The organism is Kribbella sp. NPDC051936, assembly GCF_040680955.1.
Classification (GTDB): Bacteria; Actinomycetota; Actinomycetes; order Propionibacteriales; family Kribbellaceae; genus Kribbella.
The window spans coordinates 689310-744367 of the sequence record NZ_JBFAXS010000004.1 but is presented as its reverse complement, the minus strand read 5'-3'; the positions used below and the strand labels follow the sequence as shown (position 1 = coordinate 744367).

53 protein-coding genes and 7 tRNA genes (2 of these 60 cut by a window edge) are annotated in these 55058 nt (G+C 69.4%); 29 read left to right on the top strand and 31 right to left on the bottom strand.

What is annotated here, in order from left to right:
* Positions 1–218: the end of a 3'-5' exonuclease gene (locus AB0L64_RS17535; RefSeq protein ID WP_363711122.1), read on the top strand. The gene continues 406 nt to the left of window position 1, outside the view; 218 of the gene's 624 nt are visible here — the last part of the coding sequence; its start codon lies beyond the left edge, outside the window; the stop codon is at positions 216–218.
* Positions 219–231: 13 nt separating this feature from the next.
* Here the strand turns inward: AB0L64_RS17535 and AB0L64_RS17530 are convergent, their stop codons facing one another.
* Together AB0L64_RS17530 and AB0L64_RS17525 are read right to left on the bottom strand one after the other, a co-directional pair.
* A complete protein-coding gene (locus AB0L64_RS17530) occupies positions 232–1122 on the bottom strand; it encodes an aminoglycoside phosphotransferase family protein (RefSeq protein WP_363711121.1) in 891 nt (296 codons plus the stop codon).
* Positions 1119–2504 (bottom strand): helix-turn-helix transcriptional regulator, encoded by a 1386-nt coding sequence (locus AB0L64_RS17525; protein WP_363711120.1) that lies wholly within the window; start codon positions 2502–2504, stop codon positions 1119–1121. The genes AB0L64_RS17530 and AB0L64_RS17525 overlap by 4 nt, the downstream gene beginning before the upstream one ends.
* Positions 2505–2788: 284 nt before the next feature.
* Here AB0L64_RS17525 and AB0L64_RS17520 point away from each other — a divergent pair, with 284 nt between their 5' ends.
* Positions 2789–3133 (top strand): hypothetical protein, encoded by a 345-nt coding sequence (locus tag AB0L64_RS17520; RefSeq protein WP_363711119.1) that lies wholly within the window; start codon positions 2789–2791, stop codon positions 3131–3133.
* A gap of 64 nt (positions 3134–3197) precedes the next feature.
* Positions 3198–3449 (top strand): hypothetical protein, encoded by a 252-nt coding sequence (locus AB0L64_RS17515; RefSeq protein ID WP_363711118.1) that lies wholly within the window; start codon positions 3198–3200, stop codon positions 3447–3449.
* A 395-nt stretch (positions 3450–3844) separates the two neighbouring features.
* Here AB0L64_RS17515 and AB0L64_RS17510 read toward each other — a convergent pair whose 3' ends face one another.
* Positions 3845–4219: a hypothetical protein gene (locus AB0L64_RS17510; protein WP_363711117.1), complete on the bottom strand. Its 375-nt coding sequence runs from the start codon at positions 4217–4219 to the stop codon at positions 3845–3847.
* 319 nt (positions 4220–4538) lie between these two features.
* Between AB0L64_RS17510 and AB0L64_RS17505 the strand changes: the two genes are divergently transcribed.
* Together AB0L64_RS17505 and AB0L64_RS17500 are read left to right on the top strand one after the other, a co-directional pair.
* Complete coding sequence (locus AB0L64_RS17505; protein ID WP_363711116.1) at positions 4539–4808, top strand: hypothetical protein; 270 nt, start codon at positions 4539–4541, stop codon at positions 4806–4808.
* Positions 4809–5066: 258 nt separating this feature from the next.
* Positions 5067–6383 carry a tyrosine-type recombinase/integrase gene (locus AB0L64_RS17500; RefSeq protein WP_363711115.1) on the top strand — a complete coding sequence of 439 codons (1317 nt, stop codon included), beginning with the start codon at positions 5067–5069 and terminating at the stop codon, positions 6381–6383.
* A 32-nt stretch (positions 6384–6415) separates the two neighbouring features.
* Here the strand turns inward: AB0L64_RS17500 and AB0L64_RS17495 are convergent, their stop codons facing one another.
* The gene (locus tag AB0L64_RS17495; protein ID WP_363711114.1) at positions 6416–7753 is read right to left on the bottom strand and encodes an acyl-CoA dehydrogenase family protein; all 1338 of its coding nucleotides are present in this window, start codon (positions 7751–7753) and stop codon (positions 6416–6418) included.
* 85 nt (positions 7754–7838) lie between these two features.
* Here AB0L64_RS17495 and AB0L64_RS17490 point away from each other — a divergent pair, with 85 nt between their 5' ends.
* From AB0L64_RS17490 to AB0L64_RS17475, 4 genes are read left to right on the top strand one after another with little or no spacing between them, the layout of a single operon-like run.
* The gene (locus AB0L64_RS17490) at positions 7839–8627 is read left to right on the top strand and encodes a TetR/AcrR family transcriptional regulator (protein WP_363711113.1); all 789 of its coding nucleotides are present in this window, start codon (positions 7839–7841) and stop codon (positions 8625–8627) included.
* Entirely contained in the window at positions 8624–9901 is a 1278-nt protein-coding gene (locus tag AB0L64_RS17485; protein ID WP_363711112.1) for an acetyl-CoA C-acetyltransferase, read from the top strand. Before AB0L64_RS17490 ends, AB0L64_RS17485 begins: the two co-directional genes overlap by 4 nt.
* An 8-nt stretch (positions 9902–9909) precedes the next feature.
* Complete coding sequence (locus AB0L64_RS17480) at positions 9910–11256, top strand: 3-oxoacyl-ACP reductase (RefSeq protein WP_363711111.1); 1347 nt, start codon at positions 9910–9912, stop codon at positions 11254–11256.
* A gap of 1 nt (position 11257) precedes the next feature.
* Positions 11258–12115 carry a MaoC/PaaZ C-terminal domain-containing protein gene (locus AB0L64_RS17475; protein WP_363711110.1) on the top strand — a complete coding sequence of 286 codons (858 nt, stop codon included), beginning with the start codon at positions 11258–11260 and terminating at the stop codon, positions 12113–12115.
* A 42-nt stretch (positions 12116–12157) separates the two neighbouring features.
* Here the strand turns inward: AB0L64_RS17475 and thrS (AB0L64_RS17470) are convergent, their stop codons facing one another.
* From thrS (AB0L64_RS17470) to AB0L64_RS17460, 3 genes are all read right to left on the bottom strand, one after another.
* Positions 12158–13441: a threonine--tRNA ligase gene (thrS, locus tag AB0L64_RS17470; protein WP_363711109.1), complete on the bottom strand. Its 1284-nt coding sequence runs from the start codon at positions 13439–13441 to the stop codon at positions 12158–12160.
* 113 nt (positions 13442–13554) lie between these two features.
* Positions 13555–14400, bottom strand: coding sequence for an acyl-CoA thioesterase II (locus AB0L64_RS17465; protein ID WP_363711108.1), 846 nt, complete (start codon positions 14398–14400; stop codon positions 13555–13557).
* A gap of 245 nt (positions 14401–14645) precedes the next feature.
* Positions 14646–15560 carry a PAC2 family protein gene (locus AB0L64_RS17460; RefSeq protein ID WP_363711107.1) on the bottom strand — a complete coding sequence of 305 codons (915 nt, stop codon included), beginning with the start codon at positions 15558–15560 and terminating at the stop codon, positions 14646–14648.
* Positions 15561–15711: 151 nt separating this feature from the next.
* Here AB0L64_RS17460 and AB0L64_RS17455 point away from each other — a divergent pair, with 151 nt between their 5' ends.
* The 3 genes from AB0L64_RS17455 to AB0L64_RS17445 are packed head-to-tail and all read left to right on the top strand — an operon-like array spanning position 15712 to position 19211.
* Positions 15712–16728 carry a hydroxyacid dehydrogenase gene (locus tag AB0L64_RS17455; RefSeq protein ID WP_363711106.1) on the top strand — a complete coding sequence of 339 codons (1017 nt, stop codon included), beginning with the start codon at positions 15712–15714 and terminating at the stop codon, positions 16726–16728.
* Complete coding sequence (locus AB0L64_RS17450; protein WP_363711105.1) at positions 16725–18632, top strand: DUF2264 domain-containing protein; 1908 nt, start codon at positions 16725–16727, stop codon at positions 18630–18632. Before AB0L64_RS17455 ends, AB0L64_RS17450 begins: the two co-directional genes overlap by 4 nt.
* Before the next feature lie 51 nt (positions 18633–18683).
* Positions 18684–19211 carry a ferritin gene (locus tag AB0L64_RS17445; protein WP_363711104.1) on the top strand — a complete coding sequence of 176 codons (528 nt, stop codon included), beginning with the start codon at positions 18684–18686 and terminating at the stop codon, positions 19209–19211.
* A 1-nt stretch (position 19212) separates the two neighbouring features.
* On the opposite strand, the gene AB0L64_RS17440 is transcribed toward AB0L64_RS17445, so the two are convergent.
* Complete coding sequence (locus AB0L64_RS17440; protein ID WP_363711103.1) at positions 19213–21102, bottom strand: DUF2207 domain-containing protein; 1890 nt, start codon at positions 21100–21102, stop codon at positions 19213–19215.
* Between the two features lie 119 nt (positions 21103–21221).
* Here AB0L64_RS17440 and AB0L64_RS17435 point away from each other — a divergent pair, with 119 nt between their 5' ends.
* Positions 21222–23399, top strand: coding sequence for an elongation factor G-like protein EF-G2 (locus AB0L64_RS17435; protein ID WP_363711102.1), 2178 nt, complete (start codon positions 21222–21224; stop codon positions 23397–23399).
* Here the strand turns inward: AB0L64_RS17435 and AB0L64_RS17430 are convergent.
* From AB0L64_RS17430 to AB0L64_RS17420, 3 genes are read right to left on the bottom strand one after another with little or no spacing between them, the layout of a single operon-like run.
* Entirely contained in the window at positions 23396–24643 is a 1248-nt protein-coding gene (locus AB0L64_RS17430) for a tetratricopeptide repeat protein (protein WP_363711101.1), read from the bottom strand. The two genes, AB0L64_RS17435 and AB0L64_RS17430, sit on opposite strands and share 4 nt — an antisense overlap.
* Positions 24644–24649: 6 nt before the next feature.
* Positions 24650–25516: a tetratricopeptide repeat protein gene (locus tag AB0L64_RS17425; RefSeq protein ID WP_363711100.1), complete on the bottom strand. Its 867-nt coding sequence runs from the start codon at positions 25514–25516 to the stop codon at positions 24650–24652.
* A complete protein-coding gene (locus AB0L64_RS17420; RefSeq protein WP_363711099.1) occupies positions 25513–25962 on the bottom strand; it encodes a hypothetical protein in 450 nt (149 codons plus the stop codon). The genes AB0L64_RS17425 and AB0L64_RS17420 overlap by 4 nt, the downstream gene beginning before the upstream one ends.
* Before the next feature lie 62 nt (positions 25963–26024).
* Here AB0L64_RS17420 and AB0L64_RS17415 point away from each other — a divergent pair, with 62 nt between their 5' ends.
* Entirely contained in the window at positions 26025–26429 is a 405-nt protein-coding gene (locus AB0L64_RS17415; protein ID WP_355690856.1) for an HIT domain-containing protein, read from the top strand.
* Between the two features lie 20 nt (positions 26430–26449).
* Here AB0L64_RS17415 and AB0L64_RS17410 read toward each other — a convergent pair whose 3' ends face one another.
* Positions 26450–27589 carry an epoxide hydrolase family protein gene (locus AB0L64_RS17410; RefSeq protein ID WP_363711098.1) on the bottom strand — a complete coding sequence of 380 codons (1140 nt, stop codon included), beginning with the start codon at positions 27587–27589 and terminating at the stop codon, positions 26450–26452.
* 62 nt (positions 27590–27651) lie between these two features.
* Between AB0L64_RS17410 and AB0L64_RS17405 the strand changes: the two genes are divergently transcribed.
* Entirely contained in the window at positions 27652–28614 is a 963-nt protein-coding gene (locus AB0L64_RS17405) for a transcriptional regulator (RefSeq protein WP_363711097.1), read from the top strand.
* Here AB0L64_RS17405 and AB0L64_RS17400 read toward each other — a convergent pair.
* From AB0L64_RS17400 to pgsA, 3 genes are read right to left on the bottom strand one after another with little or no spacing between them, the layout of a single operon-like run.
* Positions 28590–29681 (bottom strand): glycosyltransferase family 4 protein, encoded by a 1092-nt coding sequence (locus AB0L64_RS17400; protein WP_363711096.1) that lies wholly within the window; start codon positions 29679–29681, stop codon positions 28590–28592. The genes AB0L64_RS17405 and AB0L64_RS17400 overlap by 25 nt on opposite strands.
* 10 nt (positions 29682–29691) lie before the next feature.
* Positions 29692–30561 (bottom strand): phosphatidylinositol mannoside acyltransferase, encoded by an 870-nt coding sequence (locus tag AB0L64_RS17395; RefSeq protein WP_363711095.1) that lies wholly within the window; start codon positions 30559–30561, stop codon positions 29692–29694.
* Positions 30561–31217, bottom strand: coding sequence for a phosphatidylinositol phosphate synthase (gene pgsA, locus AB0L64_RS17390; protein WP_363711094.1), 657 nt, complete (start codon positions 31215–31217; stop codon positions 30561–30563). The genes AB0L64_RS17395 and pgsA overlap by 1 nt, the downstream gene beginning before the upstream one ends.
* A gap of 274 nt (positions 31218–31491) precedes the next feature.
* Between pgsA and AB0L64_RS17385 the strand changes: the two genes are divergently transcribed.
* Positions 31492–32442, top strand: a complete 951-nt coding sequence (locus AB0L64_RS17385) for a hypothetical protein (protein WP_363711093.1) — start codon at positions 31492–31494, stop codon at positions 32440–32442.
* Positions 32443–32496: 54 nt separating this feature from the next.
* Here AB0L64_RS17385 and AB0L64_RS17380 read toward each other — a convergent pair whose 3' ends face one another.
* Both AB0L64_RS17380 and thrS (AB0L64_RS17375) read right to left on the bottom strand, forming a co-directional pair.
* Positions 32497–33066 carry an HIT domain-containing protein gene (locus tag AB0L64_RS17380; RefSeq protein WP_359929102.1) on the bottom strand — a complete coding sequence of 190 codons (570 nt, stop codon included), beginning with the start codon at positions 33064–33066 and terminating at the stop codon, positions 32497–32499.
* Between the two features lie 10 nt (positions 33067–33076).
* The gene (gene thrS / locus AB0L64_RS17375; RefSeq protein WP_359929104.1) at positions 33077–35098 is read right to left on the bottom strand and encodes a threonine--tRNA ligase; all 2022 of its coding nucleotides are present in this window, start codon (positions 35096–35098) and stop codon (positions 33077–33079) included.
* A 133-nt stretch (positions 35099–35231) separates the two neighbouring features.
* On the opposite strand from thrS (AB0L64_RS17375), the gene AB0L64_RS17370 reads away from it, so the two are divergent.
* Positions 35232–35870 carry a DedA family protein gene (locus tag AB0L64_RS17370; protein ID WP_363711092.1) on the top strand — a complete coding sequence of 213 codons (639 nt, stop codon included), beginning with the start codon at positions 35232–35234 and terminating at the stop codon, positions 35868–35870.
* 31 nt (positions 35871–35901) lie between these two features.
* On the top strand, positions 35902–36840 hold the full coding sequence (locus tag AB0L64_RS17365) for a hypothetical protein (RefSeq protein ID WP_363711091.1): 939 nt from the start codon (positions 35902–35904) through the stop codon (positions 36838–36840).
* A gap of 6 nt (positions 36841–36846) precedes the next feature.
* Here the strand turns inward: AB0L64_RS17365 and AB0L64_RS17360 are convergent, their stop codons facing one another.
* The 4 genes from AB0L64_RS17360 to AB0L64_RS17345 all read right to left on the bottom strand — a co-directional run bounded on the left by AB0L64_RS17360 (position 36847) and on the right by AB0L64_RS17345 (position 41902).
* Positions 36847–38391 (bottom strand): AAA family ATPase, encoded by a 1545-nt coding sequence (locus AB0L64_RS17360; RefSeq protein WP_363711090.1) that lies wholly within the window; start codon positions 38389–38391, stop codon positions 36847–36849.
* 171 nt (positions 38392–38562) lie between these two features.
* Positions 38563–39228, bottom strand: a complete 666-nt coding sequence (locus AB0L64_RS17355; protein WP_363711089.1) for a response regulator transcription factor — start codon at positions 39226–39228, stop codon at positions 38563–38565.
* On the bottom strand, positions 39225–40781 hold the full coding sequence (locus AB0L64_RS17350; RefSeq protein WP_363711088.1) for a histidine kinase: 1557 nt from the start codon (positions 40779–40781) through the stop codon (positions 39225–39227). The genes AB0L64_RS17355 and AB0L64_RS17350 overlap by 4 nt, the downstream gene beginning before the upstream one ends.
* A 47-nt stretch (positions 40782–40828) precedes the next feature.
* Positions 40829–41902, bottom strand: a complete 1074-nt coding sequence (locus AB0L64_RS17345) for a GntR family transcriptional regulator (RefSeq protein ID WP_363711087.1) — start codon at positions 41900–41902, stop codon at positions 40829–40831.
* An 83-nt stretch (positions 41903–41985) separates the two neighbouring features.
* Here AB0L64_RS17345 and AB0L64_RS17340 point away from each other — a divergent pair, with 83 nt between their 5' ends.
* The 4 genes from AB0L64_RS17340 to AB0L64_RS17325 are packed head-to-tail and all read left to right on the top strand — an operon-like array spanning position 41986 to position 44804.
* Positions 41986–42693, top strand: coding sequence for an SDR family NAD(P)-dependent oxidoreductase (locus AB0L64_RS17340; protein ID WP_363711086.1), 708 nt, complete (start codon positions 41986–41988; stop codon positions 42691–42693).
* Positions 42694–42729: 36 nt separating this feature from the next.
* A complete protein-coding gene (locus AB0L64_RS17335; RefSeq protein ID WP_363711085.1) occupies positions 42730–42978 on the top strand; it encodes a hypothetical protein in 249 nt (82 codons plus the stop codon).
* Positions 42963–44192, top strand: coding sequence for a glycosyltransferase family 39 protein (locus AB0L64_RS17330; protein WP_363711084.1), 1230 nt, complete (start codon positions 42963–42965; stop codon positions 44190–44192). Before AB0L64_RS17335 ends, AB0L64_RS17330 begins: the two co-directional genes overlap by 16 nt.
* An 18-nt stretch (positions 44193–44210) precedes the next feature.
* Positions 44211–44804 (top strand): SUMF1/EgtB/PvdO family nonheme iron enzyme, encoded by a 594-nt coding sequence (locus tag AB0L64_RS17325; protein ID WP_363711083.1) that lies wholly within the window; start codon positions 44211–44213, stop codon positions 44802–44804.
* Here the strand turns inward: AB0L64_RS17325 and AB0L64_RS17320 are convergent.
* Entirely contained in the window at positions 44801–45769 is a 969-nt protein-coding gene (locus tag AB0L64_RS17320) for an NADPH:quinone oxidoreductase family protein (RefSeq protein WP_363711082.1), read from the bottom strand. The two genes, AB0L64_RS17325 and AB0L64_RS17320, sit on opposite strands and share 4 nt — an antisense overlap.
* A gap of 371 nt (positions 45770–46140) precedes the next feature.
* On the opposite strand from AB0L64_RS17320, the gene AB0L64_RS17315 reads away from it, so the two are divergent.
* Entirely contained in the window at positions 46141–46737 is a 597-nt protein-coding gene (locus AB0L64_RS17315; protein ID WP_363711081.1) for a hypothetical protein, read from the top strand.
* Positions 46738–46911: 174 nt separating this feature from the next.
* Here AB0L64_RS17315 and AB0L64_RS17310 read toward each other — a convergent pair.
* From AB0L64_RS17310 to AB0L64_RS17300, 3 genes are all read right to left on the bottom strand, one after another.
* Positions 46912–46986, bottom strand: a tRNA-Val gene (locus AB0L64_RS17310).
* A 24-nt stretch (positions 46987–47010) separates the two neighbouring features.
* Positions 47011–47081 (bottom strand) — tRNA-Cys (locus tag AB0L64_RS17305).
* A 32-nt stretch (positions 47082–47113) separates the two neighbouring features.
* Positions 47114–47186, bottom strand: a tRNA-Gly gene (locus AB0L64_RS17300).
* A gap of 174 nt (positions 47187–47360) precedes the next feature.
* On the opposite strand from AB0L64_RS17300, the gene AB0L64_RS17295 reads away from it, so the two are divergent.
* Positions 47361–48179 carry an aminotransferase class IV gene (locus AB0L64_RS17295; RefSeq protein WP_363711080.1) on the top strand — a complete coding sequence of 273 codons (819 nt, stop codon included), beginning with the start codon at positions 47361–47363 and terminating at the stop codon, positions 48177–48179.
* A gap of 74 nt (positions 48180–48253) precedes the next feature.
* On the opposite strand, the gene AB0L64_RS17290 is transcribed toward AB0L64_RS17295, so the two are convergent.
* Complete coding sequence (locus AB0L64_RS17290; RefSeq protein WP_359929130.1) at positions 48254–48820, bottom strand: CGNR zinc finger domain-containing protein; 567 nt, start codon at positions 48818–48820, stop codon at positions 48254–48256.
* A gap of 121 nt (positions 48821–48941) precedes the next feature.
* Here AB0L64_RS17290 and AB0L64_RS17285 point away from each other — a divergent pair.
* Positions 48942–49013, top strand: a tRNA-Val gene (locus AB0L64_RS17285).
* Between the two features lie 579 nt (positions 49014–49592).
* Here AB0L64_RS17285 and AB0L64_RS17280 read toward each other — a convergent pair.
* Both AB0L64_RS17280 and AB0L64_RS17275 read right to left on the bottom strand, forming a co-directional pair.
* Positions 49593–49928: a hypothetical protein gene (locus tag AB0L64_RS17280; RefSeq protein ID WP_363711079.1), complete on the bottom strand. Its 336-nt coding sequence runs from the start codon at positions 49926–49928 to the stop codon at positions 49593–49595.
* Positions 49929–50021: 93 nt separating this feature from the next.
* On the bottom strand, positions 50022–50462 hold the full coding sequence (locus tag AB0L64_RS17275) for a pyridoxamine 5'-phosphate oxidase family protein (protein ID WP_363711078.1): 441 nt from the start codon (positions 50460–50462) through the stop codon (positions 50022–50024).
* A 93-nt stretch (positions 50463–50555) separates the two neighbouring features.
* On the opposite strand from AB0L64_RS17275, the gene AB0L64_RS17270 reads away from it, so the two are divergent.
* The 4 genes from AB0L64_RS17270 to AB0L64_RS17255 all read left to right on the top strand — a co-directional run bounded on the left by AB0L64_RS17270 (position 50556) and on the right by AB0L64_RS17255 (position 51878).
* Entirely contained in the window at positions 50556–51431 is an 876-nt protein-coding gene (locus AB0L64_RS17270) for a sigma-70 family RNA polymerase sigma factor (protein WP_363711077.1), read from the top strand.
* A gap of 158 nt (positions 51432–51589) precedes the next feature.
* Positions 51590–51662, top strand: a tRNA-Gly gene (locus AB0L64_RS17265).
* 49 nt (positions 51663–51711) lie between these two features.
* Positions 51712–51782: transfer RNA gene (locus AB0L64_RS17260), tRNA-Cys, on the top strand.
* A gap of 24 nt (positions 51783–51806) precedes the next feature.
* A tRNA-Val gene (locus AB0L64_RS17255) sits at positions 51807–51878 on the top strand.
* A gap of 436 nt (positions 51879–52314) precedes the next feature.
* On the opposite strand, the gene AB0L64_RS17250 is transcribed toward AB0L64_RS17255, so the two are convergent.
* From AB0L64_RS17250 to rsgA, 3 genes are all read right to left on the bottom strand, one after another.
* Complete coding sequence (locus AB0L64_RS17250) at positions 52315–53145, bottom strand: DMT family transporter (RefSeq protein WP_363711076.1); 831 nt, start codon at positions 53143–53145, stop codon at positions 52315–52317.
* 177 nt (positions 53146–53322) lie between these two features.
* A complete protein-coding gene (locus AB0L64_RS17245) occupies positions 53323–54066 on the bottom strand; it encodes an SDR family oxidoreductase (protein ID WP_363711075.1) in 744 nt (247 codons plus the stop codon).
* 16 nt (positions 54067–54082) lie between these two features.
* Positions 54083–55058: the 3' portion of a ribosome small subunit-dependent GTPase A gene (gene rsgA / locus AB0L64_RS17240; protein ID WP_363711074.1), read on the bottom strand. The gene runs 92 nt beyond the window's last position; the window shows 976 of its 1068 coding nt (coding positions 93–1068); its start codon lies off the right edge, out of view — the gene reads right to left on this strand; it ends in the stop codon at positions 54083–54085.

The following is a 55058-nucleotide window of genomic DNA, read 5'->3' as shown; positions in this document are numbered from 1 at the left end:
GGGCGCTTGTCGAAGCGTTTGGGCTAGCCAGAGGCCTTTCGACTGATCTGGTGCCGCATCGCGCGACCTACGACTCACTCGTCTGCGCACGGCTCCTCTCACATCTCGCGACGCCTCCATGCCGCGAGCCGCTTGCACTCGCTGAGCTGCTGGATGCCACCGTCGGCAAGGCCGCAACAAGCCTCTCGGCGGACGAGGCAGCCGCGACCCTGTTCTGAGGCGCCACAACCGCTACTTGTAGCGGTGCCACAGTTCGTTGGCGCCTGATCTGAGGGTGGCCAGCCGGTGCGCGTGGACGTTCGCGATGTCGGGGCGGTTGCGGAGGTCGGTGATGACGCTGGTGACTAGGACCAGTTCTCGGATGCGGCGGAGTGTTGGCCATGAGGGAAGAGTGGTGACATCTAGGCCGTAGGTGGTAGCTAGGGCTTCGTGGTCTTGGGTGGCGCCGAAGCGGAGGGCGCTGACGGCGGCTACCACCAGGTCGTAGGCGAGGGGGCCGATGCTGGTGCCGTCGAAGTCGCAGAGGACGAAGCGGCCGGTGGGCTCTCGTAGCAGGTTGCCGATGTAGGCGTCGCCGTGGAGTAGGCCCATCTGGAGGTCCGGCATGAGGGCGCGGTAGTCGGCTTCGATTTTGGCCCACTGCTCGGTGAGCCAGGCGTGGTCGTCGGCGGTGAGGCCGTCGGCCATGGCGAGACGGCTGCGAGCACTGCTGAACGGGTCCCAGGGTTTGAGGCTGGGCATCGGTTCGAGTTTGTGCCAGCCGAGTAGTGGAGCGGCCAGTTCGGCTCCGGTCCATGCTGGGTTGCTGCTTTCGAGGAGCTTCCAGATCGTGGCTGAGTAGTTCTCGAACAGGACGGGCTGGGTCAGACCAGGCGCGAGCCTTGAAGCGGGTGCGTCGTGGCGTTCCAGCCAGGTGGCGATTCGGGCGACGTGGTCGGCGCGTTGGCTGGCGAGGTCGCCGGCACCGAACCTGACGACAACACCTTGGCTGGGAAGGCGGTAGACGGCGTTGTTCGTGTACTTGATGAGCTCGGCTTCGTCCGGGAGTAGGCCGGCTTCTTGGCAAATGCCCTTGAGTGCGTGTTTGAGCCGCTGGTCGAGCTCTGGGGACAGGTTGGTCATACGGTAAGTGCCTTCGGCGCGGTTGTGCGGACGGATTCGAGCTGGTGCACGAGATCCACAGCTTCCGAGTTGTCGGTGTGCTGTGAGGCTGCGGTGCCGATCTCGGCGAGGCGGCTCATACCGCGGTCGCTGCGGAGATGCTGCGTTTCGCTGATCACCTCACGAGCGACGTCGATGCCAGCGTCCAGCTCGTTCGTACGCAGGAGGTTCGTCGACAATATGATCCGATCGAAGGTCCGGCTCCGACGCGATCTGTCGGGCCCAGATTCGGTGATTGCTTGCTGTGCGAATGTGACCGCGCGTACGGCGTACTCGCGGGCTTGTGCATCGTCTTTCGCGTAGCCCGACAGGGAGTTGTACACCAGTGCCTGATGCCCCGTGTAGTCCCCAGGAGTGAAGTACAGCGTGGTCCATGGGGAGACTCGGCCCTTGTCGGCGCGGCCCATCTCGTGTTCTGCACGAGCGAGAGCATCGACGACATGATCGTGCTTGCCGAGCATCGCGTAGGCCAGGGCTTCGTTGGCGTGGAGTCTCGCGACCTCGGCTGGATCGCCGGCGTCCTGTGCCGCGAGCTGGCCAAGTTGAAGCATCTTCAAGGCCTCCACAGGCTGGGCTTCCTGCATGCTCACCCGGCCGAGGCGGTACAGGATCGACGCGGCCAGCGAGGGCTCGTCCGCGTCCTTGGCAAGCACGAGTGCGTTCATCAGGAAGCGTCGAGCTGCGGCTTGATCGCCGATGTCGTGGAACGACCAGCCGAGCATGCTGCTGAAGTCGGCCAGGGACACTTTGAGGTCCCGGTGTGTGCGCTGATCGGCGGTCGAGTGGATCATCCGCCGTGCGTAGCCGTAGAAACCACGGGCAGCGTCGACCGCTGCTCCCCCGCCGTAGCGTTGGTCGAGTTTCCGGAACTCGGCGGTCATCGACACGACTCGTTCCACGTCGGTCTCGGAAATCGCCGACGGCACAGAAGCCACACCGCTGGGTACGTCGGGCAGCCACTTTCGAGCCTGCTCATTGACCGCACCGAACGCCACGCTCGCCACCGCGCCGGCGAAGTTCCTGCGATCGTCGCTGGTCAGTTCGCGCGACTCATCGCTGTCTCCACGGCCAGATGAGCTGTATGCGAGCCCCATTCGTCCACGGGGAATCTCGAATGCGTCAGCTATGCGTTCAAGGACGTCGTACGCCTTGACCTGGCGGCCGTTGAGGATCTCTGAGACTTCGCCCTGGGACTGACACGTGCGGGCACCGATCTGGGTCTGGCTCCAGCCGTGTCGCTGCAGCCAGCGGAAGATGCCTGCGACGTCACGTGACGCCAGGACAGGACGCATCTCCGGCTGCTCCCACCAGGAGGACTTAAGCACCGGATGCGTTGCCGTCATCGTCACTCCTTGTCCCTAGGCGGCTCTGTGAAGTTAGCCCGAGCGCATCCGGTGCGTCTATCGGCACCGCCGATAGGTCGGCTCGATGAGCACTGCGTGTAGTGGCGTCCGCCGTCAGAGGGCCATGGTGTGGATACAGAGCGTTACAACAACGATAAGGACGCCCACCATGACGACGCCACTGTTCATCGTGATCTGCCTGACTGCGGGCCTGACTGTCGCAATGATCACGGACCTGGTGCGAGACCTGTCCGGCCGCAACGAATGACGCGGCGGTGGGACAGATGACTAGCACTCTTCCAGGTACGGATTCCCGCGAGCGGGGCGACGCCATGCGGGCGTACGGCTACATCCGGAAGCACTTCCTCATGAACGAGAACGAGTTGGCTAACGCTCGGAAGCTCATTGTCGACGCCGCTCAGGCTCGCGGTGCGGAGCTGGTCGCGATTCACGTCGAAGAGATCGAGACATCGCCTGAGGCCTTCCACGATCTGCTCGCAGTCGTGATGCAGGAGGCGCAGCGAATGATCATCACGCCCGACCTACAGCACCTCGAGGTCGCCGGTGACCCGTCGTCCGTACGACAGCGACTTGAGTCCAACGGCATCACGATCGTGGTCGCCGACTAGGCACCTCGACCGTCAGGAACGAGTGGTGCACATGCCGGCTATGCCAGCTCTCGGATTCGTCTCCATGTCCTTCGTGCGCAATACCGGCGAGCTGCTCGCGATCCGTCGACAGCTGAAGGCGTTCGCGACTGAGCACGGGCTACAGCTCACCAAGGTGTACGTCGAAGAGCCCGGGCCGCCCAGCGCGGCGTTCGACCTTCTCGAATCGCTGCTGGAGGCCGAAGGTCAGCCGCTCGTGGTTCCGACGCTGCACCACCTCGCCGTACTTGGGAATCCGGCGCAGATCAGAGACCACCTCCGCGACTGCGCTCACTAGGTCCTGATCGCCACCAAACCGGCGGAGCGGACGTGCTGAGGGGACATCCCTCGTTCTCCTCAAGTCCCCTGCACCCCGCGTCCGTTCCGCCGCTCCAGCGGGAGCGCTGCCCGATCCACCTCACTGAGTCGGGCGGCGTTTCCGCCCCGAAGCTGCGTCCGCTCGGCGCCCCTGCGCTTGAGCGGACGCTGCGCACGGTCGAGCACAGAGACCCGCGGCTAACCGTTCGGTTGATCCTGTGCCGACGCAGGTGCGAGAGGTGGTGCAGACTTGGGGTTGACCCGTTCCCTCCGGTACGACGGTTCGCTGCCTCCCCGCTAGTCCCTGTGATCCGCCTGCTGATCCGCGACAGGCTAGAATCCTGGCGGCCACCTGGGGCGCCGACGTTGCCGTCGCTATCGAGCGGGCCGTCCTTCCTGCCCTAGGTCGACTTCGGCCTGGAGCAACGGGCCACCGAATCTACGTGTCGCGTCGATCCATTCCGGCCCGAGAGTCCATGGCACTACCCGGATGACTGCCGCATCTACGATGTCGGGATCAGGGCTGTCCAAGAGTTCTTCGAGGAAGCGATAGCACTGCTCAATGCGGGCTACGTCGTTGGACTGGATGGCAGGATCAAAGACAGGGTGAAAGAAGCCCACCGATACGTAGGAAAACATCGCGGGGCCGACGACGTCCTGCCGGTACATCTCGATGACCTCCGCGACGGCGTCCCGCGCATCGGGAAACTCGGACACGATCCGGGCAGCAATGTTCTGGCCTGTGATCACCGTTCGATCCTAAAGCGCAGTCCCACACAGAGCTCCCGAGATGATGTCCGGACTGCCGCGATCCGTGCCTCCGACAGTCGCAGGTCACCTGGCGGACGAGTGTCGTGCATCATCAGTCGACGGAGGACATCCCCGCTGGTCCCTCACGACTCCGGGGTGACGGGGCCAATGGGGCCGGCTATGTCGGAGTGGTTCCGGGGTGCGTCTCCCTGCCTGCCCCAGCCCACCTATCAGGAGACAGCAGAGGGAAAGACGCAAGGGGTGATCTGTGAGCTGGTCTGCGTAGCAGTCAGCCGGTCTCTCATGCCAGGATCGCGACGTGGATTCACTAACGACCGTCGCGCGGCTTGAGTGGTGGGCGAACAGCTCGACCTGTCTGGCTGCGTTCCTGGTTGCGGTGACGATTGTCGACGGCGAGCAAGGATGGCACGCAGCCGGGCAGCTCACGCGGGCTGAGGAAGATCCGGATCTCGCAGCCTTGTGCGAGCTGGACGAGGTCTTTGAGCTTTGCCTTCCAGACGACAGCACGATGGTCGTCATGGTGACCGCCTTAACACCCACCGGAAGCTTCGCGCTGACCGAGGCGTAGTAGGGCGACCTGCTAACGCGTCTGCTAACAGCGGCCTCGGATCGACCGGACGACCCTGGACATTCCGTTAGATCGGTAGCCGCGTCCAGGCGCACGGCGGTCAGGGGTGGTTGGTGGCCGATCTGACCTCGACTGGCGCTCAAGTCCGCACGCGACACAGTCCTCGCGAACCGTCTCCGTACGCCTGGACAACGGTCGATTCTCTCCACCCTCCGAACGTTGAGCAGCCGCACATCGACACGTTGGAGGTGCGGCGGGATGGCCTATGTAAAGGATCAGTGGACCCGGGCGGTGAAGCAGGCTGACGGGACGACCGAGCGGGTTCGTACGGCTAAGTGGGGGCGGGGGAAGCGGTGGTTGGCGGGGTGGGTGGATCCGGAGGGGCGGGAGCGGTCTAAGGCGTTTGGGACGAAGACGGCTGCGGAGCGGCATGGGGCTGCGATGGAGACGGATCGGGAGCGTGGGGAGTACATCGATCCGGAGGCTGGGAAGGTTCGGTTTGAGGAGGTTGCCGGGAGGTGGCTTGCCTCGCGGGTGGTGGATCCGGCGACAGCTATGAAGTACGAGTCGTCTTTGCGTCTTCACGTCGTACCAGTGTTTGGACGGCGGCAGTTGCGGACGATCAAGCCTTCGGAGATTGCGGCTTGGGTTGCGGGGCTGGATGCGCGGTTCGGGTCGTCCACGGCGCGTACGGCGTACCTCGTGTTGCACGGGACGTTGGAGGTTGCCGTTGATGATGAGGCGATCAAGCGGAATCCGGCGAAGGCTCGGGTGGTCAAGGTGCCGGCGGAGAAGGGAGGGAAGACCACTGCCTGGAGCGACGAGGTTGTGCTGCGGATCGTGGAGGGGCATCCGCCGCACTACAGGCCGATCGCCTCGATTGGTGCTGCGTGCGGGCTGCGGCAAGGTGAATTGTTCGGGCTCGCTGAGGAGGACGTCGACTTCGACGAGATGGTGATCCGGGTCAGCAGACAGGTGAAGAAGCTCGGCAGGGAGTTCGTCTTCGCGCTGCCTAAGAACGACACGGAACGGACGGTGCCGATGTCAGAAGGCGTAGCCGTGATGCTCGCGGAGTACATCGAGGCCACGAAGCCGCGGGCCTACACGCTGCCGTGGGAGAAGGTCGACGGGAAGCCGCACACCGTCAATCTGCTGTTCCGGTGGACTGACGACAAGCACATCCGGGCGCGGACGTACGACGAGCTCGTTTGGAAGCCGGCGCTCTTCCACGCGGGCGTCATACCGGAGCCGACCAAGGACGCCCGCGGCAGGCGGCAGTACTACTCCAGCCGCGAGAACGGGATGCACGCGCTACGGCACTACTACGCGAGCATCACCCTGGCGGACGGCGTCAACATCAAGGAGTTGGCGCAGTACCTCGGGCACGGCGACCCTGGGTTCACGCTTCGGCTATACACCCACATGCTGCCGTCATCGCATGAGCGGGCGCGGAAGGCTGTTGACTCGCGGCTGGCCCGGCTGTTCGCGATGGAGGCTCACGGAGCTGTGACGGAGCTGGCCGCCAGCCGGTCCCCCATGACCCACTGGGAACCCGACGGCGGCCAGTCTCGATGACCCTGGAATCAGCCTGTGACCTGCGGAAACACCTACCGGATGCGCATGCCTGAGATGGCCCGGGCGATGACCAAACGCTGGATTTCTGAGGTGCCTTCGAAGATGGTGTAGATCTTGGCGTCTCGGTGCATGCGTTCTACCGGGTATTCGCGGGTGTAGCCGTTGCCGCCGAGGATTTGGATGGCTTGTTCGGTGACGTGGACGGCTACTTCGCCGGCTTTGAGTTTGGCCATGGAGCCTTCGCCGTGGCGGTAGTCGGGGGTTTCCCCGCGCATGAGGGCGGCGGACATGTTGGCGGCGCGCCAGACCAGGAGGCGGGCGGCGTCGATTTCCAGGGCCATGTCGGCGAGTTTGAAGGCGATGCCCTGGTTGTCGACGATGGGGCGGCCGAACTGTTCGCGGGTCTTGGCGTAGTCGAGGGCGACCTCGTACGCGGCGCGAGCGATGCCGACGGCCTGAGCGCCGACGATGTGGCGGGTGATTTCGAACGTGGCCATCGAGGCGTTGCGGCCGGCCGCGGCGGAGGAGGAGCCTGAGCCGGCGGCGGCGCGGGCCTCGTGGGCTCGGGCGATGCGTTCGTCGAGCTTTTGCTTGCCGCCGAGGACGTTCTCGGCGGGGATGCGGACGTTGTCGAAGAAGACGTCGGCGGTATGGGAGGCGCGCAGGCCGTGCTTCCGCAATTTCGTGCCCTGTTCCAGGCCGCGGACCTCGGACTTGGGTACGACGAACGCGGCCTGGCCCTTGGTGCCCAGTGACGGGTCGACGGTGGCGACGACGACGTGGATGTCGGCGATGCCGCCGTTCGTGGCCCACGCCTTCTGCCCGTTGATGACCCACTCGTTGGAACGTTCGTCGAAGACGGCCCGCGTACGGATCGCGGACACGTCGGACCCTGCCCCCGGCTCCGAGGAGCAGAACGCGGCCACGCGTACGTCGTCGGGCGTCCCGTAGCAGCGGCCCATCCACTGGCTCCACTGCTCCGGCGTGCCGTTGGAGAAGATCGCGGACGAGGCCAGGCCGGTGCCCTTCAGCGACATCGCGATGCCGGCGTCACCCCAGAACAGCTCCTCGTGGACGAGCGGCATCAGCAGGCCGCTCGGGTCGACGAAGAGGTTGACGTTCGTGTCGAGGCCGTAAATCCCGACCTTGGCGGCCTCCTGGATGATCGGCCACGGCGTTTCCTCGCGCTCGTCCCACTCGGCCGCGGCGGGCCGGATGACCTCGGCGGCGAAGGTGTGGGCCCAGTCGCGGATCTCGCGCTGCTCGTCGTTGATCGCCAGCGAGAACGTGTTCCACTCGGGCTTGGAGCGCTCGGCGCCGAGCTCGCCGGCCAGCGCCATCACGTCTGCGGACACCACAGGGTCGCTCATCAACCATCCTCACGAATCCGGGAAGTTACCGACGAGTGTAACCGTCGTTTGCACCAACGGGTACCACTGTGGCTAAGATCGACGTATGAGCTCCGCGCTGCTCGCGATCGGACGCCGCCGGACCACGGCGGAGCGTCGTCGCGACCGGGAGCGGGACATCATCCGCGCCACCCGCGAGCTGTTCGACGAGCGCGGCACGATCGACGCTCAGATCGACGATATCGCCAAGCGGGTCGGGATCAACAAGGCCCTCATCTACCGGCACTTCGCCGGCAAGGAAGAGCTGTTCGCGCTCACCCTGGTCGACTACCTGGCCGAGCTGGACGAGCAGCTGCAAAAGGCAGACAACCCGCGCCGCGCGCCGCTCAACCGGCTGAAGGCGCTGAGCGAGACGTTCGTCGACTTCTGCCTCGACTACCCGGCGTTCACCGACTGCGCGATGAGCCTGCTGCGCAGGACCGGCGAGGAGCTGTTCGGCGAGATCACCGAGCCGGTGATGATCAAGCTCGGTACGGCGATGGCGGCCGCGCTGGACCGGATCGCCAACGTCCTCACGGCCGGCCAGCGCGCGGGCGTCTTCGACGAGGTCGACACCGCCTACCTCGCGAACCACCTCTACACCCAGACGCTCGGGTCGTTGCACATGGCAAGGGTCGGGCTGATCGTGTCGGGCAGCCAACCGGGGCACCCCGTGGTGCATCATGCCGATGTCGGCACCGTCCGGTCGACGGCGATCACCGCCACGCTCGCCACCGCGGTCGGCCGCAAGGCCCTGAACCTGAAGACGGTGAACCAGAAGACCGCGGCCAGAACAAGCAGTACGACGAGCACCAGGACAACCACCCGCTCCGCTAGAGCAGGAGAGACATCGTGACCGAACCGCGCAAGGTGGCTGTCGTCGCCGGCAACCGGATCCCCTTCGCCCGGCAGGACAAGACCTACCGGCACGCCTCCAACTCCGACATGCTCACCGCCGCGCTGAACGGTCTCGTCGACCGGGCCGGCCTGGGCGGCCAGGAAGTCGGTGAGGTCGTCGCCGGCGCGGTCCTCAAGCACGCCCGCGACTGGAACATGGTGCGCGAGGTGGTCCTCGGGTCCAAGCTCGCCCCGACCACCCCGGCGTACGACATCCAGCAGGCCTGCGGCACCGGGCTGGAGGCGGCGATCCTGGTCGGCAACAAGATCGCGCTCGGCCAGATCGACGCCGGCATCGCGGGCGGCGTCGACACCGCGTCCGACGCGCCGGTCGCGGTCAACGACCGGCTGCGCAACATCCTGCTCGACCTGAACCGCGCGAAGACGTACCCGGACCGCCTGAAGGTGCTGGCCCGGGTCCGCCCGAAGGACGTCGTACCGGAGATCCCCCGCAACGCCGAGCCGCGGACCCGTAAGTCGATGGGCGAGCACGCGGCGCTGACCGCGCTGGAGTGGGGCATCAGCCGCGAGGCGCAGGACGAGCTGGCCTACCGCTCGCATGTGAATCTCGCGAAGTCGTACGACCGTGGCTTCCAGGACGACCTGATCACGCCGTACCTGGGCCTCGAGAAGGACCAGAATCTGCGGCCCGACACCACGCTGGAGAAGCTGGCGAAGCTGAAGCCCGTCTTCGGCAAGGGCGAGACCGCGACGATGACGGCCGGCAACTCGACGCCGCTCACCGACGGCGCCTCGACGGTTCTGTTGAGCACCGACGAGTGGGCGGAGCAGCACGGGCTGCGCCCGCTCGCGTACCTGACCCACTCCCAGACCGCCGCGGTCGACTACGTGAAGGGCGCCGAGGGTCTGCTGATGGCCCCCGCGTACGCCGTACCGCGGATGCTGCAGCGCGCCGGGCTCACGCTGCAGGACTTCGACTACTACGAGATCCACGAGGCGTTCGCGTCGCAGGTGTTGTCCACCCTGAAGGCGTGGGAGGATCCGATCTTCTGCAAGGAGCGGCTCGGCCTGGACGCGCCGCTCGGGGAGATCGACCGGGACAAGCTGAACGTGAACGGCAGCTCGCTCGCCGCGGGCCACCCGTTCGCGGCGACCGGCGGGCGGATCGTCGCCGCGCTGGCCAAGCAACTGGACGAGAACGGTGGCGGCCGGGGGTTGATCTCGATCTGCGCCGCGGGCGGCCAGGGTGTCGTCGCCATCCTCGAGAAGTAGGAGCTGAGATGACGGATCGCTACCAGACCTTCACCCGGACGCCGCTCGGCAAGACGCTGGTGAAGAACCTGGGTCTGCCCGACCCGCTGCCGCTGCCCCGCTGGACCGAGGGCGCACCGGTGATCGACGGGCCGGTCGTCTTCGGCGCGATCGGCGAGACCGACGCCGGCAAGGCGGTCCAGGCGCTGCTGCGCGACATCGGCGCCGCGTTCAGTACGGCGACCGAGGGCGTCGCGTCGAGCGAGATCCGGCCGAAGGCGCTCGTCTTCGACGCGACCGGCGCGGCCTCGACCGCGGACCTGACCAGCCTGCAGCGCTTCTTCTCCCCGCTCGTCCGCCAGCTGGCCCCGGCCGGCCGCGTCATCGTCGTCGGCCGGACGCCGGAGCTCGCCAGTTCCCCCGAGCAGCAGGTGGCGCAGCGCGCTCTCGAAGGCTTCACGCGGAGCCTGGCCAAGGAGGTGAAGCGCGGCGCCACGGTCAACCTCGTGTACGTCGCCCCGGACGCGCACGAGCAGCTCGACTCGACGCTCCGCTTCTTCCTCTCCCCCAAATCGGCGTACGTCGACGGACAGGTCGCGCGGATCGGCACCGGACCCCTGGTCAGCAACGACCCGGCACGGCCCCTGAGCGGCCGGGTCGCCCTCGTCACCGGCGCGGCTCGGGGCATCGGCGCGAGTATCGCCGGCACCCTGGCCCGCGACGGCGCGACCGTGATCGGCGTCGACGTACCGCAGAACGCGGACCCGCTGCGCAAGGTGATCTCGCGGATCGGCGGCACCGAGCTGCTCCTCGACGTCACCGCGGTCGACGCGGCGCAGCGGATCGCGGCGCACGCACAGGAGCAGCACGGCGGTCTCGACATCGTCGTCCACAACGCGGGCATCACCCGCGACCGGCGGCTGGTCAACATGCGCACCGACGCCTGGGACGCCGTACTCGACGTGAACCTCCGGGCGCCGGAGCGGATCACCAAGCACCTGGTGGATTCCAGGGCGCTGCGCGACGGCGGCTCGATCATCGGGGTGTCGTCGATGGCCGGGATCGCCGGCAACAACGGCCAGACGAACTACGCGACCTCGAAGGCCGGCGTGATCGGTCTGGTGCAGGCGCTGGCGCCGGTGCTCGCCGAGCGGCAGATCCGGATCAACGCCGTCGCGCCAGGGTTCATCGAGACCGAGATGACCGCGAAGATCCCGTTCGCGATCCGCGAGGTCGGGCGGCGGATCAACTCGCTGCAGCAGGGCGGCCTGCCGATCGACGTGGCCGAGACGATCGCCTGGTTCGCGGATCCGGCCTCGGCCGGCGTGACCGGCAACGTCGTCCGGGTCTGCGGCCAGAGCATGCTGGGCGCCTGACATGCCGACCCGACGGTACGACGACTCCCCCGGCCTCGGCTCGCTGTACGCGCGGACCGTCAAGGCCACCCTGCGGCGCGCCGACTACGAGCCGGACGCGGACGGGCTGACCCTCGAGCTGCCCCGGTCCGCGATCGACCAGGACCACCTCCAGGCCTACCGGGAGGTCACCGGCTTCCAGGCGGGGCCCGCGCTGCCCCCGACGTACCCGCATGTGCTCGCGTTCCCGCTGCACCTGGACCTGATGTCGGACCCCTCGTTCCCGTACAAGCCGATGGGGATCGTGCACCTGTCCAACACGATCACGCAGAAGCGGCCGATCCCGCTGCACGCCGAGCCGGCGATCCGCGTGCACAGTACGCCGGAGCGGCCGCACCCCAAGGGCACCGTCTTCGACGTGATCAGCGAGGTCTTCGTCGGCAACGAGCTGGTGTGGAGCGATCTCACCACGCTGCTCAGCCGCTCCTCCGGGACGCCCGACGCGCACGCCGACCTGCTGCCCGACCCGGTGCTGAGCCCGACCGCGTGGTGGGACCTGCGCGGCAACCTCGGCCGCCGGTACGCCGCGGCGTCCGGCGACCGGAACCCGATCCACCTGTTCAAGCTGACCGCTCAGGCGTTCGGGTTCCCGCGCCAGATCGCCCATGGCATGTGGGCCAAGGCCGCCGCGCTGGCGTCGATCCAGCGGGCCGGCGAGCTGCCGGACGCCTTCACGGTCCGCGTGGACTTCCGTAAGCCGTTGCTGCTCCCGTCCCGCGTCGGGTTCGGCCACCAGCAGACCGGCAAGACGATCGACTTCGCGCTGTACGACGAGTCGCACGACGTGACCCACCTGATCGGTCAGCTGCAGGAGAGCTGATCTCCAGGCCATCACAATCGCGCCCCCGCGGCGCGGGCACGCTCACGCCGGCTCCGAACGATCGATTGCGAGGGCCTGGGGATCGGCTTCTGCCCTGACCCGGTCGAGAACCTCGCCGATCGGGGCGGGATCCCAACGGTTGCCGTCGCGCTCCCGGACTGCCAGCGCACCTGCCGCGGCCTCGCGGGCGCCGATGACAGCGGCGTACGGCGCCAGCCGGTTCTCGCGGATGCGGGCGCCCAGACTGCCCTCGTCGGCGTGCGCGACCTCCACCCGCAAGCCCCGGTCCGACGCGCGCCGCGCGACCTCGACGGCAAGCTTCTCCTCGTCGTCGGAGATCGGCAGGACAACGAGCTGGACCGGCGCCAGCCACCCCGGGAAGGCGCCGCCGTGCACCTCGATCAGCTGGGCCATCGCGCGCTCGATGCTCCCCACGATCGCCCTGTGCACCATCACCGGCCGGTGCTTGTTGCCGTCGGCACCGATGTACTCGAGGCCGAACGCGGCCGGCTGGTGGAAGTCGATCTGGACGGTCGACAGGCTGAACTCCCGGCCGGCCGAATCCTCCATCTGGATGTCGATCTTCGGCCCGTAGAACGCCGCGTCCCCCGGCGCGTCCTCGAACGCGACGCCCGCGTTCTTCAGCACCTCACGCAGGATCTCGGCAGCCTCGGCCCAGCTGTCCGCGTCACCGACGTACTTGCTCGACGGGCTGTTGAACTCCGCATCCACAGCCGGCAGCGCGAGCACGTAGCGCGAGGCGCTGATGCCCATGTCCGCGTACGCCTGGTTGATCAGGTCCAGCGCCGAGGCGGCCTCGGAGGCGACCTGGTCGAGCCGGCAGAAGATGTGCGCGTCGTTCAGCTGCATCGCGCGGACCCGGCTGAGGCCGCCGATCGCGCCCGACAGCTCGGCGCGGTACTGGCCGCCCAGTTCGGACATCCGCAGTGGCAGTTCGCGGTACGAGTGCGAGCGGGAGCGGAACATCAGGGCGTGGTGCGGGCAGATGCTCGGCCGCAGGACGAGTTCCTCACCGCCCATCTCCATCGGCGGATACATGTCGTCGTGGTACTTCGCCCAGTGCCCGGAGATCTCGTACAGCTCCTTCTTGGCGAGCACCGGCGAGTACACCTGCTGATAGCCGGCTCTTCGCTCGACCTCGGCGATGTAGCTCTCCAGCGCGCGGCGTACCGCGGCGCCCGCGGGCAACCAGTAGGGCAGGCCCGCACCGATCAGCGGGTCGGAGTCGAACAGGCCGAGTTCGCGGCCGACTTTGCGGTGGTCGTACATGGTGGTCTCCTCGTCTGAGAAAGGGCGAGGGACCACGGGAACGACGAAGCCCCGGGGCACTCGCCCCGGGGCTTCGGTCGACAGTCAGGTGTCAGCGCGCCGGGACAAACTCCGGCGTCGTCGTCACTACTGCGCGCTTGAACACGTTTCTACGTTAGCAGATCGGAGTCGAGACCGACGGGACGAATGAGTCCCTCCTGCGCGACCGAGGCGACGAGGTTGCCGTGCTCGGTGTACAGCCGGCCGGTGGCGAACCCTCGAGCTCCGGAGGCCGACGGCGAGGACTGGTCGTACAGAAGCCACTCGTCGGCGCGGAACGGGCGGTGGAACCAGAGCGCGTGGTCGAGCGAAGCGGGCTGGACGCGGCGGTCGCCGATCACGATGCCGTGCGGGAGCAGACTCGCGCCGAGCAGCGTCAGGTCGCTGGCGTAGGCCAGTACGCAGGCGTGCAGCGCCGGGTCGTCGGGAAGCTTGCCGGCGGCACGGATCCAGAACTGGCGGCCGGTGACACCGGCCAGCCGTACGTCGAGGGCCGCCCACTCACGATCCCAGTCGGCGGCCGGCCGACCCGACTGCGCTTCCAGGACGGTCGCCAGCCGCGGCGCCTCCTCCGGCGGTACGGCGTCGTCGGGCATCGGGTCCTGGTGGTCCAGGCCGGGCTCCGGCCGCTGGAACGACGCGGACATGTAGAAGATCGGCTTCCCGTGCTGCGACGCCACCACCCGGCGGCTGCTGAACGAGCCGCCGTCGCGGGTCGGCTCCGCTCGGTACACGATCGGTACCGACGTGTCACCGCCGCGCAGGAAGTACCCGTGCAGCGAGTGCACGACGCGCTCGGGTTCGACGGACCGCGCGGCCGCCGCGAGCGCCTGGCCGAGCACCTGTCCGCCGAACACCCGCTGCATCGAAGTCTGCGGCTGACGACCACGGAACAGGTCGACGTCGATCTTCTCCAGGTCGAGCAGCTCGACCAGATCCTCCAACGACTCAGGCATGCCTCATCCTGACAGCCTCAGGCCCCGCACACCGCCGTACCTGCTGTGGAAACCATCACGTACCTCCCGCCACGCGCTCCCATTTCCCTGGCAGACCAGGCAAATGTGGGGTTCGTCAGCCTGAACAGCGGTGACAAACCCAACATTTGCCTGGTGTACCAGGCAAATGCCGAGGGTGGCCGGGCGTGTCCCGAGCGCGGGCGGTGGGTGCGGGCGGTGGGGTGGGGTGGGCGGGGGGCGCGGCGTCAGTCGTTGTCGTCGCGGTTCAGCTCGGCGAGGAACTGCTCGACCTCGGCGCCCAGCTCGTCGGCGGACGGGGTGGAGTCGGCGAGCAGGCTCTTGCGGCTGAGTGAGCCCTCGGCCGCGTCGTACTGCGTCTCGAGCGCCTTGACGACCGCGCTGGCGTCCTCGGAGGCCTCGACCTGCTCGTCGACCAGCCGGCCGGTGACGGCGGCCTCGTCGAGCAGGGCCTTGCTAGGGAGCAGCAGGCCGGTCGCGGCGGAGATCGCGTGCACAAGCGCCAGCGCGGCGCCCGGGAAGCGGTTCTCGGCCAGGTAGTGCGGCACGTGGACGGCGAAGCCCATCGCGTCCTTGCCGGCCTCGCCCAGGCGGACCTGCAGCATCGTCCCGGCGCTCGCGGGCAGCCGCATCTCGCCGTCCCAGATGTTCGACCGGGTGACCAGCTCGGGCCGCGTCGCGTGCGCGGTCAGGCCGAGCGGCCGGGTGTGCGGCACACCCATCGGAATACCGTGCACACCGATCGTGAGCGTCACGTTGAACAGCTCGATGAGCTGGCGCATCGCCCCGGCGAACCGGTCCCAGTGGTTGTCCGGCTCGGCGCCCTCGAGCAGCAGGAAGTCGACCCCCGCGTCGTCGGTCACCAGGTGCAGGCTCAGGTGCGGCGGGTCGTAGTCGGTGAACCGGTCCTCGGCGAACGTCACCTCGGGCCGCCGGGCCCGGTAGTCGTGCAGCAGGTCGACGTCGAACCGCGCGAGCAACCGGTGGTCCAGCACCTCGAGCAGGTGGTCCGCGGTCACGCGGCCGGCCTGGCCGGCGTCCATGAACCCGTCCAGCGAGTGCACCAGCACCTTCGGCGTCGCCGCCGGGCCGGTTGCCACCGACTCGTCGACGATCTCGTAGAGGTCGTCCGGTCGCAGCATCGTCGTCTCCTTCGTAATGGCCGAGAGGCAGTTCTACCTTGACCAACGCCGCGACGTCGCGCGGTAATTCCGGCCGCCGGAAAGATTCAGGATGTTCCAAGACTCGGCGGTCGGCGAGACAGCTGCGGAAAGCGCTTGCTAAGTTGTCGTCGTGAGCCGCGAACCAGATTCCGCCCTGACCGTCATGCTGGCGATGAACGACGCCAGCCGGGACCGCGTCCTCGTACCGCGGGTCCGGCAGCGCCTCGACGCGATCGCCACCGTGCTGCCGGTCGGTCCCGGGACCAGCTTCCTCGCCGACCCCGCCGTCCGGGCGGCGCTCCCGGACGTCGACGTGCTGCTCACCGGCTGGGGCTGCCCGCGGATCGGCCCGGAGGTGCTCGACGCGGCGCCGAAGCTGCAGGCGATCCTGCACGCGGCCGGCTCCGTCAAGGCGATCGTCGACCCGTCCGCGTTCGACCGCGGCATCCAGGTCTCGTCGGCGGCCACCGCGAACGCGCAGCCGGTCGCCGAATTCACGGTCGCCGCGATCGTGCTGGCCGGGAAGCGGGCGTTCCGGCTCGCGGCGCAGTACCGGCTGGAGCGGCGCAAGGCGGACCCGCACGGGATGCCGGGCAGCTACGGGACGACGGTCGGCCTGCTCGGGGCGTCCCGGATCGCGAAGATGGTCGCGGAGCGGTTGCGCGGGTTCGACCTCGAGGTGCTGATCAGCGACCCGTACCTGAGCGCGGACGAGGCCGCGGCGCTGGGCGCGGAGCTGGTCGACAACGACACGCTCTTCCGGCGCAGCGACATACTCAGCGTGCACGCTCCGCTGCTCCCGGAGACCGTCGGCCTGGTGGACGCGCGCCTGCTCCGGCTGCTCAAGGACGGCTCCTCGCTGATCAACACCGCCCGCGGCAAGATCATCGACTCCGAGGCGCTGATCCGCGAGTGCGCGACCGGCCGGATCGACGCGATCCTCGACGTCACCGACCCCGAGCCGCTGCCGCCGGACTCACCGCTGCTCGACCTCCCGAACGTCTTCGTCACCCCGCACGTCGCCGGTGCCGTCGGCAACGAGATCGCCCGGCTCGGCGAGCTCGCCGTCGGCGAACTCGAACGCCTCGCCACCGGCCGGCCGCTCGAACACGCCATCAGCCCCTCCGAACTCGGGAGACTCGCATGAGCCGCCTCATCCTGCCCGACACCGACCGCGAGCTCTCGCGCCAGACAGGGTGGGTGCGGGCGCACTGGGAGGCGCTGGCCGACCATCTGCTCGACTCGCTCGTGCCGTACTTCTCCCCCGGCGCCTCCCTGGTCGAGCTGCCCGGCCGGCCGAGCCGGTCCGGTACGGCGTCGGACGCGCTGGAAGGTTTCGCGCGGTCGTTCATGCTCGCCGCGTTCCGGATCGCCGGCGTCCAGGGGAAGGGCTGCGAGCAGCTGATCGAGCGCTACGCCCGCGGTGTCGCGAACGGCGCGAACCCGGACCACCCGGAGGCGTGGCTGCGGCTGACCCCGAGGTCGCAGCAGATGGTCGAGGCCGCGGCGATCGCGGTGTCGCTGCACGAAACCCGCGAGTGGATCTGGGACCGGCTCGACACCCGCGCGCAGGAACACGTCGCGGAGTGGCTCGGCGGATTCAACAACTCGACGACGCACGACAACAACTGGCGGCTGTTCCAGGTCGTCAGTGAGCAGTTCCTCGCGTCCGTCGGCGCGCCCTTCGAGCAGAGCGACATCGACGCCGGCCTCGACCGGATCGAGGACTGGTACGTCGGCAACGGGTGGTACTCCGACGGCGACGGACAGAACTTCGACAACTACATCGGCTGGGCGATGCACCTGTACCCGGGCCTGTGGGCGCGGATGGCCGCCGCCACGCCGGGAGCGCAGTACGAGGACCGGCTGAAGCTCTACAAGGAGCGGATCAAGCTCTTCCTGGGCGACGCCGTCCACCTGGTCGGCAACGACGGCGCCCCGATCTACCAGGGCCGGTCGCTGACGTACCGGATGGCGGCCGCGGCGCCGTACTGGATGGGCGCGCTGCTCGACTCGACGCCGTTGACGCCGGGCGAGACGCGGCGGCTGTGCTCCGGGATCGCGCGGCACTTCGTGCAGCACGGCGTGCCGGACGAGCGCGGCATCCTGACGCTGGGGTGGTACGACACGTTCCTGCCGACCACGCAGCAGTACTCCGGACCTGGCTCGCCGTACTGGGCCTCGAAGGGGTTCGTCGGGCTGATCCTGCCGCCCGAGCACCCGGTCTGGTCGGACCCGGAGGACTCCGTCCCGCTTGACGACGCGGATCAGCTGAAGGCGATGCCGGAGCCGGGCTGGATCCTGCACGGGAGCCGTCACGACCAGGTGGTGCAACTGGTCAACCACGGCGCCGACCACGCGCCGGTGGCGGAGCCGGACGGCGTGGAGCCGGCGGGTGACCCGCACTACAACCGGCTGGCGTACGCGAACCACGCGGGGCCGGACCTGTCCGATCACGAGCCGCACGTCGACAACCTGATCTCGCTGGTCTCCCCCGGCGGGCCGGCCAGCGGTCGCGGGCGGATCCGGCGGCTCGGCGTCGACGGGCGGACGGCGTCGTCGTGGCACAACGCCTGGCTCGGCTCCGAGGGACCGTGGGCGATCGAGATCACGTCCGTGGTGCGCAGCGGCTGGGAGATCCGGTGTGCGCTGGTCGAGGGTCCGGCCGGGGCGCTCGTGCGCAGCGGCGGCTTCGCGGTCGCCGGCGAGTCTTTGCCGGTGGCAACGGTCAGCGACGCGGCCGCGGCGGCGCGGAACGCCGACGGCCTGGTGTCCGCGGTGGTCGGCCTGCACGGGTACGACGAGGCGGGCGTGCACCGCGGGCTCGGGGTGAACGCGTTCGGGGCGCACTCGGCGACGCCGTACCTGACCGCACCGCATCGCGGCGAGCCGCTGGTGCTGGTGAACGCCGTGCTGCTGACCCGGGACGCGTTGCGGCCGGAAGCGCTTGCCGAGGGCATCGATGTGATCGTCGACGGGACCACGGTGCGGATCGGCCTGCCCGGCGGTGTCGTGGAGGTCGTCGAGCTCGGACGGAATCGCGCCGGTTAGGTCAGGCTCGCCAAGCGTGTGTATTCGCCGCATGGCCGTTAGATTGACGGCATGAGCACGTACGAGAAACTCCTGCAGGAGCAGATCCGGAACGAATTCACCGCCTCGCAGCAGTACGTGGCGGTCGCTGTCTGGTACGACGAGCAGGATCTGCCCCGGCTGGCCGCGCACTTCTACAAGCAGTCGCTGGAAGAGCGCAACCACGCGATGATGATGGTCCAGTACCTGCTGGACAAGGACGTCCGGCCGCAGATCCCGTCCGTCGGCGAGGTCGAGTCCGAGTTCAAGGACGCGCTCGCGCCGCTCGAGCTCGCGCTGGCGCAGGAGATCACCGTCACCAAGCAGATCGAGACGCTGGCGCGGACGGCGCGTGACGAGAGCGACTACATCGGTGAGCAGTTCATGCAGTGGTTCCTCAAGGAGCAGGTCGAGGAGGTGTCCACGATGAAGACGCTGGTGAACGTCGCCAAGCGGGCCGGCGACAACCTCTTCCACCTCGAGGACTTCCTGGCCCGCGAGGCCGTCGGCGACGCCGCCGCGGACCCGACCGCCCCGGCCACCGCCGGCGGCGCGGTCTGAGCTACCAGCTCCCCCCGCCTCCGCCGCCGCCACCGCCGCCGGACGAGCCGCCGCTGAAGCCGGACGAGCTTCCGCCGCCACCGCCCGAGCTCGACGGCGTCGGCGGCGGGTCGAAGCTGCTGGCGACGGTGGAGCCGACGGCCCCGGCCGTCCAGCCGGACGTGTAGTAGGACGGGCCGGAGTACCAGTACGGGTCCGCCGGGATCCGGCCCGCGGCGACGAGCTGCTCGCACACCTTCTGCCAGCGGTCGGCCAGGCCGAACGCGATCGCCCAGGGCAGGTACCTCGAGAAGATGTCCTCCCCCTCCTCGAAGCGCAGCTGGTCCGCCTCGGCGGTGGCCAGGTACTTCCGGAAGCCGATCAGCTGGTCGGTCACCGCCCGGCCGGCCGGGTTCCGTTGCCCGCGGCCCCGGATCGCAATCCAGATGCCGATGGCAACGATCACCGCGAGCACCGGGACCGCCACCACGACGGCCCGGCCGAAACCGCCGGTCGCGGCGCTGGCGATGGTCCCGAAGATCCCGCCGCCGACGACCCAGATGCCGATCATCGCCAGACACGCGCAGCCGAAGCCGTTCTTGAACGCCGAGCCGCCGCCGGCCCGCGGCATCCGCAGGTACCACTCGCGGGCCTTCACCTGGTCGCGGAGCGCCTTGATCATGGCGTTGTGCGCGTTCCGCATGGTGTTGTCGCCCACCGCACCGCGGCGCAGCTGCACCTCCGTGCCGGGTTGCAGGCCCGGGAACAGGCCCAGCATCAACGCCTGCTCGTGCGGCGCGGTCGCGGCCGCCGGATTCAGCAGCACCGCCTTCTGCGAGTCGCCGTCGTTGTCGATCCGGACACCGCCGCGGACCGCCATGTCGATCAGCGTCGCGGCCGTCTCGGTGGTCGTCGCCTTCGCGTCGATCAGCAGGCCGCCCTCGGCGACCGGGATCCTCGGCGGCGCGAACGCGACCGGGATCTGGTCCTCGCTCAGGTCGTCCTGGACCGGTTGCGCGGCGAAACCGTCCGGCGGGAACGTGCCCGGCGGCATCCCGGCGTACCGCTGGTCCTTGTTGCCGAGCTTGGCGTAGAGCGCGGCGAGCACGATCGCGGCCGCGGTCACGATGCCGGAGCCGACCAGCGACAGCCAGGACACCCCGTTGCGCTCGAGCCAGCTCGGCGGGTCGACCACGATCGGGGTGTCGTTCTGGACGGCGCCGGCGGGGATTCCGGCGACGATCGTCACGCCCTCGCCACGCGCGAGGTCGGTCGCGCCGAAGACGCCCTGCTGGCCGCTGACCGTGCTCGTGCACTCCTCGGTGGAGCCATTTCCGCCCTGGAAGCAGGATGTCTTCTGGACTCCGCCCGGAACGGTCGCCTTGATGTCGACCCGGTTGATGTCGGCGCTCCAGGCCGTGCCGGTAGCGTCCCAGTACAGCTCGCTGTGGTCGTCGAAGTGCCGCAGCGCGCCGCGCACGTCGTACGTGATCACGTACGTCGCCTGGGTGCCGGGAATCGTCTTGTCCGCGGATCCGATCTTGAGCTGGAGCTCCTGGTAGCGGCCCTGGTTGCCGGTGTAGGTGTCCTCGGTGAACTCGGACGGCGCGCCGCTGGGTGACGACACTTTGATGTTCGAGACCCGGTACTCCTGGTCCTTCGACTTGTCGTCCTTGTACGGCTCGCGGATCACCAGGTCGCGGTAGATGCCGTGCCGGCCGCTGTCCGCGAAGCGGTAGTCGATCGTCTCGGTGACGTGCAGCACGCCGTCGGTGGACACCTGGTAGTCGATCGCGAAGTTCTCGATCTCGTCCCCGGCCTCCGCCGGGCCGGCGCTCGCCGGTACCGCGAAGCCGGCCAGTGCCAGGACCGCGAACAACAGGCCGACGACCACCCCGAGTGCCCTACGCATGCCCGTGACCCTACCGAGGAGCGGGGTCCGGGCGGCGGAGGCGGTCACGAATCCGGGACCTGATGGGCCTTGTGCGAAGTGACGGTTAGCGGAATCGTGGGTGGACCAGGAGGAACGTCATGGCAGACAAGACGAACACTTCCCAAGGCACCGGAGCCGCGCCCGCTGTGGACAGCCCGGCCGCCATCCGCAACGTGGTCCTGGTCGGCCCGTCGGGCGCCGGCAAGACCACCCTCGTCGAGGCCCTGCTGGTGGCCTCCGGAGTCCTGAACAGACCCGGCACCGTCCTGGACGGAACCACGGTGTGCGACTTCGACGACGCCGAGATCCGGCAGCAGCGCTCGGTGGGCCTGTCGCTCGCCTCGCTCCCGCACGCCGGTGTCAACGGCACGGTGAAGGTGAACCTGATCGACACGCCCGGATACGCCGATTTCGTCGGCGAGCTGCGGGCCGGTCTGCGCGCCGCGGACTGTGCGCTGTTCGTGATCTCGGCGAGCGAGGGTGTCGACGAGCCGACCCGGACGGTCTGGCAGGAGTGCGACGAGGTCGGGATGCCGCGCGCCGTCGTGATCACCAAGCTCGACCACGCCCGGGCGAACTACCAGAACGCGCTCGGCACCGCCCAGGCCGCCTTCGGCGACAAGGTGCTGCCGCTGTACCTGCCCGCTGGTGACGGGCTGATCGGGCTGCTCTCCCAGACCTACTACGAGTACGCCGGCGGCAAGCGGTCGACCTCCGCGCCGGACCCGTCGTACGGCGACCAGATCGAGGAGCTGCGCGGCTCGCTGATCGAGGGCATCATCGAGGAGTCCGAGGACGAGTCGCTGATGGACCGCTACCTCGGCGGCGAGGAGATCGACCAGAAGATCCTGATCGAGGACCTCGAGCACGCGGTCGCGCGTGGCTCGTTCTTCCCGGTCGTCCCGGTCTGCAGCGCGTCCGGCGTCGGCACGCTGGAGCTGCTCGAGGTGATCACCAGCGGCTTCCCGTCGCCGCCCGAGCACACGATCCCGGATGTCTTCACGCCGCACGGCGTCGCCCGCCAAGGCATCACCTGCGACCCCGCCGGTCCGCTGCTGGCCGAGGTGGTGAAGACGACGTCGGACCCGTACGTCGGGAGGGTCAGCCTGGTGCGGGTGTTCTCCGGCACCATCAGGCCCGACGCGACGGTTCACGTGTCGGGCCATTTCACGTCGTTCTTCGGCGCCCAGAACGGTGGCCAGGACGGCACACAGAGCGGCGCGTCGCACGGGCACGAGGACCACGACGAGGACGAGCGGATCGGCACGCTGTCGTTCCCGCTCGGCAAGAACCAGCGGCCCGCGGGCGCGGTGGTCGCCGGGGACATGTGCGCGGTCGGCCGGCTCACCAGGGCGGAGACCGGTGACACGCTGTCCGACAAGGCGGATCCGCTGCTGCTCAGGCCGTGGACGATGCCGGAGCCGTTGCTGCCGATCGCCGTCCAGGCGCACGCGAAGACCGACGAGGACAAGCTCGGGGTCGGGTTGCAGCGGCTGGCCGCCGAGGACCCGACGCTCCGGATCGAGCAGAACCCGGAGACCCACCAGATCGTGCTGTGGTGCATGGGCGAGGCGCATGCCGACGTCGTCCTGGACGCCCTGGCGAACCGGTACGGCGTCACGGTGGACACGGTGGAGCTGCGCGTCCCGCTCCGGGAGACGTTCGGCGGGCCGGCGAAGGGGCACGGCCGGCACGTGAAGCAGTCCGGCGGCCACGGTCAGTACGCCGTCTGCGACATCGAGGTCGAGCCGATGCCGGAGGGCACCGGGTTCGAGTTCGTCGACAAGGTGGTCGGCGGTGCGGTGCCACGGCAGTTCATCCCGAGCGTGGAGAAGGGCGTCCGGGCGCAGATGGAGAAGGGCGTCGCGGCCGGGTACCCGATGGTCGACATCCGCGTCACGCTGCTCGACGGCAAGGCGCACAGCGTCGACTCGTCGGACATGGCGTTCCAGATGGCCGGCAGCCTGGCGTTGCGGGAGGCGGCGGCCGCCTCGCGGGTGGCGATGCTCGAGCCCGTCGACCTGGTCTCGGTGCTGGTGCCGGACGACCTGGTGGGCGCCGTGATGAGCGACCTGTCCGGCCGGCGCGGGCGGCTGCTCGGCACCGACAAGATCGGCGAGAACAGGACGCTGGTGAAGGCCGAGGTGCCGCAGGTGGAGATCACCCGCTACACCATCGACCTCCGCTCGCTGTCGCACGGTTCGGCGTCGTTCACCCGGGAGTTCTCCCGCTACGAAGCGATGCCCGAGTCGGCGGCGGCGAAGCTGAAGAACTAGCTGAGGCGGCGGCGTACGTCGCGTGACTTGAGGTACGCCGCCACGTCGTCGTACCGCTCGCTCTGATTGGCGAACTCGATGTACGAGCGCACGCGGTGCAGCCAGTCGAGGGTCGACGGCTTCACCGCGGTCAGCGCGTCGGTGAGGTGCGGCATCGCCAGCGGCGGCTCGCCACCGGTCGACAGCGCCTCGTCGATGACCTTGTCGACGCCGCGCTCGATCAGCGCGCGCAGGTCCGCGCCGCTGAACATCGCGGTCTGCCCGGCGAGCGCCTTCAGGTCGAGACCGTCGGCCGGCACGTCCTTGGTCAGCACGGACAGGATGTCGGCGCGGGCCGGCTCGTCCGGCGGCGGCACGAAGATCACCCGGTCGAAGCGGCCGGGGCGGAGCATCGCTTCGTCCACGTCCCACGGCGCGTTGCTGGCGGCGAGCACGAGCAGGCCTTCGTTCTCCGAGCCGATCGCGTCGAGCTCCTGCAGCAGGACGTCGACCAGCCGGCGCGCCTCGGACCCGCCGTGCTTGTGGCGGGCGAACGCGAGCGCGTCCAGCTCGTCGAGGAACAGCACGCACGGCGCGTTGGCGCGGGCGCGCTCGAACGCGGCGTGCAGGTTGCGCTCGGACACGCCGAGGTACGGGTCCATGACGTCCTCGATGCGGACGTTGACGAATGGCAGTCCGCACTCCCCCGCGGTCGCCCGGGCCAGCAGCGTCTTGCCGCAGCCGGGCGGTCCGTAGAGCATCACGCCGCCGCCGGACTTCCGCCCGTACTTCTCGTACAGCTCGGGGCGGCTCAGCGGGAGGATCACCATCCGGTGGATGACCCGCTTGATCTCCTCCATGCCGCCCACCTGGTCGAAGGTGGTGGTCTCCTTCGGGGTGTCCAGGACCAGCGGGTCCTGCTCGTCCTCCGGACCGACCTTGATCCGGACGCCGCTGCGCTCGGAGATCATGCCGTCGACGAGCTGCTGGAGCCGGCCGGTCCCCTCGACCACGCCCTGCTGCCGCGCCGCTTCGAGCAGGTTCCGCAGCAGGGCAAGGCGCCCGTTCGCCGCGGCCAGCTCACCGACCGGTACGAACTGGTCGTCCGGCAGGCCGTGCTGGTCCAGCAGGACGACGTACTGGTCGAGCGCCTCCTCGGTCTCGCCGGCCGCCACCAGCGACTCCGCGAGCACGAGCCGCAGCAGCACGTCGTCCGGGTTGCCGTCGACGGCCTTGCGCAGCGCGTCGATCCGGTCGTTGGTCATTGGGGCCTACTTTCGGTTGATCCAGCGGCGGACCAGTGGCGGGACCACCCAGGAGTAGACGCAGAAGCCCAGCCAGAACATGGCGAACGCGAAGGACAGCGGCGCGAGCCCGGCGATCCGCAGGCCGTAGATGACCGCGACCGCGGCGACCCAGACGACCAGCGGGTTGAACCGCGCGAACGGCCGCAGCGGCAGCATCAGCGGGTGGTTGAACATCTTCGCCTCGCGGGCGGCGGCGCGCAGGTCCGCGTCACCCGGCTGGGCGGCGGCTGCGGAAGCCAGTGAGCGGTACCCGGACCGCGAGTCGCCGGTGAGCATCGACGCCGCCCCGTGCAGGGCCCGCGCGTTCGGGTCCTCGGGGTCGTGCGCCAGCGCCTCGGTGCTGTGCCGGTGCATGTCGCGGTCCTTGCCGAGCGCGAACGCCACCTGGGCGCGCGCCGCCGAGACCGCGGCGCTCTCCGGCGCGTGCGACGCGGCCCGCTCGACCAGGGCGCTCGCCTTCTCGGCCTGTCCGGCCGCGAGGCAGACGTGCGCGTACCCGATCAGCAGGTCGGGATCGTTCGGGTCAAGGCTCAAGCCCTGCAGGAACGCCGCTTCCGCCTCGGGCAGGCGCCCGTCCGACCGCAGCGACGACCCGAGGACGTGCAGCATCGCCGGGAACGGCCCGTGCAGGGTGAGGCCGTCCCGCAGGACGTCGATCGCCTCGGCGTTCCGGTCGAGCGCATGCAGGGCCGCGCCGCGGAACAGGTATGCGCGGTAGTCGATCGCGGCGTCACCGGACAGCCCCTGCAACTCGTCGAGCACCCGCTCGGGGCGGCCGATCTGCAGCCAGTGCGCCGCCATCCGCAGGCGGGCCTCACTCGGATCGTTCACAGCACCACCGTCACCAGGAGGAGGATCAAGGCCTCGGCGACCGCGCCGCCGATCGTCGCTGCGATTCCCATGCCCCACAGCGATCCGTAGTCCTTGCCGCGCAGCTGGAACGCGCGGTCCATCGGCCGCTGCAGCCGGAGCTGGGCCAGGCAGCACAGGACGGCGACGATGCGGATGCTCACCCGGAGACCGGACGTGACGCCGCTGTCGCCGTACAGCAGGACGAAGACTCCGATCACGGCCAGCAGGCCGGCGAGGCCGGTGAGCAGGATCAGCCGGCGCTTGGCGGCGTCGACGCCGAGCCGACCGGCGTTCAGGTAGGCCACCGCCGTGGACGCGAGCACGCCGCCGAAGAACGCGACGTACGTCTGGGACATCAGCCGCCACGGGCGCGCGGACATGTCCACGCCGGCACCGACGGTCGGGCGCAGGAGTTCGTCCGGCATCGGGCTCCTAGTACGACACAGATGGGCAGGGGTTCGGCTCGCGCAGTGTATAGCCTGTGCGGATGAGCGAGAACTGCATCTTCTGCGGGATCGTGGCCGGCACCATCCCCTCCACGCAGGTCGCTGAGAACGACCGGGCGATCGCCTTCATGGACATCAACCCCGGGACGACCGGGCACCTGCTCGTGGTGCCGCGCGCGCACTCGGCCGATCTACGCGAAGCCGCTCCCGAGGATCTCACCGGCGCGACCCTGCTCGCGCAGTCCCTGGTCGCCCGCGTGATCGACCGCCTCGACGCCGACGGAGCCAACCTGCTCAGCTGCATCGGCGCCGAGGCGTGGCAGTCGGTGTTCCACACCCACCTGCACGTGATCCCGCGCTACAAGGACGACCCCCTCCAGCTCCCCTGGCACCCGACGCCCGGGGACCTGGACGAGATCAACGCGACCGCCGCCAAGCTCGCCTAGAACCAGACAGGACCTGAGCCTTACCGCCCGGCGAAGAACTCGCGAAGGTCCTGCAGCAGCAGGTCCGGCGCGTCCTGAGTGGCCCAGTGGCTGCCGCGGTCGAACTCGTGCCAGGACACGATGTTCGCGTGGTCCCGCTCGGCGAACCGGCGCAGCGGACGGAAGTCGAACGCGAAGCTGGCCAGCGCGGTCGGCGCGGTGGTCGGCTCCTTCGGGTGCTCGGCGTGCTTGTCCTCGTAGTAGAAGCGTGCCGACGACGCACCGGTGTTCGTCAGCCAGTAGATCGTCGCGTTGGTCAGGACGTGCTCGTCGGAGCAGGAGCTGAGCAGCTGGGCGATCCACGAGAGCTGCCCGGTCGGTGAATCCGCCAGCGCGTGCGCGATGTTCTGCGGCGCCTGCTCCTGCAGCTTCGCGTACGCTCCCAGGTTGTCGTTGAAGTACTGCAGGAACTGCAGGTAGCCCTGCTCCTCCTCGGTGAGGTTCTCCAGCTCCGCCGGGTCCCCACTCGGGAACGAGAACAGCTGCGTCACGTGCACGCCGATCACGTGCTCCGGGTCGACCCGCCCGACCTCCGGCGACACGTACGACCCGCCGTCGTTGCCGTGGGCGCCGTACCGCTCGTAGCCCAGCCGGCGCATCAACTCGGCCCAGGCGGCGGCCACGCGGTACCTGTTCCAGCCGCGGTCCTTGGTCGGGCCGGAGAAGCCGAAGCCGGGGACCGATGGGATGACCACATGGAACGCCTGCTCGCCGTTGCGCGGGTTGGTGAGCGGCTCGATCAGGTCGAAGTACTCGAGTGAGGTGTTGGGCCAGCCGTGCGTGAGAACCAGCGGGATCGCGTTCGGCTCCGCCGAGCGGACGTGGAAGAAGTGGACGTTCTGCCCGTCGATCTCGGTGACGAACTGCGGGTACGCGTTCAGCCGCTCCTCCCACTTCCGCCAGTCGTACGACGTCAGCCACTGCTCGGTCAGGCGGCGCACGTAGGACAGCGGCACGCCGTACTCCCACTCGGGCGGCAGCGGCCCGGTCTGGACGGCGTCGGTGTAGTCGATGTCGAGCTCGCTCGCCCACCGGGTGCGGGTCAGGCGGTCGCGCAGGTCGTCCAGGTCGGCCTGCGGGATGTCGATGCGGAACGGCTTGATCTCGGTGTTGTTCGTCATGTCCCTAAACTCTCAGGCCATTAGGCGAGTCAGCTTCCTAATGACCTGAGAGACTTTCGGACATGATCGAGACCTCGGCGCGCCTGCTGAAGCTGCTGACGTTGTTGCAGTCGCCGCGCGACTGGACCGGTGCCGAGCTGGCCGAGAAACTGCAGGTCAGCCCGAGGACCGTGCGCAGCGACATCGAGCGGCTGCGGTCGCTCGGCTATCCGGTCGACGCCACCCGTGGATCCGTCGGCGGGTACCGGCTGGGCGCCGGCGCCGCGCTGCCGCCGTTGCTGCTGGACGACGACGAGGCCGTGGCGGTGGTCATCGGCCTGCGGAAGGCGGCCGGTATCGCCGGTGTCGAGGAGATGTCGTTGCGGGCGCTGACCAAGCTCGAACAGGTCCTGCCCTCGCGGCTGCGGCGCCGGGTCAACACGCTCGCGAGTTTCACCGTGCAGGTGCCGCCGGACGAACCCGGACCGCAGGTCGACCCGGAACTGCTGACGCAGCTGGCGGCGCTCTGCCGGGATCGTGAGCAGCTGCGCTTCGACTACCTGTCGCACTCCGGATCGCCGACCCTTCGGCGGACGGAGCCGCATCGGCTGGTCAACTGGGGCCGACGCTGGTACCTGGTCGCCTTCGACCTCGAGAGGCAGGACTGGCGGACGTTCAGGGTCGACCGGGTCCGTCCGCGGATCCCGACCGGGCCGCGCTTCGGGCCGCGCGAACTGCCCGAGGGCGGCGACGTGGCGGCCTACGTGTCGCGTCGCGTGTCCGCGGCGGCGTGGCGCTACCGAGCGTCGGTGACGGTCGCCGCACCCGCTGCTGTCCTGGCCGAGCAGCTGACGCCTGCCGTCGGGACCATCGAGCCGATCGACGAGCGGAGCTGCCTGCTGCAGACGGGCTCTGACACTGTGCAGAGCCTCGCAGTACACCTGGCGCTGCTGGATGTGGATTTCGTGATTCAGGACGGTCCGCCGGAGTTGACGGCCTACCTCGACCGGCTGGCCGAGCGCTACCGGCGAGCGACCAGCTCGTAGACGGACAGCAACTCGGGAAGCAGGACCGACCAGTCGTACTTCGGCACGGTGGCCAGCCCCAGCGCGCGCAGTTGCTCGCGCTCCTCGGGTCTGCGCAGCAGACGGAGGGCGCGGGCCGCCAGCTCGCCGGAGTCCCCCGGCTCGAACAACTCCCCCAGGTGCCCGCCTTCCAGGACCTGCCGGAACGCGGGCAGGTCGCTCGCCAGCACCGGGGCGCCTGCTGCCATTGCCTCCAGCAGGACGATGCCGAAGCTCTCGCCGCCGAGATGCGGAGCGATGTACAGGTCCGAGCCGGCCAGCATGTCGGCGCGGGCCTCGTCGTCGATCGCGCCCAGGAACAGCACGTTGTCGTGGTACCGCGGCGGGAGCGTCTCCTCGGCCTGTCCCGACCCGGCGACGAGGATCTTCAACCGCGGCCTCTCGGCGAGCAACGCGGGGACGGCAGCCAGCAGCACGCCGAGGCCCTTGCGCGGTTCGTCCAGGCGGCCGAGGAAGCTGATCGTGCCGTCCTCCCCCATCCACTCCGGCCGCGGACTGCCCTTGAACCGGGCGGTGTACAGCCCGTTCGGGATCACCACGGCCTCACCGCCGATGTGCTGGACCATCATCGAGCGGGCGTTCTCGGACACCGCGATCCGGGCGTCGATCTTCTCCAGCGCCGGCCGCAGCAGGCCGGCCGCCACGCTCATCGCCCGGGACCGCACCTGCCAGGTGTGGAAGGTGGCGACGAACGGCCCGTCCGCGGACCACAGCGCGATGATCGACGCGCTCGGCGTGGTCGGCTCGTGGACGTGGACGACGTCGAAGTGCCCGTCGGCGAGCCAGCTCTTCACCCGGGCGGCGGTCCGCGGCCCGAACGTCACACGGGCCACCGACCCGTTGTACGGCACGCCGACGGCCCGGCCGGACGAGACGACGTACGGCGGGACCGCGTCCGCAGCGTCCACCGGGGCGAGGACCGAGACCTCGTGTCCGAGCGCCAGCAGCGCCTCGGCCAGGTCGCGGACGTGGTTCTGCACCCCGCCGGGCGTGCCCAGCGAGTACGGACACACCACGCCGATCCTCACAGCAGGATTGTTACTCCTCCAGGAAAATCCTCTGCAGCATGTGCCAGTCCTCGGGGTGCTCGCCGATTCCCACGGCGAACGCGTCCGCACACCGTTGGGTCATCGCCGCCGCACCGCCATCGGGGTCGACGGCGTCGTGGAACGTGATCACCAGGTCGCGGCCTTCGTAGTGCAGCGTCGCCGGGATCAGCGGCGCGCCCGTCTTCAAGCTCAGCGCGGCGGGTCCGACGGGCATCCGGGACGGGCGGCCGAAGAACGTGACCGGCACACCCCGCTCGGACAGGTCGCGGTCGGCGACGAGGCAGACGAATCCGCCGGCGCGGAGCCGGTCAGCGAGCACGCCGGTGACGTCCTCGTCACCACCCGTCAGCGGGAGCACCTCCATGCCGAGCTTCTTGCGGTAGGCGATGAAGCGGTCGAACAGCGACTCCGGCTGCAGCCGTTCGGCGACTGTCGACACCGGCATACCGGTCAGCCCGGCCCACGCGCCCGCGTGGTCGTAGTTCGCCAGGTGCGGCAGCGCGCAGATCACACCCTGCCCGGCGGCGTACGCGTCCCGCAGCACCTTCTCGTTGACCGTCCGCACGCTGCCGACGATCTGCTCGCGGGTCCACTCGGGCAGGCGGAACGCCTCCTGCCAGTAGCGCAGGTACGAGCGCAGGCCGGCGCGGGTGAGTTCGTCGAGCTCCGCCTCGGTGGCGTCCGGGCGGACCGCGGCCAGGTTGCCGCGCAACCGCCGTACGCCGCGGCCGTTGCGGCGGAACGTGCGGTCGGCGGCCTGCCGGAACAGCCAGGTGACGGTCCGCTCGGGCAGGCGCCGGACCAGGGTCCAGGCGAGCGCGAAAGCGAGGTCGACGGCCCGCTGCCGACCGCTCTCCATCAGGCCTTGGTGTCCGGCGGGGGCGTGTCGAGTCCGGAGTTCGACGGGTCGGCCAGCACCTGCTTGCGCACGGACAGCGAGCGCTGGACGACGGTGATCGTGCTCGCCGCGGCGACGTACCAGATCACGATCTCGAGCAGGATCGGCAGGTCGAAGATGTCCGAGAAGAACGCCAGGACCAGCGTGAACACCAGCCGGTCGGCCCGCTCGGCGAGGCCGCCGCTCGCCTTCAGCCCGAGGCTCTCCGCCTTGGCCCGCGCGTACGACGTGACCGCGCCCATCACCAGCGCCCACAGCGTCACGGCCGCCATCAGGGTCGAGTCGCCGGCCCGCGAGTTCGCGTAGAACATCACCAGACCGCCGTACACGGCGCCGTCGGCGATCCGGTCCAGCGTCGAGTCGAGGAACGAGCCCCACTTCGACGACGTCCCCGACGTCCGGGCCATGTAGCCGTCGATCAGGTCCGAGAACACGAACGCCGTGATCACCAGGACGCCGATCCACAGCTGGCCGCGCGGGAAGAAGATCAGCGCTCCCGCGGACACACCGATGGTGCCCACCAGCGTGACCATGTCGGCGCTCACGCCGAGCTTGAGCAGGAGGGTGGCGATCGGCGTGATCACCTTGGTCCAGAACTGCCGGAATCTGTTAAGCATGGCGACGTGATCGTAGTTCACCGAGGTCACCATCAGGCGACAAGGCCCTGTCTGGTGGTCCAGCGCCGTAGCGAGGAGGTGCTCGGTGCGGTGCATCGGCGTGCGGGGGCGAAGGTCTCGATGCGGAGCATCGTGGCCTTTGCACCCGTGCGGCGAGGTGCCGTGCCGAGTGCCCCGCAGTAGGCGATGGGTCACCAGACAGGGCCTCGGCACGGGTTTCGGCCTGCGCGGCGCCCGGCGGCAGGGGATGCTGGAGGGTGAGGAGGTGGCCGCCATGGCTCGTCGGCAGCTCGCGGGCGCGCTTGTCCTCCTGCTTGCCGCCAGCGGCTGCTCGGTCGCCCAGCGCGCCAACGGGACCGCTCCGGCCCCGGTGCCACCCAGGGTGATCGTTCCGACCGTGATCGCTCCCCCGCAGGCCGAGGGCCTGGACGGTACGTCGGGAGCGCCCGGGCCGCAGGTGTGTACGGCGATCACGCGCACCCTGACCGCCAAGTTCCGCGGCCCGGTCACGGCGAAGCCGAACGCCTGGAACGACGGCGGACTCCCCGCGATGGACCTCTGCACGCTGCTGCTCGGGGACCTGCCGGTCACGATCGGCGTGAGCGCGCTGCCGATCCAGCCGGACACGCTCAGCCGGCTCGTGGAGAACCCCGGGTCGGTCGCCGAGCTCCCGGAGCTCGGGCCGGAAGCAACCATCAGCGAGTCGCGGATCGTGTTCCGGGTCGGCGACCGCGCCGTGCGCATCACGCCGGCCGGCGGCATCGACCGCGATCCCGCCGACGGGATCGAGAAGGCACGCGCGGTCACGATCGCGCTCGCCGCGCGGGACGCCGTACCGCGCACCCTGCGGCCGGCCCGGCAGGCGGACGAGACCTGCCAGCTGGCGACCTCGGCCGCCGAGCGGTTCATCCAGCTGCGGGTGCAGCTGCGGCGGGACTACCGGGTGAAGGGCGCGCTGACGTGCGTCTGGGGAACGTACGACGCGACCGTGTCGATCGTGGAGGCGTTCGACCAGGCGACGATCCCGGAAGCGCAGCAGGTGCCGCCGCCCCGTTTCGCGCCGATCGGCCAGCCCGGCTATTACCTCCCCGAGGCCGGCGAACTCGTCTTCCGCCAGGGCCGCCGCGTCGTCCGCGTCACGGCCCTGACCAACCCGCCACGCGAGGTCACCCTCGACACCCTGACCACCCTCGTCGACCCGATGCTGCCCCTCTTCCTGCGCTGAACTTCACCGGTCAGGCCCTCGCCGGCGAGTGATCCCGCGTGGGCGATCTGCCGTTCACGGCCAGGACTTCGCGAGCAGCGCCCGGGTGTCGGCGAGGAGTTGCGGGAGGACCTTCGTGTGCGCGATCGCAGGCATGAAGTTGGTGTCCCCCGACCACCGCGGTACGACGTGCTGGTGCAGGTGACCGGCGATGCCGGCTCCGGCGATCTCGCCCTGGTTCATGCCGATGTTGAAGCCCTGCGCCGCCGACACCGTGCGGACCGCCTGCATCGCCTCGCGGGTCAGCGTCGAGACGTCCGCGACCTCGGCGTCGGTCAGCTCGGTGTAGTCGGCGACGTGCCGGTAGGGCACGACCATCAGGTGCCCCGGGTTGTACGGATACAGGTTGAGCACGGCGTACGCCGCCTCGCCGCGGTGCACGATCAGCGCGTCCACGTCCGGCAGCCCCGGGAGCCGGCAGAACGGGCACCCCGCTCCGGCCTCGGAGCTGGTCGGCTTGTTCTCGCCCTCGATGTAGGCCATCCGGTGCGGCGTCCACAACCGCATGAACGGGTCCGGCACCCCGACGCCGTCCTGCCGCACCAGCTCCTCGGGCTCGTACGGCGATCCGGGGTGCTCGCTCATACCCGCTCCGTCATACCTGGACGCGCTTCTTCACGGACTCGACGATCTCCGCGACCGCGTCCGCGATCGGTACGCCGTTCTTCTGCGTGCCGTCGCGGTACCGGAACGAGACGGACCCGGCGGCCATGTCCTCGTCGCCGGCGATCAGCATGTACGGCGTCTTCGCCTTCTGGGCGTTCCGGATCTTCTTCTGCATCCGGTCGTCGGAGGCGTCGACCTCGACCCGGATGCCCTCAGCCTTCAGCTGCTTCGCGACGTCGAACAGGTAGTCCACGTGCCCGTCCGTCACCGGGATGCCGACCACCTGGATCGGGGCCAGCCAGGGCGGGAAGGCGCCGGCGTAGTGCTCGGTGAGCACGGCGACGAACCGCTCGATCGAGCCGAACAGCGCGCGGTGGATCATCACCGGCCGCTGCCGGGAGCCGTCCGGCGCGGTGTACTCGAGCTCGAACCGCTCGGGCAGGTTGAAGTCCAGCTGGATCGTCGACATCTGCCAGGTCCGGCCGATCGCGTCCTTGGCCTGGACGGAGATCTTCGGGCCGTAGAACGCGGCGCCGCCCGGGTCCGGGACCAGCTCCAGACCGGAGCCCTCGGCGACCTCGCGCAGCGTCGCGGTGGCCTCCTCCCAGACCTCGTCGGAGCCGACGAACTTGTCCGGGTTCTTGGTGGACAGCTCCAGGTAGAAGTCGTCCAGCCCGTAGTCGGCGAGCAGGCCGAGCACGAAGGTGAGCAGGTTGCGCAGCTCGTCGCGCATCTGCTCCCGGGTGCAGTAGATGTGCGCGTCGTCCTGGGTGAAGCCGCGGGCCCGGGTCATGCCGTGCACGACGCCGGACTTCTCCAGCCGGTACACCGTGCCGAACTCGAACAGCCGCAGCGGCAGCTCCCGGTACGACCGGCCGCGGGCGGCGAAGATCAGGTTGTGCATCGGGCAGTTCATCGGCTTCAGGTAGTAGTCCTGGCCCTGCTTGCGGATCTGCCCGTCCGCGCCGCGCTCCTCGTCCAGGTGCATGGGCGGGTACATGCCGTCGGCGTACCAGTCGAGGTGCCCGGAGGTCTCGAACAGCTGGCCCTTGGTGATGTGCGGCGAGTAGACGAACTCGTAGTCGTCCTCGACGTGCCGCTGGCGGGAGTAGTCCTCCATCACCTTGCGCAGCACACCGCCCTTCGGGTGGAAGACGGCCAGGCCGGAACCGATCTCGTCCGGGAAGCTGAACAGGTCGAGCTCGGTACCCAGCTTGCGGTGGTCGCGCTTGGCGGCCTCCTCGAGCCGGGTCAGGTGGGCCTTCAGCTCGTCGCGCGATTCCCACGCGGTGCCGTAGATCCGCTGCAGCTGCGGGTTCTTCTCGCTCCCCCGCCAGTACGCCGCGGCGGTGCGCATGAGCTTGAAGTTGCCGAGATACCCCGTGGCGGGGACGTGCGGCCCGCGACACAGGTCCTTCCAGGCGACGCTGTCGTCGCGCCGGATGTTGTCGTAGATCGTCAGCTCGCCGCCGCCGACCTCGACGCTCGCGCCCTCGGCCGCGTCCGCCGCGGAGCCCTTGATGCCGATCAGCTCGAGCTTGTAGGGCTCGCTCGCCAGCTCGGTGCGTGCGTCGTCGTCGGAGACCACCCGGCGGCTGAACCGCTGCCGCTCCTTGATGATCTGCTGCATCTTCTTCTCGAGCTTGGTCAGGTCCTCCGGCGTGAACGGCGTCGGCACGTCGAAGTCGTAGTAGAACCCGTTCTCCACCGGCGGGCCGATGCCGAGCTTGGCCTCCGGGAACAGGTCCTGCACCGCCTGGGCGAGGACGTGCGCGGTCGAGTGCCGGATGATCGCCCGGCCGTCCTCCGACGACGCCTTGACCGGCTCGATCTCGTCGCCGTCGGCGACCACCCGGGACAGGTCCCGCAGCTCACCGTTGACCCGGGCGGCGATGGCGGAGCGGTCCTGGCCGAAGATCCCGGCGAACAGCTCCCCGATCGTCGTCGTCTCGGTCACACTCCGCTCAGCCTCGCCCTCGACGCCGATCAGATGGACCTTGACTTCCGACACGTTCACTCCTCGGTTCCCGACCGGCCCGATCGCCGATCACACGAATGGTATCGACTCACCTGACGAAAGTAGGGGTCGGGACCAGCCGCTCGTCCGATGTGCCGCGGTAGGCCTGATTTCTAGGTTCTTCGGTATGAGTGACGCGATCCTGCACTTCGCCGAAGAGTTGATGTCCTCGTGGTGGATCTATCTCGCGTTGTGGGGGTTCGCCACGCTGGACGGGTTCTTCCCGGCGATCCCCAGCGAGACCCTGGTCGTCACCGCCGGCGTGTTCGCCGCAGCCACCGGCGAGCCGAACCTGTACGCCGTGATCGTGGTCTCCGCGATCGGCGCGTTCGTCGGCGACCACGTGTCGTACGCGCTCGGCCGCGGCGCCGGCGGGCGGCTGCTCGACCGGATGAAGCCAGGCACCAAACGGCACGCGGCCGTCCTGTGGGCCCGCCGCGCGCTGGCCGAGCGTGGCGGTCTGGTCCTCGTGGTCGCCCGCTACGTGCCCGGCGGCCGGACAGCGGTCACGCTGACCATGGGATCAGTGCGCTACCCGCTGCGGAGCTTCACTTCCTTCGCGGCCGTGGCCGCCATCAGTTGGGGCGTCTACTGCACCCTCGTCGGTTACATCGGCGGCAAGGCCTTCGAGGACAACCCGCTGAAGGGCGTCGCCCTCGGGATCGGCCTCGCGCTGGCGGTCACGCTCGTCGTCGAGCTGGTCCGCCACCGCCTCCGCAAAGCTCAACCTCAGGTCGAACGTGAGCCCGAACTGATCGACCGCTGACCGACCCCGCGGGCTGTCACACTGTGTGGTCGTGCCCGGAATCCTCCGTAGTCCCAAGATCCTCGTCGCCGCTGTGGCGCTGCTCCTTGTCGCTTGCAGCTCGGACCAGGGCGAGCCGGACGCGCAGTACGTCGTACCGGACACCGCCGGGCAGGCGACAGGCCAGGCGCAGGTTCTCACCGAGGCGCTGCGCAAGCGCGGGCTGGTGTGCTCCGACCTGTACCCGGACAACAAGCCGCTGGTCGTCCGGGGCTGCTACCGCAAGGACGCCACCCACGACATCAAGGCGGACTTCACCGCGACGCCGGACGGTCAGCTGGTCTCGGCGTCGTTCGACATCGCGTACACCGATCCGGCCGACGCGTCGCAGGCCAAGCCGGACCTCGAGGCCGTCGTCGGGGACTTCGCCGCAGCCAGTGGCGCCGGCGAGCTGACCAGCCTGCTCGCCAAGAGTGGCGAGCACCGGACCGCTTGGGGGTCGGCCACCGTGCTGAGCGCCGGGCTCGAGGGCTTCGGCGGAATGGATCTGGAGCGGAAGGGCTGGAAGTGGCCGACGCTCCCCGATCATGCGTTCGCCGGGACCGCCGAGCAGGTGGCCGGCGCCGCCACCGCCGACGGGTTCACCTGCACCAGTTCCAACAGCGGAAGCGTCCAGAACTGCATCCGGGGCACGGACCTGGTGACCGCGATCAGCAGCGTCGACGGCATCCACGTGATCGGGATCCGGGCCGGCTCCTGGGCGGCGGCTCGCACCCTCCAGGAGCACATCTTCGCGGCACTCACCGGCAACGCCGGGCCGGCCGGCGACCGGAGGCCGCTGGCGACGCAGTGGTTCGCGGCCGGCGAGGCAGCCGGAGCACGCGCCTACGTCGGCGGACTCCAGCTCTGCCAGGCCAAGCACAGCAGGAGCAGCACTGTCTTCGGCATCAGCGCCCTCGTACCGGCCGGAACCACCTCCGGGGAGTGCTGACCCCGCTCAGCGCGGGGTGTTCAGCGCGATCGTGATCTGCTCGGACACCCTGGCGGCCAGCTCGAGCGCCGCGCGGCGGGTGCCTGGCTGCAGCGCGGAGTGGTCGAGCGGTCCCTCGGCGGCGATGTGCATGTCGGTCGGGATGTCGACGACGGCGGCGGCGCGGGACTCGAAGTACGGCCGGAGCTGCTTCTCGACCTCCTTGTTCACGTCGCCGGGACCGTTCGAGACCGCGATGATCGCGCGGCGGATCAGCCGCTGCGCCTCCGGGCCCTGGTTGTCGAGCTCCTCCAGCATCTGTACGGCGGCCGCGCAGGACAGGCTCTTCCACTTGATCGGGATGACGAGGGCGTCGGCCGCCTTCATCGCCTCGCGCCAGTTGCTGGAGCCCTCGTTGTTGCCGGTGTCGATCACCAGCACCTTGTAGAACCGGCTCAGCAGGCGGTGGATCTGGTCGAAGTCCTTGGCCTCGATCTGCGCGTACGTCGTGGTCGCGGACGTCAGCACGTCGTACTGACCGGCGACCTGATGCCGCAGGTACGCCGCGACGTCCCCGAGCCGCGCGTCCGGCTGGGTCAGCATCGGCATCGCCTGCAGCATGTCCGTGACGGTGGACCGCGAGTTCGTGTCGTGGGTGCGCAGGTGCATGTTGCCGCGCAGCTCGTTGTTGTCCCAGGCCACGACCCCGCCGCCGCGCGCCTGCCCGAGCGCACCGGACAGCAGCAGCGTGGTCGGCGTCTTGCCCGAGCCGCCCTTGGGGTTCGCGACGACGATCGTCACCGGACGCCGGAAGGCCGTCGCGGCGGTCGCCCGCGCGATCCGCTCGGAACGCTCCGAGCTACCGGGCCGCAGCTTCAGCACGCTGCGCACACCGCGCTCGGCCGGAGCCTCCCGCGGCAACGGCAGCGCCTGGATCAGCTCGTCGGCACGGTACGACAGGTTCTGCGGCGGCTGCTGCGCTTGCTGACCGGGGACGCCCTGCGGGAAGAACTGCTGAGCGGCCTGCGACAGCGGTTGACCGGGCTGGACAGGCTGACCAGGCTGACCTGGCTGACCGGCCGGACCAGCGGCGTGCTGCGCGGGCCCCTGCGGGACCTGGCCACCCTGCGGCTGACCTTGCTGGTCGTGCCCGGAGCCGTGGAACGAGGAACCCCCGAACACCGGGGTGCTCTGGCCGGCCTCCGGAGCAGCGCTGTCGGCTGCCCCGGCCGACGCCGCCTCGCCGTCAACAGCCAACTCGTCGTCCTGCTCCTCGGGCTGGCTCCACGACGCCGCACCGGACTCGGCGGCCGGCTGGGTCCAGGACGGCGCGGGCTGGCTCTGCGGCTGCGTCCACGGCGCCGGCTGGTCCACGGGCTTCGGAGCCACTCCCCACAAGTCGGTCCGCGAGAGCGCGTCCTCCTGCTCGTCGGTCTCCTCGACCTGGTCGGCGTCGGGCGACTGGTTCGGGTCCGGCTGGGTCCAGGAGGGGGTCGGCTGCCACATTCTCCGGACCTCGGCCGCCGCCGCTTCCCGGTCCTTGTGCTGTCCGGAGGTGTGCGAGTCGGTCACGACCTGGATCCCCGATTCTGTGAGAGGGGGCGGGTGGCCCCTGAGGCTTGCTGGGTGGTCCGGAGGATGTGAGGGCCCCCGGGAGGGTCCACTATCCCATGACCGGGTGTCCTCACAACGTCACGACCCGGAGCGTCCGGTGACGGTTCCGCACCAGTACCCCACTGTGCGTCAGCCCGTGACCAGCCCGGCTTCATAGGCGACGATCGCGGCCTGCACCCGGTTCTTCACCCGCAGCCGCAACAGGATCGCGCTGACGTACGCCTTCACGGTCCCCTCGACCAGGAACAGCCGGGCGGCGATCTCGGCGTTCGACATTCCGGCACCGAGCAGTCCGAGCACCTCGAGCTCACGCGGAGTCAAGGTACTGACCTGCTCCTTGGCGGCCGCCGCCCGCGCCATCGCGCCGCCGCCCGCGCCGGCGCTCAACTCGGCGATCACCCGCTGCGCGACCTTGGGAGACAGGTACGCGGCGCCGTCGGCGACCGCCTTGAGCCCGGCGATGAGTTCGCGCGGATCGCCCGACTTGAGCAGGAAGCCGCTCGCGCCGTCGCCGAGCGCGCGGGCGATGTAGGCGTCCTCCGAGAACGTCGTAAGGACGACGACCGCCGTCTCCGGTAGGGTCCGCCGGATCTCCGCGCCGGCGGCGAGTCCGTCCATCCGCGGCATCCGGATGTCGAGTACGGCGACGTCCGGCCGGTGCCGCCGTACCGCGTCGACGGCCTCGACGCCGTCGGCCGCCTCGGCGACGACCTCGATCTCCTCGTCGGTGCCGAGGATCGCGCGGACCCCGGCCCGCACCATCGCCTCGTCGTCGGCGAGCATCACCCTGATCATCGATTGCCTTCCGGTGTCGGTGGAACAGATCCGCTCTGTACAACGGCTTTGGCGACCAATGCGCCGTCGGCGAAACACAAGCGGTAGACGTAATTGGCGGAGAACGGGGCCGCCGGGCGGTAGTACCGGCAGTTCCATCCGGCCGGAGCCTGATAGCCCTCCCCCGGCGGGTCGATCATCTGCATCCGCGGCAGCAGCTCCGCGACGTCCGCCTCGGACTGGCCGACGGTGAGTGCGTCGTACTGCGCCGGACGCAGGATCGCGCTGTAGCCGGCGACGAGGTAGTAGCCAAGGGCAACCGCACCGACGACGGCGCCCAGCAGTACGGGCGCGGCAATCGCGGTGATGAGGCCACGCTGTGCGCTACGCCGTACCGTGGCACGCTCCACCGCCGCAGTGGGTGGCTCCGGTCGGCCGCCGGCGCGGGGCATCGTGGCACTAACCTCGAACCCACCACCCGGACACGGTCCCGCAGTGAGCGAACCGCCGGCCAGCCGGACCCGCTCACGCAACCCGTCGAGCCCACGCCCACCTGACGGCGCGGCCACTGCCTGGGTCGCACCGGTGTCCACCACCGCCACCCGTACGTCGTCCTGGTGCGTCGTCACGCTGACGGTCACGGTCGCACCAGGTGCGTGTTTGCTCGCGTTCGTCAGCGACTCCTGGACCACCCGGTGTACGGCGCGATCGACCATCGGTGCCAGTACGCCGTCGATCTCCTCCGTCAGCCGCACCGCCAGACCGGACGCTGCCGCCCTGGCCACCAACGCACGCACCGTCTCGTCGTGCGGCACGGTCGGTGCCTCCTGGTCACGCAGTACGCCGACGATCTCGCCCAGTCGCTCCGTGGCGGTCGCCGCCGACTCACGGAGCTCACCCGCGGCCCGCCGGTGTTCCTCCGGGAGCGACGGGTCGAGCTCGAGGGCGGCCGCGCGCAGCGCGATCAGGCTGAGCTCGTGACCGACCGAGTCGTGCATGTCCTCGGCGATCCGGGACCGCTCGCGCAGCCGCTCCTGGTCGATCTCCATCTGCTGTTCGCGCTCGATCCGCTCGGCCCGCTCCCAGCCGGCCGACGCCAGCAAGGCCTGCTGCGCCCGGTACCGGCCCATCAACCAAGGCAGCACAACCAGGAGCAGTGCGAGCAGAAGCAGCATCAGCCAGGTCAGGATCGCCTCTGTTGCCTGCGCTCCCCTACGCATCGTCAGTGCAAGTACCAGCATCCCGAGCAACGACCAACTGCAGAGCAGGACGAAGTGCTTGAGCTGTGTCTCCCTGCGCCCGGCCAGATAGCTCAGGAGGCTGATCGCTGGCACGAGCGCGATCTGCACGCCGTTCGTCGTACCGAGCGCGAAGGCGAGCACGACGATCTCTGTCCACGCCACGACACACAGAGCGACCAGCGGCCACTTCCGCCGGCCGAAGACAGCGAAGGTCAGGACGGCGAGGCAGGCGGCACGAAACCAGTACGGATCCTGGCGCGCGCCGCTCTCGGCGAGCACGAGAAGGCTCAGCGCGGCCCACAGACCCGCGTCGCCCAGGCGCCGCCACTTCATGGCGTAGACGCTACACAGTCGCAGCACGCCCGCCGTACTGCCGAAAGTCAGGTCTCAGCGTCGATCAGCTCGAACGGTACGTAAGACAGCGTCGGTACCGGTTCGCCGCGCAACTGGGCCAGGAGGAGGTCCACGGCGAGCCGGCCCATCTCCGTCTGATTCTGGCGCACGTGCAGGTACGGCGGTCCGCCGATGGAGTCGCCCGGCGAGTCGAAACACGCGACCACCCGATCGCCGCCCAGTGCCCTGTCGACCATGCGGGCCAGGTTGTACTCACAGGCGAAATACGCCGTCACCTCGGGCCGCTGCTCGCGAAAGGCCCGGATGGCGTCCATGTCCGTCCGGACGCTCTCGGTGGTCGTCGAACCGGGCAGCGTGCTGCGCAGGTCGGTCAGCTCATACGGACGGCCACGGTCGCCGAAGGCGGAGCGGAAGCCCTCCAGCCGCTCCTCGATCGAGGACGTGTTCACCGGTGGCGGCGAGACGAACGCGATGTGTTCATGTCCCTGGGTCAGCAGTCGCTGCGTCAGCGCCCGAGCGGCGGCGACGTTGTCCGTCAGTACGGCGGACACCGGGATACCCGACAGCTGGCGGTCGACCAGCACGACCGGGAAGCCGTCCAGCACCTGCCGCAGCAGGCTGGCGTTGTAGAAGTCGCCGTACACCGGGAACACGATCAGACCGTCCACCGTGGCCACCAGCGAGTCGACGGCCTTCTCCTCATCGGTCTGACGACCGTGGGTCCGGCGCACCAGCAGATGTGCGCCGTGCTCGGCGCAGCGCTCCTCGATGGTGTTGAGGAGATCGAGGCCGAACGCCTCCGACATCGACGGCACGATGTAGGCGATCGACAGCGCCTCGCGCCGCGGGTTCGACCGGAGCGGGACGGTCAGCTCGGTGAGGTCGGGCAGCCGGGGTACGACGAACGTCCCCTTGCCGCGAACACGCTCGACCAGGCCGGCTTCCCGCAGCACCTCCAGGGCCCGCTTGGAGGTGATCCGGCTGACCGCGAACTGCGCGGCGAGCTCCATCTCCGACGGCACCCGGTCGCCCGGCCGCAACGTGCCGCGGCGGAGCTGCTCCAGCACGTGAGCACAGATCCGCTCGTACAGCAGTGCCACAGCGCCTACCCCTCATGACTTGTCCGGTTGACATATCCAATCATCCACGGGAACTGTCGGTGGGCGGTGGCACCGTGCTGACCATGGACATCGCAGGCAAGACTGCAGTGGTCACCGGAGCGGCCGTCGGGATCGGCCGGGCGATCGCCGCCCGGCTGGGCGCCGCGGGCGCGTCGGTGGTGGTCGCCGACCTCGACGCGGCGGGCGGCGAGGAGACCCGCGCGCTGATCGGGCCGACCGCGCGGTTCGTCCAGGTCGACATGCGCGACGACGACGCCGTGCGCGAGCTGATGGCGTGCCGGCCGCAGATCCTGGTCAACAACGCCGGCGGCGGCGCGGTGCTACGGCCGTGCTTCCCGGAGGCCTCGGTCGAGCGCTGGACCGCGGCGCTGGACGTGAATCTCCGCGCTCCGATGCTGACCACCCAGCTGGCGATCCCGGGGATGCGGGCGGCGGGCGGCGGCGCCGTGGTGAATGTCGGCTCCACGGCTGGGGTGGGCTTCGGACCGCACGTGTCCCCGGAGTACAGCGCGGCGAAGGCGGCCTTGATCCGCTTCACGACCACGTTGCCCGACCTCGACGGCGTCCGGGTGAACTGCGTGGTCCCCGACTGGGTCGCGACGCCACGCGGGATCCGCGAGCGCGCGGCACTCCCGCCGGCCGAGCGCGGCCAGGCGCCGGTCCCACTCGAGGCGGTCACCGACGCGGTGGTCGATTTCGTGGCGGACGACTCGCTCGCCGGCCGGGTCGTCCTGCTGGAACGCGAGGCAGAGCCCCGGTGGTTGAACTAGGTGGTGACTAAACCCCGCGGCTGGCACGATTCCGTCATGACGCGCCCTCCGGTGGCCGCATTCGCGGCCCGGCCCGTGACGACCGTTGCGCTCATCGTCGGTGCGGTGCTGACCACGCTGTCCGGGCGCTACGGCTACCACCGCGACGAGCTGTACTTCATGGTCGCCGGCCGGCACCTCAGTTGGGGGTACGTCGACCAGCCGCCGCTGACCCCGTTCATCGCGCGCGTCTCGACCGCGGTCTTCGGCGACACCGTGATGGGCTGCGGGTGCTGTCGACGCTGAGCACCGTCGCGACGATCGTGGTCGTCGCGCTGATCGCCCGCGAGTTCGGCAGCGAGCGACGCGGGCAGATCCTGGCGGCGATCTGCGCCGCCGTCTCCGGCTTCGTCCTCGGCGTCGGGCATCTCGTGTCCACCGCGACGTACGACCTGCTCGCCTGGATGCTGATCGGCCTGTTCGCGGTGAAGCTGCTGCGAACAGGCGACGGCCGCTGGTGGCTCGCACTCGGCGTGACGGCCGGGATCGCGGTGGAGAACAAGTACCTCGTCGTGCTGCCGATCGGCGCCCTGTTCGTATCGCTGCTGATCGTCGGTCCGCGCGGCGTACTGCGTTCCTGGTGGCTCCTCGCAGGTGTGGCCGTCGCGGGGCTGATCGCCCTGCCCAACATACTGTGGCAGTTCCAGCACGACTGGCCGCAGCTCAAGGTGGCCGGCGGTATCAGCGAGGACGACGGCACCGAGAACCGGATCATGTTCGTCCCACTCCAGATCCTGCAACTGTCACCGTTCCTGGTCCCGGTCTGGATCGCCGGGTTCCGCCGCATCTGGCGTGAGCTGCCGTGGGCGCGGGCCGTCGCCCTCGCCTACCCGGTGCTGTGCGTCATCGTCCTCGCGGCCGGGGGCAAGTCGTACTACGCGCTGCCGCTGCTGCTGGTGCTTGTGGCGGCCGGCTGTGAGCCGACACTTCGCTGGATCGGCCGGCACCGCGTTGTCGCTGTCGTCGGTCTGACGCTGACCGCGCTGACCTCCGCCGTGTTCACGCTGCCGGTGCTGCCCGCGTCGGCCGCGGACTTCGTCATCCCGGTGAACAAGGAGCAAGGCGAGCAGATCGGCTGGCCGGCCTTCGCCGCGTCCGTCGCCGATGCCTGGGAGCGGATCCCTCTTGGTGAGCGATCGACCGCGACGCTGTTCACTGGAAACTACGGCGAGGCCGGTGCACTCGTGCGCTACGGGCCCCCGCACGGGCTGCCGTCGCCTTACTCCGCGCACATGAGCTTCTGGGACTGGGCGCGACCGCCGGACACCAACACCGGCCCGGTCCTCCTCGTCGAGCTCGAACGGACGCCGATCTTCGAGTCGTACTTCCGCGGCTGCGAGCAGGTCGGCACGATCGACAGCATCGTGGCCAACGACGAGGACGGGACCGCGCTCGTCCTGTGCTCCGCGCCCGCCGAGGCCTGGTCCACGTTGTGGCCGAAGGTCCGCCAGTTCTACTGATCCGCTTACGGTTGCGGGATGCTCGACGTACCAGCTGGATTGCTGTTCCTGCGCGACGACCGGGTGCGCAGGCGCTGGCGTGTGGATCTACCCGCCTTCCGGCTCGCCCCGTACCCGGTCGCGCGGGACGGCGTGCCGCTCACCGGCGTGAGCTGGTACGACGCCGTTGCCTTGTGCAACCAGATGTCGTCGGACGCCGGGTTGCCGCTCGCCTATGCGATCGACGGCGAGCAGGTCGCGTGGGATCGGTCCTCGCCCGGCTACCGCCTGCCCACCGAGGCCGAATGGCAGTACGCGTGCACCGCCGGCACGCCCGGCTATCGCTACGGGCCGCTCGACCAGATCGCCTGGTACGCCGCGAACTCCGGCGGACACCCGCATCCGGTCGGCCTGCGGGCGCCGAACGAGTGGGGGTTCCACGACATGCTCGGCAACGTGTGGGAGTGGTGCTGGGACCTGTACGACCCGGACACCTACGGCTCGTACCGGATCTTCCGCGGCGGCGGCTTCGCCGACGACGACCGCTCGATCGGCTCCACTGTCCGCCGCCGGTCGCACCCGACATTCGCGATCGAGGACCTAGGCTTCCGGGTCGCGCAGTCCGTGGCCTAGGGCTTGAGCGCGAGTTTGCCGACGGTGGCGCGGGCCTCGAGTTCGTTCAGCGCCTTCGGGCCGTCGGCGAGATCGTAGACGGTCGGGCGGCCGGGTGGGTAGACGCCGGCCGCGATCAGCTCGTCCAGCTCTGCGAGGACCTTCGCGAACAGCTCCGGCGCGTGCCGGATCGTGGTGGTCAGGTGCTGGCCGATCACCTGCACCGGGTGCCGGAAGTTGAGCTCCCAGTTGCTGATCGAGGCTTCGCCCGCCGCGGCCCCGATCACGACAACCTTCCCCGTCACCCGGCGCGCGACCTCGACACTCTGCCGGAACGTGTCACCCCCGACGGATTCGAGCACGATGTCAGCCCCGCGTCCGTCCGTCAGCCTCCGCACCTCGGCGACCAGATCCGCGTTCCGGTAGTCGATGAGATGATCCGCGCCAAGCCGCCGTACGACGTCGTGCTTCGCGGCGGACGCGGTCGCGATGACGGTCGCGCCGTAGTACTTCGCGATCCGCACCGCAGCCTGCCCGACACCACCAGCCGCCGCATGGATCAGGACGAAGTCACCCGCCCTGAGCTGCCCCAGGCGGAGCGACACAAGCGCCGTGGCCCAGTTGAGCACAAGCCCGAGCGCCTCCTCATCACTCCACCCGGCCGGCACAGGCACGACGCCGTCCGCAGCCATCACCATGTACTCCGCAAACGCCCCGCCGCCCGTCCCGATGACGTGATCTCCGACAGTCACCCGCGTCACGTCCTCGCCCAGGGCAACGACGGTGCCTGCGGCCTCGAAGCCCGCAACGTACGGCGGCTTGGGACCGCCGTCGTACGTGCCGCGCGTCTGCATCACGTCGGCAAAGTTCACGCCGGCGGCACCAACCTTCACGAGCACCTCATCCGGCCCCACCACCGGCACCGGAACGTCCACGACCCGCATCGCCCCGGGCCCGTCCAACGAAGGCTGCTCCAACGCCCGCACGATCTCACCATCCCTCTATCTGTTTGGTCCTGATCGTACATCTGTTCGCTACTCATCAAACAAGATCTCGGCATCCGGCCGGTTTCGCCAGCCTGCCGTTCGTGAAGTCCGCCCACTGGCCGATCGAGTCCGACGTCCAGCCCCTCACGAGCAACCTCGACAGGACGTCTCGCCGCCCAGGTCTCCTCGCCACGCTCAGCCACCGCCCAACCCCCGCGCAATGACCACACACGTCCTGTCGACCTGGTCGCCGTTCGGCTCCCACATACACACGAAGTAGGTAACACTCCGTGTTCCCTCACCAAGAGAGGAGCCCGGATCTCGCGGTTCAGCCCAGGGTGGGGCGACCGCACCACGTGAGGGGGACGAGCATGCCTCAGCAGCATCCGCGCCGGAACGATCAAGTGAGGCGGAGCATCTTCACAGCACTGGCAGCCGGAGGGGTTGTCATTGGCCTGGTGGCGTGTGGCGGGGTGGCAGGCAATCCCGCTAGTACGCAACCGACGGGCACCAGCGCACCTCCTGAATCGACAGCGACCTCGGCACCTGACAGCGAGACGCCGACGCCGACCGACGAACCGTCCACCTCTGACGCCACCGTCGCGTTCGGCAAGGCGTTCACATGGGAGAACGGCGTCTCCGCAACTGTGTCCGCGCCGAAGGCATACCGGCGGTCAGATACCGGATTCGGCGGCGAGAGCTTCAAGCACGCTGTTCAGTTCACGATCGTGAACAAGTCCGGCAAGGCATTCGATCCTTCGACGGCCAATGCCACCGTTCAGAGTGGCGACGTAGAGGGTGACGAGATCTTCGACTCGGCCCACGGCATCAACGGCTCGCCGGACACGAAGATCCTCGACGGCCGGCAGGCGCGGTACAAGGTCGCCTTCGGGGTCTCGAATCCCAAGGACATCGTCTTCGAGTTCACGCCCGGTTTCGAGCACGACTCGGCGATCTGGGCGACTTGATCCGGGCGGACGCCGGCACCGGACCTTGCGGCACGGCGAGGACGAGCGCGCCACAAGGTCGCCGCGTTCACCGCCGAGGACGTCGGCAACCGGAAGTGAACACACGCCCAAGCCCACGCAACGAAAGGCCCCTCCCAGATCACCGGGAGGGGCCTCAACGCTTGCGTTTGAAATTGGTGGACGATACTGGGATCGAACCAGTGACCTCTTCCGTGTCAGGGAAGCGCGCTACCGCTGCGCCAATCGTCCGTCTGGAACCCGATGAGGTTCTCGAGGTGGAGACGGGATTCGAACCCGTGTACACGGCTTTGCAGGCCGTTGCCTCGCCTCTCGGCCACTCCACCACTGAGAAAGCTGGCCTGCCGAACCCTCTCCGAGCGGACGACCGGGTTCGAACCGGCGACCTCAACCTTGGCAAGGTTGCGCTCTACCAACTGAGCTACGTCCGCATCGCGCCCGGTTTCGATGTCCCCGGCGCGAGAAGAACATTAGCCCATCTCCGCCCCAGTTCAAAAACCGGGGTCCCCCACAGGTCGACGTACGGTCATCAACTGCTCACCTCCGGACTGCCTCGCGGCCCCGGATCACCTGCGCACTAAGGTGATTCCCGGAAGGAGCACCACATGCGTATCTGGCTCAACGGCGGCTTGCTGGACGACGAGGCGACGGTCTCGCCGCTGGACCACGGGCTGACCACCGGCGACGGCGTCTTCGAGACGATCAAGATCGAGAGCGGCCGCCCGTTCGCGGTCCGGCGGCATCTCGACCGGCTGGTCCGTTCGGCGGTCGGGCTCGGCCTCCCGGCGCCGGACGTCGCCGCGATCGAGGCGGGGATCGACGCCGTGGTCGAGGCCGATCCGGGGATCCCGTTCGGCCGGCTGCGGATCACGTACACCGGCGGGGTCTCGCCGCTGTCGTCGGACCGCGGCACGTCGGGGCCGACCGTGCTCGTCGCGACGCAGGAGATCAAGCGCCCGTCGCCGGTGTCGGCGATCGTGACCGTGCCGTGGGTACGCAACGAGCGCAGCGCGGTGGCAGGCCTGAAGACCACGTCGTACGCCGAGAACGTCCGCGCGCTCGCCTACGCGAAGGAACGCGGCGGCAGCGAGGCGATCTTCGCGAACACGATCGGCAACCTCAGCGAGGGCACCGGCTCGAACATCTTCTGCGTGTACGACGGTGAGCTGGTCACGCCGACGCTCGAATCGGGCGCACTGGCCGGCGTGACGCGCGCGCTCGTCCTGGAGTGGTTCGGCGGTGTCGAGCGCGACGTGCCGCTGGAGCGGCTGTTCGAGGCCGAGGAGATCTTCCTCACATCGACAACTCGTGACGTCCAGGGCATCCAGCGTGTCGACGACCGCGATCTGCCGGCGCCCGGCACCATCACCGCGCAGGTCGCGAAGATCTTCGCGGAACGCTCCGCGGAAAACCCCAACCCCTGACAGACGCCGGCCTGGGGAGGAATTCGTCCCTGATCGGGCGGACAATCCTCCCCAGGCCGGCGTTCGTTCCTGAGTTATTCGCCGGAGGCCTTGCGGCGCTCGCGGTACGCCGCGACGTGCAAGCGGTTGCCGCACGTCCTGGCGTCGCAGTACCGCTTCGAACGGTTGCGCGACAGGTCGATCAGGGCGTCGTCGCAGTCCGGCGCCTCGCAGCGGCGCAGGCGTTCGCGTTCACCGGCGGAGATCACCTGGGCGAGCGCGATCCCGCACTCCACGGTGATCCGGCAGGCCAGCGACGCGCCGTCGCGGGAGTAGTGGATGTGCCACGGGTGCCCGTCGTGGTTGGTCAGCCGCGGAGTCGACGTCCCACGCGCGATGATCGCGTTGATCATCGTCGCCGCGGACGCGTCGGAATCCGTGGTGAACACCGGCGCGAACAGCGGGCGCAGGTCCCGGACCTCGGCCAGGTCCTTCTCCGTCAGCATGTCGACCGCGCTGAACTCCCGTTCCTGGACGAACTTCTCCAGATCCTCCAGGGTCTCCAGCGAGTCGACCTGACTGTTCGGTCCGGGCATGGTGTTGACGAGCCGGACCAGCGTCCCGAGCGCCTGCTCGGTGTCGTGCGAGAAAGTCACAATCACGTCTCCAACGCGACGGGATCTCCGTCCTGCAGCAAGAGTAGCCCGGCCCGATTAGATCGTCGCTTCATCATGCGCTATGGTTTCACCCGCAACACCACATAAGAAACATCAGCACCACCCCGGGCGATTGGCGCAGTGGTAGCGCGCTTCGTTCACACCGAAGAGGTCACTGGTTCGAACCCAGTATCGCCCACGAAGTCGATAGGCGGCGTGTGCTCGCGGAATGCGCGAGCCGCGTCGCCTTCGTCGTTTTGTGCGGCTGCGCTTCGCTCGCCGCCGGCGGGGGCTCCGCCACCCGCACCCCCTGCGCCGTCGCTTCGCTCGGCGGCAGTGGTTGGGCCGGGCGGTCAGCTCACCTGCGGTGGTTGGGCTGGGCGGTCAGCTCGGCGGCAGTGGTTGGGCCGGGCGGTCAGCTCGGCGGCAGTGGTTGGGCCGGGCGGTCAGCTCACCTGCGGTGGTTGGGGTTGCCGGACACTCACCCGCGCTGGCGCGCGCTGGGCGGTCCCCGCACCCCGCAGGGGTCGGGTCCGCCGGACGCTCACCCGCTTGGGTTGGGTTGGCCGGGACGCTCACCCGCGCTGGGCAGTCAGCTCACCTGCGTGGGTTGGGTTCGCCGGACCGCACAACCGCACCGGACATGCCGCCCTCACCCCGCTCGTGTCGGGCTCACCGGTGGTGGTCACGTTGGGCAGTCCGCTCCCCCGCGCTCGTCGCGCTGGGCGGTCAGCTCGCCTTCGTGGGTTGGGATCGCCAGCACGCACGCCGCAGGGGGTTAAGCAGTCAGCTCACCCGGGTGGGCCCCTTGCCGCGACGTCTCCGGGGCGCCGACGTTGACCACCAGGGTCCCCAGCTTGTGCGCGGTGTCCGTCGCGGCGCGGCGTGCGATCGCCAGCGTGATGGACCGGTCGTCCGGGTCGGCGTAGTTCAACGGGACCTCGAGCTCGGCGCACTGAGCGCCTGCCGCGTCCAGCGCCGCACCGGTCTCGTCGGCGTGTTCGGTACGGCAACTGTGCCAGGCAATCTGATCCGCGTAGGCCGGATTGCCCGGTACGACGCCGGCGAGCACCAAGGCCGGCCCGGCGATCGCGGCCATGCCGATGACGCGCATGTTCGCCTTCTGCGTAGGGGAAAGTCGCCGGAAGCGTAGGTTTCACCGACCGCCGGGTTCATCGGTGCCGTGGCCGAATTTCACCGCCAAGCGTCAGTCCAGCCAGCGACCGTCTTCGAACAGCACGCGCTCCTTCAGCTCGTTCACCTCGCGCCAGGCCTGGATCCGCGTCGGCGTCACACGGAAGAACGGGTAGTTGCCCAGCGGCCGCGGGTCGAAGCCGGCCTTCTCGGCGAACGCCTGGCCCTCGGCGTCCGACGGCTCGACGACCTCGACGGTGCCGGTCACATGGATCACGTCGCGCACCTCCCCCAGCGTCAGCTGTACGAGGGGGTTCGCCAGCAGGTTGCGCCCGGTCGGGTTGGTCCGCGCGGTCGACAGCAGCAGCGTCCCGTCGCTCCACAGGAACGAGAGCGGCATCAGGTACGGCGTACCGTCCGGCGAAGCGGTGGACACCCAGGCGTCGACGTCCTGCTCGAGACGGGCCAAGGTGTCCTGCTTGCGCACGTCCAACGGGCGGGGTGCTGCCGTCATCGCTCGCTCCTCTGTCACATGTTGTGCTCGTGGTCCGTCAATCATCTGACGGCGCTCGGCCGGTCAGTGTGACAGGTGGAGGATGTGGTCGCGATGAGCGGGGACGAGTGGTTGGCGACGCGGTTCGAGCAGAACCGGGACCGGCTGCGGGCCGTCGCGTACCGGATCCTGGGGTCCGAGCCGGAAGCCGAGGACGCGGTCCAGGAATCCTGGATCCGGCTCAGCCGCAGCGACAGCGCGACGATCGACAACCTGGGCGGCTGGCTGACCACCGTGGTCGGGCGGATCTGTCTCGACATGCTGCGTGCGCGGCGCGGGCGACCCGAGCTGCCGGTCGGCGATCACGCGCCGGGGCTCGCGGACGACGTCGTACCGGATCCTGAACTCGAAGCAGTACAGGCGGATTCGGTCGGGCTGGCGTTGCTCGTCGTGCTCGAGACGCTGTCGCCGGCCGAGCGGCTCGCGTTCGTGCTGCACGACCTTTTCGCGGTGCCGTTCGAGGACATCGCGCCGATCATCGGGAAGTCGCCGGCCGCCGCACGGCAGATCGCCAGCCGGGCGCGACGGCGCGTCCGCGGTACGCCGGAGCCGGCCGACGTCGACGTACAGCGGCAGAAGGAGGTCGTCACCGCGTTCCTCGCCGCGGCCCGGGGCGCCGACTTCTCGGGACTGTTGCGGGTGCTCGATCCCGAGGTCGTCGTCCGCGCGGATGCGGGCGCCGCGGCGTACGGCGGGCCGGCGGCGGAGGTGCTCGCCGGCGCGGAGCGCGTCGCACACGAGTTCTCCGGGCGGGCCGCGGCGGCGAAGCTGGTGCTCGTCGACGGCTGGCCCGGGCTGGTGTGGATGCGACGGGGCGAACCGCTGATTGTGTTCTCTTTCACCGTGGCCGACGGGCGTGTCGCGGCGATCGATCTCCGGGGCGACACGGAGTACCTGGAAAACGTCGATCTGGTGACCTTGAAGGGGTGATCCGGCGGCGTGGCGAGTGGACAGAACGGATGGGACTCGTGTGACGGATGGGGCACTCCTCGCGCTCGTCGCGACACAGCGGAATCCGGTTTTTGTCCGGGCGGAAAGTGCGCTACTGTTCTGCTCTCGCACCGAGCGGAAACGCCCCGGAGCGAAGCGCGGACGTAGCTCAGTTGGTAGAGCGCAACCTTGCCAAGGTTGAGGTCGCCGGTTCGAACCCGGTCGTCCGCTCGGAGAGGGTTCGGCAGGCCACCGTCCTCACAAGGGAAAAGGCCTCAGTGGTGGAGTGGCCGAGAGGCGAGGCAACGGCCTGCAAAGCCGTGTACACGGGTTCGAATCCCGTCTCCACCTCGAGAACCTCATCGGGTTCCAGACGGACGATTGGCGCAGCGGTAGCGCGCTTCCCTGACACGGAAGAGGTCACTGGTTCGATCCCAGTATCGTCCACGAAGTCGATAGGCGACTCGTGTCCGCGGAGAGCGCGGACCGGGTCGCCTTCGTCGTGTTGTGCGGCTGCGCTTCGCTTGCCGCCGGCGGGGGCTCCGCCACCCGCACCCCCTGCGCCGTCGCTTCGCTCGGCGGCGGTGGCCGGGTTCGGCGGCCAGCTCACCCGCGGGGGTTCGGTACGGCGGCGGTGGCCGGGTTCGGCGGTCAACGCACCCGCGCGGGGTCGGTACGGCGGCAATGGTCACGTCGGGCGGTCAGCTCACCCGCGTGGGTTGGGTTCGCTGGCTCGTACGGACGGCGATGGTCACGTTGGGCAGTCGGCGCACCCGTGAGGGGTGAGTTCGGCGACGGGACTGGGTTGAGCAGCCGACTCATCCGCGGGGCAAGCGCCGCCGCCGCGGTTGGCGGCGGCGCCTGTCCCCGGAGCTCGGGTGGTTCAGTTGCGGGGGCGGCGGGACTGAGCGGCGATCGCTGCGAGGAGGATTGCAGCTCCCACGAGGGCTGGGGTGGTGAGGTGTTCGTCGAAGGCGAGGATGCCGATGGCTGCGGCGACGACCGGTTCCAGCAGGGCGATGGTGGCGGCTGTCGAGGCTTTCAGGGTCTTCAGGCCTGTGTAGAAGAGCGTGTAGGCGAACGCCGTCGGGATCAGGCCGAAGTACGCGATCAGTAGCCAGCCGGTGAGTGTGGCCGGGAGGGCGACGAAGGGGGCGAGGAAGGCGGCGCCGACGATGAAGCCCAGGAGTGCAGCGGTGACGGGGTCTGGGGTGTTGCGGTTCAGGAGTGTTGTCAGTGTGTAGCCCGCGGCAGAGGCTATGGCTGCTGCTATGCCGGTGAGACTGGCCGTCCCGGCGGTTGCCGACAGCAGGCCGAGACCGGCGACGGCCACGAAGAGGGCCGGTGTCAGTCGTTCGCGGGCGGCGACGGCGACAAGGATCGGCGCGGCACCCAAGGCGATCACCGTCGCCGTACCGACGCCGACTCGCGGGATCGCGGTGAAGTAGCCGAGCTGGCAAACAGCCAAACCCAAGCCGCTCAGCACATGACGCACCGAGCCGGCCGCCACCAACGGACGAACATGGGTACGGCGGGTGAGGAGGCGGGCAAGGATCAGCCAGAGGGCGGCGGATGCCAGGCGCCAGAAGGAGACGGCGAGTGGTGTGAGGCCCTGCTGGGTGAGGAGGGCACCGGTCGGGCCGCCGGTGCCCCAGGCGACGGCGGCGGCGATGACGGCGACGAGGGCGTGCCTCGTCGAGAGACGGTGGTGCATCGGACACTCCGGGAAGCTGTTCGCAACGAATGGTCGAGGCGTCTGCGAACAGCCCGAAGAAGCCCAGGCCGACGACCTGGGCGCGAGATCAGCCGTCCGCTAAGCGGCGGCCGGCGGAGTGATGATGCGATGCACGAGGAGGACCTTAACCAGTCCCCCGCCGTCGGGCGAACGCATTTACATCCGCAGGTACGAACCCCCGTTGAAGTCCAGCACGGTCCCGGTGGCGAACTCGGCCTCGGGCGATGCCAGGTACATGATCGCGGCGGCGACCTCCGACGGATCGGCTACGCGTTCGAGCGGGCTCTCCAGCCGGCGCCGGTCGTACCCGTCGCCGGCCAGGTTCACCGCGGCCATGTCCGTCACGGTCCAGCCCGGCGCGATCGCGGTGACCGCGATCCCGTCCGGCCCGAGCGCCCGCGCCAGCGACTGCGTGAACGAGACGATCGCCGCCTTCGAGGCGCCGTACGCCGGCTGGTTCGGCTCGCCGCGGAACGCGCCGCGCGACGACACGTTCACGATCCGGCCGCCGCGCGGCATGTGCCGGACCGCGCACCAGGTGACGTTGGACGGGCCAACGAGATTCACGGCGAGCGTGTCCGTCCATGCCTGCTGCCACTCGGCGTACGTCGACTCGCGGATCCGGTGCGGGTGGTACACGCCGGCGTTGTTCACCAGGACGTCGATCCCGCCGAGCGTGCGCGCCGCGTCGTCGACCGCGGTCCGGATCGCCTCCGCGTCGGCGAGGTCGGCCTGGACCATGACGTGTCCGGTCCCGGGAAGCTCCTTCAGGACCTGGGCCGCAGCGTCCGGCGAGGAGCTGTAGTGAACGGCTACGCGATCACCCGCGGCAGCGAACGCTCGCGCCGCCGCCGCGCCGATCCCCCGTGAAGCCCCCGTCACCAGCACAGATCGGTTCATGGGACCGATCCTTTCATCAACCGCGAGGCTTGATGTCCCGCCGGTACGACTTGCTGGCCCGCACCCAGTCCTTCTTCGCCTGCGCCCGCAGCCGCGCGTCGGCCCGACGAGCCATGTACGCCGCTTCGCGCTGCAGCTTCACCCAGCTGTCGTAGCGCCGGTACGGCAACGACCCGTCCTCCAGCGCCGCCTGCACCGCGCACCCGGGCTCCATCACATGTGAGCAGTCCTTGAACTTGCACTGCTCCGCCAGCGACGTGATGTCGGGGAACGCCGCGGCCAGTCCTTCGCCGCTCTCCTGCAGACCGATCCCCCGCAGCCCCGGTGTGTCAATGACGACCCCGCCCGCGGGCAGCACGATCAGCTCGCGCCGTACCGACGTATGGCGGCCCTTGCCGTCCTCGCGGATCTCCTGCACGTCCAGAAGCTCCACACCGGCGAGAGCATTGACCAGCGACGACTTGCCGGCACCACTCGAGCCGAGCAGCGCCAGCGTGGCGTTCCCGTCGAGCAGCGCCCGTACGTCGTCCATGCCCGCACCCGTGGTCGCGCTGCACACCAGTACGTCGGCACCCGGCGCGGCCAGCGCCACGTCCTCGGCCAGCGACTCGGCGTCCCCGACGAGATCGGATTTCGTCAGGACGACGACCGGTCGCGCCCCGCTCTCCCAGGCCAGCGCCAGGAACCGCTCGATGCGGACGATGTTCGGCTCCGGGACCAGACCGACGACGATGGCGATCACGTCGACGTTGGCGGCGAGCACCTGCCCGCGCGACGAGCCGCCGACCTCGGCGCGCACGATCGTGGTCCGGCGCGGCAGCACCGACTCGAGCGTGATCCGGTCGTCCGGCCAGAACCGCAGGACGCCCCAGTCCCCTGTGCAGGGGCCGGCCTGGGCGTCGGAGGCCATCTCGGCGAGCAGTGCCCCGGACCAGCTGGCACGGACCGGACCGTCCTCGGTGAAAACCGTCGCCAGGCCCTTGTCGACCCGG

Coding starts and splice junctions, on each gene's coding strand:
- AB0L64_RS17530 (WP_363711121.1), bottom strand. CDS start 1,122: ATGACCAACCTGTCCCCAGAGCTCGACCAGCGGCTCAAACACGCACTC.
- AB0L64_RS17525 (WP_363711120.1), bottom strand. CDS start 2,504: ATGACGGCAACGCATCCGGTGCTTAAGTCCTCCTGGTGGGAGCAGCCG.
- AB0L64_RS17520 (WP_363711119.1), top strand. CDS start 2,789: ATGACTAGCACTCTTCCAGGTACGGATTCCCGCGAGCGGGGCGACGCC.
- AB0L64_RS17515 (WP_363711118.1), top strand. CDS start 3,198: ATGTCCTTCGTGCGCAATACCGGCGAGCTGCTCGCGATCCGTCGACAG.
- AB0L64_RS17500 (WP_363711115.1), top strand. CDS start 5,067: ATGGCCTATGTAAAGGATCAGTGGACCCGGGCGGTGAAGCAGGCTGAC.
- AB0L64_RS17495 (WP_363711114.1), bottom strand. CDS start 7,753: ATGAGCGACCCTGTGGTGTCCGCAGACGTGATGGCGCTGGCCGGCGAG.
- AB0L64_RS17490 (WP_363711113.1), top strand. CDS start 7,839: ATGAGCTCCGCGCTGCTCGCGATCGGACGCCGCCGGACCACGGCGGAG.
- AB0L64_RS17480 (WP_363711111.1), top strand. CDS start 9,910: ATGACGGATCGCTACCAGACCTTCACCCGGACGCCGCTCGGCAAGACG.
- AB0L64_RS17475 (WP_363711110.1), top strand. CDS start 11,258: ATGCCGACCCGACGGTACGACGACTCCCCCGGCCTCGGCTCGCTGTAC.
- AB0L64_RS17465 (WP_363711108.1), bottom strand. CDS start 14,400: ATGCCTGAGTCGTTGGAGGATCTGGTCGAGCTGCTCGACCTGGAGAAG.
- AB0L64_RS17460 (WP_363711107.1), bottom strand. CDS start 15,560: ATGCTGCGACCGGACGACCTCTACGAGATCGTCGACGAGTCGGTGGCA.
- AB0L64_RS17450 (WP_363711105.1), top strand. CDS start 16,725: ATGAGCCGCCTCATCCTGCCCGACACCGACCGCGAGCTCTCGCGCCAG.
- AB0L64_RS17445 (WP_363711104.1), top strand. CDS start 18,684: ATGAGCACGTACGAGAAACTCCTGCAGGAGCAGATCCGGAACGAATTC.
- AB0L64_RS17440 (WP_363711103.1), bottom strand. CDS start 21,102: ATGCGTAGGGCACTCGGGGTGGTCGTCGGCCTGTTGTTCGCGGTCCTG.
- AB0L64_RS17435 (WP_363711102.1), top strand. CDS start 21,222: ATGGCAGACAAGACGAACACTTCCCAAGGCACCGGAGCCGCGCCCGCT.
- AB0L64_RS17430 (WP_363711101.1), bottom strand. CDS start 24,643: ATGACCAACGACCGGATCGACGCGCTGCGCAAGGCCGTCGACGGCAAC.
- AB0L64_RS17420 (WP_363711099.1), bottom strand. CDS start 25,962: ATGCCGGACGAACTCCTGCGCCCGACCGTCGGTGCCGGCGTGGACATG.
- AB0L64_RS17415 (WP_355690856.1), top strand. CDS start 26,025: ATGAGCGAGAACTGCATCTTCTGCGGGATCGTGGCCGGCACCATCCCC.
- AB0L64_RS17410 (WP_363711098.1), bottom strand. CDS start 27,589: ATGACGAACAACACCGAGATCAAGCCGTTCCGCATCGACATCCCGCAG.
- AB0L64_RS17405 (WP_363711097.1), top strand. CDS start 27,652: ATGATCGAGACCTCGGCGCGCCTGCTGAAGCTGCTGACGTTGTTGCAG.
- AB0L64_RS17395 (WP_363711095.1), bottom strand. CDS start 30,561: ATGGAGAGCGGTCGGCAGCGGGCCGTCGACCTCGCTTTCGCGCTCGCC.
- pgsA (WP_363711094.1), bottom strand. CDS start 31,217: ATGCTTAACAGATTCCGGCAGTTCTGGACCAAGGTGATCACGCCGATC.
- AB0L64_RS17385 (WP_363711093.1), top strand. CDS start 31,492: ATGGCTCGTCGGCAGCTCGCGGGCGCGCTTGTCCTCCTGCTTGCCGCC.
- AB0L64_RS17380 (WP_359929102.1), bottom strand. CDS start 33,066: ATGAGCGAGCACCCCGGATCGCCGTACGAGCCCGAGGAGCTGGTGCGG.
- AB0L64_RS17370 (WP_363711092.1), top strand. CDS start 35,232: ATGAGTGACGCGATCCTGCACTTCGCCGAAGAGTTGATGTCCTCGTGG.
- AB0L64_RS17355 (WP_363711089.1), bottom strand. CDS start 39,228: ATGATCAGGGTGATGCTCGCCGACGACGAGGCGATGGTGCGGGCCGGG.
- AB0L64_RS17350 (WP_363711088.1), bottom strand. CDS start 40,781: ATGAAGTGGCGGCGCCTGGGCGACGCGGGTCTGTGGGCCGCGCTGAGC.
- AB0L64_RS17340 (WP_363711086.1), top strand. CDS start 41,986: ATGGACATCGCAGGCAAGACTGCAGTGGTCACCGGAGCGGCCGTCGGG.
- AB0L64_RS17335 (WP_363711085.1), top strand. CDS start 42,730: ATGACGCGCCCTCCGGTGGCCGCATTCGCGGCCCGGCCCGTGACGACC.
- AB0L64_RS17325 (WP_363711083.1), top strand. CDS start 44,211: ATGCTCGACGTACCAGCTGGATTGCTGTTCCTGCGCGACGACCGGGTG.
- AB0L64_RS17315 (WP_363711081.1), top strand. CDS start 46,141: ATGCCTCAGCAGCATCCGCGCCGGAACGATCAAGTGAGGCGGAGCATC.
- AB0L64_RS17295 (WP_363711080.1), top strand. CDS start 47,361: ATGCGTATCTGGCTCAACGGCGGCTTGCTGGACGACGAGGCGACGGTC.
- AB0L64_RS17280 (WP_363711079.1), bottom strand. CDS start 49,928: ATGCGCGTCATCGGCATGGCCGCGATCGCCGGGCCGGCCTTGGTGCTC.
- AB0L64_RS17275 (WP_363711078.1), bottom strand. CDS start 50,462: ATGACGGCAGCACCCCGCCCGTTGGACGTGCGCAAGCAGGACACCTTG.
- AB0L64_RS17270 (WP_363711077.1), top strand. CDS start 50,556: ATGAGCGGGGACGAGTGGTTGGCGACGCGGTTCGAGCAGAACCGGGAC.
- AB0L64_RS17250 (WP_363711076.1), bottom strand. CDS start 53,145: ATGCACCACCGTCTCTCGACGAGGCACGCCCTCGTCGCCGTCATCGCC.
- AB0L64_RS17245 (WP_363711075.1), bottom strand. CDS start 54,066: ATGAACCGATCTGTGCTGGTGACGGGGGCTTCACGGGGGATCGGCGCG.